The following is a 55,418-nucleotide window of genomic DNA, read 5'->3' on the forward strand; positions in this document are numbered from 1 at the left end:
ATTTATATGATAGGTGAAAAGTTTGTATTGGGGTATTCGCTAATCACTACGATTGTTGTAGGTTTTGGCTTACATTAAGGAGGAGAGCTTAATGATTGGATATAAAAAACGGAATCTAAAGATTCCGTTTCTCACGTTATTACGATTTAGAAATGGATATCTAAGCCGATATAAGGACCTTTAAAGTTAAATTTAAGGTCATTTTTTTCGTAATCATCTAGTTTGACATCGAGGATACGATAGCCCGCTTTTAAGCCAACATCGACCAAGAGATTGTCAATAAAGTTGTATTGTAGTTCGGCTTGTGCATCGGTGATTTTAGCGTCGTTAAAGTTGCTATATAACAACTCAGCTTTAGCGCTTAAGCCTGTGAAAGGTAGTTTTACCCCAGCTGATCCATAAATCACAGGAACCGTTTTATCGATATCAGTTTTGCTTAAGCCTAGTGTTTTTACATCACCATTCAAGTTAGTGGCACCTAGACCAACATCTGCATTTACGATGGTGTCTAAAATTTCATAATACAAAATGAAATCGGTATGATCGATATTTAGATCATAAACTGGCTGACCTGCAACTTCATTTTCAGTTTGTGATTTTAAATTCACATAGCGAATTTTTGCATTTGGAATCAGTGGAATCGGGTGTTCAAATGCAAGCGAGACTTGTGCAGAACCTTTACGATCAAGGTCTTGATCTGGTGCTGAAGTTTGTGCGGCCATATTGGCTTCACCATTGTAATTCCAATAGCTAAGATCACCTTTTACACCAATCATATCTGCTTGTGCCAGACCACAAAAGCTTGTCCCTAAAGCAAGCATTGATATTTTTAATATTTTCATTGCATTGTCCTAATCAGTATCAAAAACCGTAATGAATTGTTGTGAATTCATCAGCGAATGGGCGAATCATATAGTGATCTTGGAAAATATGCAGTAGTCTAATTTTAAATTTTTATAACGGGATCAAGAATAATGACAGATACAACAAGCGTGCGGGATTATCCACTGTATGTCGCGGGAAAAGCGGTGAGCACGGGGCAATGGCTTGAAGTACATGATAAGTATCGAAATACCGTCTATGCTCGTGTTGCTCTGGCCGATGCCAAAGTGCTTGAAAAAGCCATTTCTGCTTCAGTAAAAGCAGAACAGGAAATGGCAGCATTAAAGCCCTTTCAAAAACAACAGATCTTATTGCATTGTGTAAAGCGCTTTAATGAACTGCGTGAAGAATTGACTGAAATCCTGATTGCCGAAGGGGGCAAGCCGCGAGGTGCAGCAAGTGCAGAAGTTGAACGTCTGATTAATACCTTCCAATTGGCAGCAGATGCAGTGACGCAGCTGGACGATGGCCGCATGTTGCCCTTGGCGGTGACACCTGCAGCAGCCCGTTTTCGAGGTATGGTTAAACATGTGCCAATTGGTGCGATTTCCTTAATCAGTCCGTTTAATTTCCCTCTGAATCTGGTGGCACATAAGATTGCGCCTGCGATTGCAGCAGGCTGTCCTTTTGTTTTAAAACCTGCCAGTTTGACTCCAATCAGTGCATTAATGATAGCCAAGGTATTAGCTGAAACAGATCTACCTAAAGGTTCATGGTCGATCTTGCCGTGTGACCGTCAAGCAGCAGATATTTTGGTGACCGATGATCGCTTTAAATTACTCAGCTTTACAGGTTCAGATCAGGTCGGTTGGGATATGAAAGCGCGTGCAGGCCGAAAGAAAGTCACCTTAGAACTGGGCGGTAATGCTGCGGTTCTGATCGATGCAGATACCGTGATTGATGAGGCACTTATAGATCGTTTGATTAGTGCCGCTTATGGGCATGCGGGGCAGGTCTGTATCAGTGTGCAGCGGATTTTAGTTCATGCTGATATTTATGCAGAAGTGAAAAAGAAACTGGTCGCAAAATTGAAAAAAATCAAAGTGGATGATCCAGCTTTAGCAACGACATTGGTTGGGCCCATGATTAAGGAAGCTGAGGCTGTTCGCCTAAAAAAGTGGCTAGATAAAGCTGAGAAAAAAGGAGCAAAAATACTGACAGGAGGAAGTTTACAAGGCATGTTGTTTGAACCTGCTTTGTTGGAAAATGTAGATGCCAAGCTGGAAATCTATAAAGATGAAGCCTTTGGTCCTGTGGCGATCCTTGAAAAATTTAAGGATTTTGAGCAGGGTATTGCCACCATTAATCAAAGTCGTTTTGGCTTACAGGCGGGTGTATATACGCAGAATCTAAATAAGATGCTGTACGCATGGGATCATTTACATGTCGGAGGTGTGATTATTAACGATGTCCCAACTTTCCGTGTCGATAATATGCCTTATGGCGGGGTGAAGGATTCTGGCCTTGGTCGGGAAGGGATTCATTCTGCAATTCGGGATATGCAAGAGGAAAGGTTATTAGCCATCAAACAATAAAAAAGATTGTGGCCCAAGCGGAGTTTTAGCTTCGCTTGATTGTTTTATGTACTTGATTTTTATAAGTTGACTGCAAGGTCAAAATTACAGTCTGTTGAAAAATAATCAGTTGTTCAAAAAAGATGACTTTTTCTTTCAGAATTTACAGTAAAAAGAAATAAAAACAGGTATTGTTCGGCTATTAAAAGCAGAAAAACAAAGCCCAATCTTTAAGGAAGATGGTTTGGTTTTTGCTTTGTTTGTCCATGTAAACGGAGACCCACAAGGTTGAAATTTCATGCAAGCAAAACAAGATTTTTTATGGCACTTTTCATGTCTGTTGGATAATAAAAACCTAACACAGCATGGAATAGCCAGCAGGACAACTTAGGTGTTTTATGGCAGATTCTCGTGAAAACTGGACATCACGATCTGGTTTTATTATTGCAGCTGTTGGTTCAGCTGTAGGTTTAGGTAACATTTGGCGTTTCCCTTATGTTGCTTATGAAAATGGCGGCGGGGCGTTTCTTATCCCTTATTTACTTGCGTTGATTACCGCTGGTTTACCTCTTTTATTCTTGGATTATGCAACCGGTCATCGTGCGCGTAATTCACCACCAAAAGCGTATCGGGCGCTATTTAAAGGCGGTGAGACACTGGGTTGGTGGCAAGTCTGTGTCTGTATCATCATTGGTTTGTACTACGCCAGTGTACTGACTTGGGCGGGAAGTTATGTCTACTTCTCGATTGGTCAGGCGTGGGGCAGTGACCCGGAAAGCTTCTTCTTCAATACTTATTTGCAGACCTCAAAAGCGACTGGCTTTGACCTGAACTTCGTCAGCCATTTGTTCTGGCCTATCGTTGGGATTTGGGCACTGACTTTAATCATTTTATATGGTGGGGTGAAAAAGGGCGTTGAATTATCCAATAAGATTTTCATGCCATTATTATTCGTCTTGTTCACGATTCTGGTGGTTCAGTCATTACGTTTACCTGGTGCGGCTGAAGGCTTAAATGCATTCTTTACCCCAAACTGGTCGGCAATGATGGATTATAAAGTTTGGTTAGCGGCGTACGGCCACACCTTCTTCTCATTGTCGGTTGGCTTCGGGATCATGGTGACCTATGCTTCTTATCTTAAACCAAAAACTGATTTAACAGGTTCAGGCTTGATTGTTGGTTTTGCCAATGCATCGACTGAAATTTTAGCGGGTATTGGAATCTTTGCGGCATTGGGCTTTATGGCACATACCGCTGGTAAAGAAGTACACGATGTTGTGAGTGGTGGTATTGGTTTGGCATTCATTGCCTTCCCGAAAATCATTTCAAGTTTAGGTACTGGTTCAGACATATTTGGCCTCTTATTCTTCTCTTCACTGTTTGTTGCCGGTATTTCTTCAATGGTGAGTATTTTGGAAGTGCCAATTGCGGCAATGCAAGATAAATTGAAATGGGGCCGTACCAAAGCTGTAACTATTATTGGTGGTGGTAGTGCACTGGTTTCAGTGATTTTATTCTCAAGTGTAAATGCGATTAAGCTCGTTGATATTATTGACCATTTCATCAATAACATCGGTATTATTGGTGGTGCATTGGTTTCGATTATCTCGATTGCTTGGCTAAAACGTTCTGCATTAATTGAGCTTCGGGATCATGTCAACCGTATTTCGACGATTCAGCTCGGCAAGGGTTGGTCATTTACATTAACCGTGATTACTTCACTCATCTTGTTAACAACCTTAAGCATGACCGTGTTTAACTTGGTGAAAAACGGTTACGATAGTTATAGCATGAGCTTACAAGGAATCTTTGGATGGGGCAGCGTGATTTTCTGTGCTGTCGTTGCTGTTGTACTCAGCCGAATCAAAGATCGCTAGGAGAGTAGAGATGAATACTTCAGCAATCATCATGATGATTATTTCTATGCTATTTGTATGGGGTGGATTGGCGCTGTCTATTCTGCACTTAATGAAGCATCCAGAAGAACTCGATGAGGTTCTGGAAGAAGTGAAAGATCAGCATACGCTTTAAAAATAGATTTAAAAAAAGCAGGCTTTAAGCCTGCTTTTTTATTATGCCAATTTTTTAATCAGGCAATAATAGAAACCATCACCAGCGTGGGCAGAAGGAAACAGCTGACGACCATGGGTCTGTTCAATGCCCCAATCGGCTTCGATTTTGATTTCTTCTGCATCCGTGTGTTCTGCAAAGAATGCCGCCATTTGCTGCTCGTTTTCAGCTTTTAGAATCGAGCAGGTGATATATAGCAAAGTGCCGCCGACTTTAAGCTGTTGCCACATCTGCTGCAAAATCTGTTGTTGTAACGCAACGGTTTGTGCGATATCGGTTGATTGTCTGAGCAGGCGAATATCGGGGTGGCGACGAATCACACCTGTTGCAGAACAAGGCGCATCCAGCAAGATACAATCGACGGGTTCAGGTGCCTGCCACGTGGTGGCATCAGCGGTAATAATCTCAACATTGTTCTCATTTAAGGCAAGACGTTCTAAATTTTCAGAAACACGTAGTAAACGTTTTGCATCATGATCAAGCGCAATCAGCTTTTTAGGATCAAAGCGCTCAAGGATGTGTGCAGTTTTACCCCCTGGTGCAGCACATGCATCGACAACAACTTTGTTATCTAAGTTTGGTAAAAGCGTCGCACACAATTGTGCATGTTCATCTTGAACAGAAAAACCACCTTCTTCAAAACCCGGTAAATGGGTAATATTGCCCGTTTGCTCTAGAACAATACCAACATCTGAAAGCGTGCAAGGACGAGCATCAATCTGCTCTTCGTCCAAAATCTCTAAATATTCGTTACGACTGACTTGGCGTTCATTGATGCGCAACGTCAGTGGTGCGACTTGTTTTAAGGCTTGGCATAGAGACTCTGCTTGCTCAGGCCAATCTTTCTTGAGTCGTTTGAATAACCAGCTTGGTAAGCCATGGGTATTATTCAACGCTGTTTCAAATTCAGCTGTTTCACGTGAAACACGACGCAGAATCGCATTCACCAAACCACTCATTGGCTCGAAACCGAGTTGCTTAGCCGCATTTACAGTTTCTGAAATCGCAGCATGTACTGGAATACGCGTACATAAAATTTGATATAAACCTAGATATAAACAACTTTCTAGGGCTTCATTGTCTAATGGTTTTGTGAGCAGGGGTAAGGTAATGGCTTTTAACGAATACCATTGGCGCAAACAACCTAAAGTAAGCTCGTGATATAAACCACGGTCACGTTCAGAAACGATATTGATATGTTGATTCAAAACGGAAGACAAAGATTGCCCATTTTGAACCGCCAAAAGTGTTTTGACCACTTGCGCACGCAGATTCAAATTTTTTGTAGATGATTGATTCGATTGGCTCATGGGAGAATTTGTCCAATATGCAATTTTTGAGTTTGAGTAATTTGTACTGGATTGAGGGCTTTAGCACCTGGCCATTGTAAGCTGGTTAAGCACACTGCAGTATTTTCGCCACAAGCAACGTGAACACCTTGTTTATCAATGGCAAGGATTTCACCAGCTTGTGCATCGGTTTTGCTCAGTTGTGAAAGTGTAGAACCCCAAACACGTAAGGCATTGTTTTCATCGAGCTGAATAAACGCGACTGGCCAAGGGTTAAAGGCACGAATATTACGATCGATTTGAACTGCATTTACAGTCCAATCGATACGCGCTTCTGCTTTCACTAATTTGTGCGCATAAACGGTCAGTGCTTCATCTTGTACTTCACGTTTTTCAATAAAATCCTGCAAGCTTTGTTCTGATTCAAGCACGGTACAAATCGCTTCTGCACCTTGAACAGCCAATTTGTCATGCAAGCTGGCCGTGGTATCTTCCGCAGTAATTGGGCAATAGGTTTTATACATCATATCGCCAGTATCTAAACCTGCAGCCATTTGCATGATGGTAATGCCCGTTTCAGCATCCCCTGTGGCAATGGCGCGTTGAATCGGGGCAGCACCACGCCAGCGTGGTAGCAATGAACCATGAATATTTAAACAACCATATTTCGGGGTATCCAAAACCGCTTGCGGTAAAATCAAGCCATAGGCTGCAACCACCATCACATCTGCGCCAAGTGCAGTAAGCTCTTGTCGCGCGGCCAAGCCTTCTTCCGTAGATGCTTTAAAATTTAAAGGTTGATAAACAGCTAAACCGTGCTCAAGTGCTAATTGTTTTACAGGCGATGGCGTTAATTTTTGCCCACGTCCTGATTTACGGTCAGGTTGGGTATAAACCGCAATGATCTGGTGGGATGTTTTTAATAATGCCGCCAATGCGGTTGCCGCAAATTCAGGCGTACCAGCAAAAATGATTTTCACAAATGGAATCCAAATAAAACTTATCTCAAATTATAAGCGAAAACGCGGCGAGTCCCTAATTCACGGACTGAATTGCTTTTGTGCAAAAAAGATAGGCCTGTTGGTCATCTGTTAAACGATAACTTGTAGTATGATGCAAAGAGCTCAGTATCATTTCGCCAGAGAGAAAGTCTTATTTTTCTCGAGCACACACTTGTTGGGAATACAAAATGCCTGATTATCGTTCGAAAACATCAACACATGGAAGAAATATGGCGGGCGCGCGTGGTTTATGGCGTGCGACCGGTATGAAAGATGAAGATTTTGGCAAACCAATTATTGCGGTGGTCAACTCATTTACCCAATTTGTTCCCGGTCACGTGCATCTTAAAGATTTAGGTCAACTTGTTGCGAGAGAAATTGAAGCTTCTGGTGGTGTGGCAAAAGAATTTAATACCATTGCCGTCGATGACGGGATTGCCATGGGCCATGACGGGATGCTGTATTCACTGCCATCACGTGATTTGATTGCCGATTCTGTGGAATACATGGTCAATGCCCATTGTGCCGATGCCATGGTCTGTATCTCGAACTGTGACAAGATCACACCGGGAATGTTGATGGCGGCAATGCGCTTGAATATCCCCGTGGTATTCGTGTCTGGTGGTCCAATGGAAGCAGGTAAAGTCAAATTCCGTGGTGATGAAAAGGCAATTGACCTAGTTGATGCCATGGTGGTTGCAGCAGACGAAAGCTATACCGATGAAGAAGTGGCTGCGTTTGAACGCTCGGCATGTCCAACCTGTGGTTCATGTTCAGGGATGTTCACAGCCAACTCAATGAACTGCTTAACCGAAGCTTTAGGTTTGTCTCTACCGGGCAACGGTTCGATCGTGGCAACCCATGCCAACCGTGAAAAATTGTTCTTAAGAGCAGGTCGTTTAGTGGTTGAACTGGCGAAACGTTATTATGAACAGAATGATGACAGCATTTTGCCACGTTCAATTGCAACTAAAGCTGCATTTGAAAATGCCATGACGCTTGATATCGCAATGGGTGGTTCAACCAATACCGTATTGCATTTACTTGCGGCCGCACATGAAGCTGAAGTTGATTTCACCATGGATGATATCGACCGTCTGTCTCGCCAAGTACCAGTATTGTCAAAAGTTGCACCTGCAAAACAAGACGTGCATATGGAAGATGTGCACCGTGCGGGTGGGATCATGGCGATCTTGGGCGAGCTGGATCGTGCGAATTTACTGAATACCTCATGTCCAACCGTGCACGAGCCTACGTTGAAAGATGCATTAGACAAGTGGGATATTATCCGTACTGAAGATGCAGACGTTTATGAGTTCTATCGTTCATCTCCGGGTGGCATTCCAACCCAAGTGGCATTCTCGCAAAACCGTTATTATTCAACCCTTGATGGTGACCGTGAAAAAGGTGTGATTCGTAATGCTGAACATGCCTTCTCTCAAGATGGCGGTTTAGCAGTTCTTTACGGCAACATCGCTCTAGATGGCTGTATCGTCAAAACTGCGGGTGTGGATGAGTCAATTCTTAAATTTACCGGTACAGCACGCGTTTTTGAAAGCCAAGACGCAGCGGTTGAAGCGATTCTGGATCATAAAATCGTTGCGGGCGATATCGTAGTGATTCGTTACGAAGGCCCACGTGGTGGACCAGGGATGCAGGAAATGTTGTACCCAACCAGTTACCTGAAGTCGAAAGGCTTAGGTAAGGACTGTGCCTTGATTACCGATGGTCGTTTCTCCGGTGGTTCGTCAGGTTTGTCGATTGGTCACGTGTCTCCTGAAGCAGCAGAAGGTGGTGCAATTGGTCTGGTTGAAGATGGTGATACCATTCAAATCGATATTCCAAACCGTACCATTCATTTGAATGTTGATGATGCGACTATGGCACATCGCCGTACCGTTCAGGAAGCAAAGGGTTGGCATCCTGCAGAAGAGCGTAAACGTAAAGTGTCTAAGTCATTGAAGATTTACGCAATGCATTCGACCAGCGCAGCCAAAGGCGCAGTACGAGTTTTGTAATCCCGTTTAGTCCCTCTTTCAATTAAGGGGGACTTTTTTGTTATTTTATAAGATACTGAACAGACTTATTGACTCACTTGTTCCAACCCAAGTTTGAGTATATCGATTCATATTTCACTTTATGACCATTAGAGGCGATCGACATGTCTTTGTTACGTCGTTGGTTTGATCCCATCCGATCGAGTTGGTTCTATCAGAAACCTTCACGTCAGGCGGTGTTACCCACGGAACAGGGTTTAAGCATTTACCTGCGTCTAGACGATGTTTATAGCTATCTTGCGGTACAACAACTGGATCAGCTCAATGAAATCCTGAGTGATGAGTTGAAACCTCTAAAAGTGATTATTTCGAGGCAGGACGCAGAGCCTCCGAATGGCATGTCCAAGCAGGAATGGCTCAGTTACTGTTTAAATGATGCCAAGATTCTTGCCAAGCAACATCGTTTTGGCTTTGATGACACCCCAGAAATTCCCAGCGCGGAAGCATTACAACAAGCTGAAACCATTCTTCGAAACACCCCCTTACGAGAACAGAACTTCTTACATTTACTGGAAGATGTGTTCCATATGCTGTGGCAACAACAATACGGCAAATTACGTACCCTATATGCCATGGCCAGTCGGCATCAAAGCCCTCAAGATTATCCTGAACGCATTTTTAAAGATGTGCCTGTTGCTGCCAGTTATTTCGAATTTGGTGAGCGGAAATATCAAGCGGTCGATGATTTATTACGTTTAACCCGCCGTCTAAAACAGCAAAAATTGCTGACGGGAAATCCTATTTTCCTGATCAATCATATCGAATGGCGCGAGCATTTGATTAATGATGGTGAGGCGCTCAATGAAGTGCAGGCCATGCATCCCGAGCTAGATTTATATATCGCGCTTGAAGATCCAATGAGCTGGTTATTATTGGCCTATATCAAAGAAGAACTGGCCAATTATTATAATATCCAGTTGAAGGTTTATCCCTTGAGTTATCACGGGCGAGACTGGTTTGACTGGAGCTTGGCGACTCGTGTTTCCAAGCGTACCCAAGTGGCATTTACCCCATTCTGCCGTCCAACCAAAGAAGCGACTTATGAAATGGCACGACTGTTTTATAGTGTGCCTGAAGAACAGCAGGTGGATTGTATCCATCAGATTTTTGAAGGGGTATGGACGCGTGGTAAAGACTTGTCGTTTAAGGCCCATTTTCAGCGCATGCAAAAGCGTTTAGAGATTGGACAAATCACTGAGCAAGATGTGGAGGCATTACTGAAACAGAATGATGAACTGTGTCAGCAAAAGCATCAGCCTGATTTTCCAGTCCTAGAATTGCGCATTGACGGGCAAAGTTATGTCTTTAACAGCCTGTATCGGGTCTGGATGATTGAAAGCATTATCAGCAATGTGTTGGAAGACAAATATAGAACCGCCTCAAGCTCTGCCTGAGGCCCGCTCCCAAAAATAAGAATAGGGCAAACTTGGCTTTTTTTCGTAGCATAATTCCGATGCAATATCGGAGATTCGGGCGTGACTTTTTTAGCAATTATTGTGATGGTATTTGTCTTTGCGGGCATGATTAAAGGCATGATCGGCTTGGGTTTACCTGCGGTCTCCATGGGACTGCTCACGATTGCCATGAGTCCTTTTCAAGCTGCATCTTTACTGATTGTTCCCTCAATGATTACCAATATCTGGCAGCTGTTTGCTGAAGGGCGGGTCTGGACTTTTGTACGCCGCTTTTGGTCTTTGTTGCTTGGAATTGTGGTTGGATCGGTCTGGAGTTTTTTGCCCACTTTAAGCCAAAGCCATGGCCAAAGCAGTGAAATTTTATTGGGTACGATGTTGATACTGTACGGGCTTTATGGTTTATGCGTTAAGAATCTGCCTCACTTGGGCAAATATGAGCGTTGGCTCTCACCTGTGGTCGGTTATATCGGTGGGGCGGTGACTGTGGCAACAGGTGTGGTGATTATTCCCGTAGTGCCTTATTTACAGTCTTTGCATTTAAAACGGGATGAGCTGGTTCAGGCTTTGGGTTTGACCTTTACCGTGTCCACCATTTGCCTCGCCGTATTTTTACAGCATAACCCGATGGCAGGCATCACTCTGGATTATCGCCTATCCATCGTGGCTTTGATTGCGGCTTTAATGGGTATGTGGTTGGGTAAAAAAATTCGCTATCAATTGAATGAGCAACGCTTCCGCCGCCTGTTTTTTATGGGCTTGGTCGCATTAGGTGCGTATATGCTATCGCATTAATTTGGGTCTGAACTAAGGACGATGTTGCAATAAAAAATCTGCAAACTTTTGATAAGTCTCGGGCAGTTGACTGAAATCCTGCGTTGCCAACAGCAGTTTCCGATTGGCCCATGCACCCAGCAGCTGTACCGTGTTGAAATGATAGTCTGGCTCTAAACGCTGTGCAGCACGAGCAGGCATAATCGCGATGCCGACGCCTTTTGCCACCACTTCAGCAATTGCAGCGAAATTGGGCAAACGCAAACGGTATTGGATATTAAAGCCAAGTTGCTTGGCTTGGGTTTCGATGGATTGCTGCAAAGAATGATGCGGCATCAATCCAATAAAACCATAGTTTAGGGCCTCGACCAAATTCAATTGTGTGTGTTGGGTGAGAGCATGTGAGGCTGGGCAAATTAGCACCAAGGGATCACTGGCAAATTCTTGGGTTTGCAATGGGCGAATATCAAAGAAACTGGAAACCAAGCCGAGCTTGGCCATGCCTTTGCCGAGCGCCGCAATAATCTCTGAACTTTCAGCTTCATGCAGATCGATATTGATGTCAGGATGACGCATCAGATATTGCGGTAACAGCGGTGGCAGATATTCACTTTGTGCAGAGGAGTTGCACCACAGGGTTATGGATTCGGGTTGTTGTTGCCGAAAGCGTTGCATCTCTTGTTCAAGTTGGTCTTTTTGTCGGAGCAAACGTCGTGCATGTTCGGCTAAGGCATGGCCTGCACTGGTGAGCTCAACACCCGTGGTGTGTCGAATGAATAAAGGCGTATCGAAATATTGTTCAAGTTTTTTGATGCGTTCACTGGCTGCTTGCAAGGAAATTGCAGAACGTTCCGCCCCTTTGGTCAGACTGCCTGTAGTGACGATATGCAGAAATAGCTGTAAATCAAAAAAATCAAAACGCATGATGGCAACGCATTGAAATGCAAAAAATCATCATACTAAACATCACTTAAATAAAGATAGTGGACTTAAGTGCAGCAAAAATTGTTTTTGATGAGCAGCGAAACGGTTAAGCCTGATCCAAAGGATGATCTTTAAACAACTGTACCATCCATTCAATAAATACCCGTTGTCGAGGTGAAACCCGTGTTTTTGAGGGGTAAAGCAAAGAAACGGGTAAAGAAGGAACGGCGTATTGGGTTAACACAGGGCACAGCTGACCATTTTCGATTTGCTTTAAATGACCATAACGTGGCACCTGAATAATACCAAAGCCTTGTTCTGCAGCAGCAGAGTAGGTCTGCGCCCCATTGACTTGAATTAAGGAGGTGAGGTCATAAAACTCAACTTTATCGTGAATCAGAAACTCTAAGGGAAGCGTTTTTTGCCGTGCTGTGGAATGAAAGCCCACCATAAAATGCTGTTTTAATTCACTCAGTGTATTTGGAGTACCATATTTTTTGAGGTATTCAGGACTTGCGAGGGTGACTTGCGGGATCAGCCCCAAGGGTCTGACCACCAGTTCACTATTATTTAAATGACCAATCCGAATCACACAGTCGATGCCTTCTTTAATCAGATCAACATAGCGATCACTTTCAGTCAGTTGTAATTGGATTTGTGGGTATTCGTCGAGAAACTGATGTAGTTTGGGCAGAATAAAATGCGCAGCAAAGATACCGTGGACTTCGACCTTTAAGCTACCTTGCGGTTTAGCATGTAAAAAATCATGATCTGATTCATCAATATAAGCCAGAATATATTTACAGCGTTGATAATACAGGTGGCCTTCGTCGGTCGGATTCACTTGTCGTGTGGTCCGAAACAGTAGGCGGGTATTCAGCTGCGTTTCTAATTGTTTAATCGCATCTGTGAGGGTCGAGCGCGGTAAATTCAGGATCTGTGCTGCTTTGGTAAAACTTCGCTGCTCAACCACATGTACAAATGTCGACATTGCATTTAACTTGTCCATAGGCTTGATTCTTTTGTTCGGCCTATCCGTATAAAGAAGCCGAAATTTGATGGATTATCTTGTTCTCACTGAACAGTATCATAGATCGTATTCCGTGATAAGTTGAGTTGGACGAGGTTAAAAATGAATACGCCAGCAAATGATAAAAAAGTGATTTTGATTACAGGCGCATCCCGAGGTATTGGTGCTTTTACCGCGGCTTTATTGGCACAGCAAGGCCATCAAATCGTGATTAATTATGCACGCAATGATTTAGAAGCGAATCAGTTGGTCGAAAAAATTAAAGCTGCGGGTGGGACAGCAAGTGCCTTTAAAGCAGATATCAGCCAGTCGCATCAGGTTAAGCAACTATTTGAATATGTCATTCAACACTACGGGCGAGTGGATATTCTGATTAATAATGCGGGCATCATGTGCTTGCAAAAAATTGAAGCTTTAGATGATGAAACCATTGAAAAGGTTTTAGCGATTAATTTAAAAGGCAGCTTATATAGTATGCGAGAGGCGGCGAAACGACTTGAACAGGGTGGGAAAATTATCAATCTCTCTAGTAGCGTGATTGGTATGAAGCTGGAAGGGTATGGCATTTATACCGCTTCTAAAGCAGCCATCGAAGCTTTGACCGCAATCCTTGCCAAGGAGTTAAGAGGCAAAAATATTACCGTCAATGCAATTGCACCTGGGCCAACAGCGACGGAGCTATTTTTTGAGGGTAAGAGTGAGGCATTGATTGCACAGTTGGCCAAAGCAGCCCCGTTAGAACGTTTAGGCACAGTGGAAGATATTGCTGCGGTGCTTGATTTTGCCGTGAGTGATGCCAGTAACTGGATCAATGCACAGGTGATTAGAGCCAATGGTGGCATTATCTAGTCGTGGCATCTTTCCCAAAATAAAAAAGGCAGCTTACGCTGCCTTCAATGTTTTAGTTTTTATCTTTTAAACTGAATAACAGGTTCAGGAAAATCGCAGCAAAAGTTGCGGTTCCAATACCACCTAAATTAAAGCTACCAAATAACAATTCAAAGTTGCCTGCACCTAAAATAATGGTGACAGAGGCAATGATCAGATTTTTATTATTAGAGAAATCGACTTTGTTTTCGATCCAGATTTTTGCACCGGCAATGGTAATCAAGCCAAACACTACAATCGAAGCACCTGTCAAAACTGCGGTTGGAATGGTACTAATCACTGCACCAAACTTAGGTGAAAGACCCAAGAAAATAGCAAACACACCTGCGATCACAAACACAATGGTGGAATACACGCGGGTCACTGCCATTACCCCGATGTTTTCACCATAAGTGGTCATACCCGGTGCACCAACACTACCTGATAACGTGGTGGCTAAACCATCGGCAACAAAAGCTTTGCCCAATTGCGGAGTCAGGTTTTCACCTGTCATTGCTCCCACCGCTTTGATATGACCTAAGTTCTCTGCCACTAAAATCAGTGCAACTGGTGCAATGATCAGAATCGCATTTAAATCAAAAGTTGGATGTGAAAAGCTTGGAATACCGAACCATGGTGCCGCAGCGATTTGGGAGAAATCAATCGGTTTGCCATAGCCTAAAACATTGGTTGCAATGGCATAAAGCGCATAGGCAATCAGTAGGCCAACGAGTAACAATAAACGCTGTAATAGCCCTTTGGTAAAGACCGCAATGATGCCCATACTCAGTACAGTGATGAGAGCCATCCACATCTCAAACGGTTGACCGGCAACCCCTTTAATGGTGACAGGTGCAAGGTTGAGACCAATGATCATCACGATCGCGCCGGTGACGACGGGTGGCATTAGTTTTTCGATCCAGCGTGTACCTGTGAGCATGACCACAAAACCGATCAAGGCATAAAAAATACCACAGGCGACGATCCCGCCAAGTGCAACCGAAAGGTTAGGATTGGCCCCAGAGCCCGTGATATGTCCTGTTGCCGCAGCAACTACACCGATAAAGGCAAAACTTGAACCTAAATAACTTGGTACGCGTCCACCAGTGATCAGGAAGAAAATAATGGTACAAATCCCTGACATTAAGATGGCAAGGTTTGGGCTAAAACCCATTAATAAGGGTGCAAGAACCGTTGCACCAAACATTGCAAATGCGTGTTGAACCCCGAGCACCGCACTTTGTAAGGGCGGTAAATATTCATTTGTCGCAACAGGGCGATGATCGATCTTCCCCTGATACGGCTGCCATTTTGGAAACCAACTTGACATAAATTAGACTCATTATGTGATATCAGCGCGTATGATACCCTGTCTTAAAACGAGCTTTCACCTATAAGCCATTGAGAATATTGCCAGAACAGGCATTACGGGTTTGTATTTTTACCTTTTGGTAAAATTTGTTTCAAAATAAGCTAGCGGTTTTATTATTTATTTTTGTGCTGATGCTTTGAAAAGTTAACTCTTTTATTTTCAAAATATTTTTTGAATTTTTTCTCTTTTTAAAATTTAGATGGCATATTTTGCCAGTCTTGCCATCAATAGGCAGAGTTCCTATTGATGGCAAAGTCGAGTTTAGTGCTTAACCTGTATTACGCAGACCTGCGGCAATCCCCGCAATACTGACCATTAAGGCATGATCGACAGGGCTGTGTTCGGTTTGGTGTTCAGCCAGATATAAACGGCGACGTTTCATCAACTCAGCTTGTAATAAATGCAGTGGCAATAAATACGGTTTACGCACCTGCATGGATTGATCTAAAACCTCATTGTTGCTGAGCAGTTTAGATTCACCCTTTAAACTCAGCAGGGTATCCACCGCATTTTGCAGACGCTGGCGTAATTCCACGCCAAGCACCTTTAAGTCCTGATCTTGGGTCAGATGTGACTCATAGTACAGGGCAATATCGGCATCAGATTTAGACAATACCATTTCCAACATATCAATCAGGGTCTGGAAATAAGGCCATTGTTCCAACATCTCATTCAAGGTGTTTTTATGCTGTTCATGCACCTGATTAATCGCCGTACCTGTACCCAACCAAGCAGGCAGCATCAAACGGATTTGGGTCCATGCAAACACCCATGGAATGGCACGCAGTGATTCAATACCACCACTGACTTTACGTTTGGCTGGGCGTGAACCCAATGGCAGCATTTGCAGTTCCAGTTCTGGTGTAACCGTCCGTAGGTAGCTGACAAAATTTGGATTTTCACGCACCGTTTGACGATAGACTTTGACGGATAAATCGGTCATTTGATTCATCAAGTCACGCCATTGTTTTTTCGGTTCAGGTGGTGGTAGCAAGGTCGCTTCTAAAGTTGCAGCGGTATAGATTTCCAGATTTTGCAGCGCAATACCTTCTAAACCGAATTTGAAGCGAATCATCTCACCTTGTTCAGTGACTCGAATCGCACCTGAAATTGAACCTGGTGGCTGCGAGAACAGGGCTTGTTGTGTTGGTGCACCACCACGGCTGATTGAACCACCACGACCATGGAATAAGGTCAATTGCACACCATGCTGTTTGGCAATAGCAGTCAATTCCTCTTGAGCGCGATATTGTGCCCAGTTGGCGGACATAAAGCCTGCATCTTTGGCAGAATCTGAATAGCCAATCATCACCTCATGTTTGCCCTGAATATGCTGTTTATACCAATGCATATTGAACAAGGTCGTCATGGTTTTGGCTGCACCATCCAGATCTTTCAAGGTTTCAAACAGCGGCACCACGCGTAGCGGATGTTGAATCCCAGCTTCCTTTTGCAGCAATAAAACTGCGAGCACATCACTTGGATATTCTGCCATCGAAATGATATAGGCACCCAAGCTCTCGGGCGGCTGTTCTGCCAAAGTACGCATGGTCGCAAATACTTCAAGTACATCAGGGTGTTGAATCAGGCTGCCTTCAGGTTCATTGAAGAACTTTGGTAATAATGGACGTTTGCTTTGCAGCTCTTGAATTAGGAAGTTTTGACGAGCCTGTTCGGTCCACGATTCAAAATTGCCTAGACCTAGATATTCGGTAATCGCAGAAATGGCCTGACGGTGACGGCCCGATTCTTGACGAATATCCAGCTTGAGCAGTTCAATGCCGAAACAGTTGACCCGATAAATGAAATCCAGCAATTGTCCATTGGCGATTTCGGCTAAGTTACTGTCAATCAACGAGCGATAGCAGAGGAGCAGTGGCGCTAATAGTTCATCTTTATCTTTGATGATATTGCTGTCATCGGCTTCAGCACCTTGTAAGCGTTGCCCCAACCAATAACGGGTGGCTTTTAAACGTTCACGGGTGTCTCGTAGATATTCACGATAGGGTTCAGGGTGTTCATAGCCCAATGCTTGGGTCAGTTCCTCAGAGCAGCTTTGAATCGACAGTTCCCAACGCAGATTTTCAATATCACGCAAATATAAATCAGCAGCTTGCCAACGTGATAGCCACAACACTTCTTGGGTGACTTGATGGGTGACATTCGGATTGCCATCGCGGTCACCGCCCATCCATGACGCAAAACGGATCGGTGCAATGCTCAAAGGTAAGGCATGCTCACAATGCTGCTGCGTGAGTTCATTCAGTTCACGTACGAATTTCGGTACTGCATTCCAGAGCGACTGCTCGATGGTGGCAAAGCCCCATTTGGCTTCATCGACAGGAGTTGGGCGATGTTGACGAATCTCATCGGTTTGCCATGCTGAGCTGACCAATTGCTTCAGTGTCGCGATGGTCTGTTGGCGTTCTCTTGGTGTCAGTTTTTGTTGATCTAACTGTGAAAGACAGTCGGTAATATCATCATATTTTTGAATCAGGGTACGGCGGCTGACCTCGGTTGGATGTGCAGTCAGCACCAATTCAATTTTTAAATCACAGATCTGTTGGAATAATTGCTGTGCATTGATTTGTTGGGTTTTGAATTTTTCGAATAAATGTGGCAGCGGGTTTGGGCTTGGGGCTTGTTCATCGAACTCGGCCTGACGACGGCTACGCACCACATGATATTGTTCAGCAATATTGGCGAAATTGAGAAAATGTGAGAATGCGCGGGTCAGCGGCAAAATCTCTTCATCTTTTAAACCGAGAAACAATTGTTCGAGCTGTTTTTCTGCTTCGATCTGGCCGTCACGTGCACCTTTGGCTAATGCGCGAATTTGCTCAATCTGATTAAACAAATCTTGCCCAGCATGTTGCTTTAAGGTCTCTCCAAGTAAATTGCCGAGTAAGCGGACATCTTCACGTAGTGGAGCAGTGATTTGCTGAATCATTCTAATTCTCCTGTTGTTCTCACTCGACTATAGCGCGATTGAGAGACATTCCAAGAGCAGAACGTAAAAAAATGTGAATATTCTCTAAATTATTGGTTGATATTTAAGCATAAAAATTTCGATTGCCTGTTCAATCATCTGATTGATTTCAGTTGCGCTGGGCACAGGGGCTAAACCCAGTAACACTTGTTGATGACGGATACCCAACATCAGCGAGATGATCAGCTCCGTTTGCTTGAGTGGCGCATCTGCCTGAATAAATTTAAAGGCGATGGCCTGTTCAAAAAAATCACACCAGACATTGCACATGCGGGTATGTGATGCATCAAAAAATTGCTTGGTTAAGGGACTTTGTTCTGCGGCTAATTCAAATAGCAGACAATCTAATTTCAGTGCTTCAGGCAGATAAATAATACTTAATGCACGCTGACACATGAGCACCAATGCCTGTTTAAAATCAGCGTCTGCGGTCAGTTCAATCTGTTTGGTTCGAATTGATTCTTCACAGCTTTCTTCAATCGCGCAGATAAACAGATTGCCCTTATCTTGGAAGTGGTTATACACCGTGAGTTTGGTCACACCTGCTTCTTTGGCAATCTGATTCATATTGGTGGCGTGATAGCCCATTTTTAAAAATATAGATTTTGCAGCCTGTAAAATCTTGGCTCTTTTTTCTAAATCTTTAGGGCGACCACTATTGATTTGCACGTTACCGTTCTCTTTTAATTAATTTAAAAATCAAAATTCTAGCTTTAATTTTTAATTAGTGTACTCATGGGCATATTAATTAAAAAATAAACAATCTATGATAATGCTCATATCACGCCTTAAAAATCAATTTGAATAAGAGCGCAAAGAGATGAATCAGATCAATCGTATCATATTGGGGTTACTCATTGTCAGTAGTGTACTCCTCAGCGCATGTCAAAAAGAGGTGCCAAAGACTGAGGAAATTCCCTATGTCATGGTGACGCAACCGAGCAGTAATCATGTCGATCAAAAAAGCTATGCAGGGGATGTGCAGGCGAGACAGCAAACTGCTTTGGCCTTCCGTGTCGGGGGACAGATTACCGAACGTTATGTTGATGTTGGTGATCGGGTCAAAGTGGGACAGGTACTGGCGAAATTGGATGTTAAAGATGCGCAATTGCAGATGAATGCAGCCAAGGCCCAATTAGACAGCGCACAGGCAGCAGCAAAGATTGCGGCTGAAGAATATCAGCGTTATCAGCAACTTTTACCAGTCAATGCAGTGAGCCGTTCGCAATTTGATGCAGTGAAGAATCAATATGAATCTGCACAAGCAAGCCTGCAACAAGCCCGTTCAAACTATGAGGTGTCATCTAATCAAACAGGCTATAACCAGTTAGTTTCCAATAAAAATGGGGTGATTACCCAACGTCAAATTGAGATTGGACAGGTGATTGCAGCAGGGCAAGCTGTTTATCAGTTGGCGATTGATGGTGAACGTGAAGTGGTATTTGGTGTACCAGAACAGGCAGTCAGTACTATCAAGGTCGGGCAACCGGTATGGGTCACTTTATGGTCGCAACCAGATGCGCGTTTTGCAGCCAAAGTCCGCGAAGTTTCACCTGCGGCTGACCAATCTCGAACCTTTACTGTGAAAGTTTCTTTACTTGAAGGGCAGTCGACGATTCAACTCGGGCAGAGTGCACGAGTATTCTTTGTCGCAAATGAAAATAACGTGTTGAGTGTACCGCTATCCAGTGTGACCGCCAATGATCAACAAGCCTATGTTTGGGTGGTGAATGCCAATCAAAGCATTCGTAAAGTCCCTGTGACTTTAGGCACTTATGGTCGAGATAGTGTGCCAGTTGTGTCAGGTTTAAAAGCAACGGATTGGGTTGTGGTCGGTGGTGTACATTTACTGCGTGACCAGCAAAAAATTCATCCAGTTGATTGTGATAATCGTGAAGTCACTGTAAAAGCGGGAGGTTAAACATGAAATTTAACCTTTCAGAATGGGCACTCAAAAATAAAGGGATTATCCTTTATTTTATGCTGTTGCTCGGCATCGTCGGCATCATGTCTTATTCCAAACTTTCGCAAAGTGAAGATCCGCCGTTTACCTTTAAGGTGATGGTGGTACAGACTTATTGGCCTGGGGCAACGGCGAAAGAAGTGTCGACTCTGGTGACGGACCGAATCGAAAAGGAATTGATGACCACGGGGCAGTATGACCGCATCATGGCCTATTCACGGCCAGGTGAGTCTTTGGTGACCTTTGTGGCGAAAGACAGTTTGCCATCCAGCGCTATTCCTGATGTTTGGTATAACGTGCGTAAGAAGGTCAACGACATCCGTTCGCAGTTGCCGAGCGGTGTACAAGGACCCTTTTTCAATGATGAGTTTGGGGACACTTTCGGCAATATCTATGTACTGACAGGCAAAGACTTTGACTATGCGGTAATGAAAGAATATGCCGACCGCCTGCAGCTGCAGTTGCAACGGGTCAAAGATGTCAACAAGGTCAATCTGGTGGGTCTGCAAGATCAAAAAATCTGGATTGAATTATCAAATACCAAAGCGGTACAACTGGGTGTCCCTGTCACAGCCATTCAGGAAGCCATTCAAAAACAAAATGACATGGCCGGTGCGGGGTTCTTTGAAACCGGTACAGACCGTATTCAAATTCGTGTCAGTGGGCATTTGCATAGTGTCGAAGACCTGAAAAAAATGCCGTTGTTGGTCGGTGATAAAACCATTCAACTGGGTGATGTGGCTGAGGTCTATCGAGGCTTTAGTGAACCTGCCCAGCCACGTATGCGTTTTATGGGCGAAAATGGTATTGGTATTTCGGTTTCGATGCGTAAAGGTGGCGACATCATTGCGCTGGGTAAAAATCTGGAAACTGAATTCAATCGTCTACAAAAAACCTTACCTTTGGGGATGAAACTGCAAAAAGTTTCTGATCAGCCTGTGGCGGTACAACGCAGTATTCAAGAGTTTTTAAAAGTCTTGGCCGAAGCCGTGATCATCGTATTATTGGTGAGCTTCTTCTCGCTGGGTTTCCGTACCGGTTTGGTGGTGGCGCTGTCTATTCCACTGGTATTGGCAATGACTTTTGCAGGTATGAATCTATTTGATGTGGGACTGCATAAGATTTCCTTGGGGGCATTGATTCTGGCTTTAGGGTTGCTGGTCGATGATGCGATTATCGCCGTTGAAATGATGGCGATTAAAATGGAGCAGGGCTATAGCAGATTGAAAGCGGCAGGTTTTGCGTGGCAAACCACAGCCTTTCCAATGTTGACGGGAACCTTGATTACCGCAGCAGGCTTTTTGCCGATTGCGACCGCTCAATCAGGAACAGGTGAATACACCCGTTCTATTTTCCAAGTGGTGACTATTGCGCTGATTGTGTCATGGATCGCAGCAGTGTTGTTTGTGCCTTATTTAGGTGAAAAGCTATTACCCGATTTTAGCAAACAGAATCAGCAGGCGGCATGGTACCTACGTTTATGGGCGCGACTGCGTAAGCAACCTGCACCTGTGGTAGAAGCACATGGTCAGCATCACGATCCATACCAATCTAAGTTTTATCAGGCCTTCGGTCGTGTGGTTGAAATCTGTATTACCTATCGTAAAACCGTGATTGCGGTGACGGTAGGCATCTTTGTGTTGTCGGTGGCGATGTTTAAGTTAGTGCCGCAACAATTCTTCCCGCCATCGAATCGTGCAGAAATTCTGGTGGATTTAAAACTTGAAGAAGGGGCGTCACTGACCGCAACTGAACAGGCGGTACACAAGGTGGAGCAGTTCCTGTCCAAGCAAAAGGGCATTGATAACTATGTGGCCTATGTGGGAACAGGTTCACCGCGTTTCTACTTACCGCTAGATCAACAATTACCGCAAGCCAGTTTTGCTCAATTCGTTGTGTTGGCTTCCTCCCTTGATGATCGGGATGAAATCCGTCGCTCTTTAGACAAGCAGATTAAGCAGTTATTGCCTCAAGTGCGCACAAGGGTATCGTTATTGGAAAATGGTCCACCTGTGGGTTATCCATTGCAGTATCGTGTATCGGGTGAAGACCTCGGCACAGTACGTCAATGGGCACAGAAAGTGGCCAAAGTCCTGAGCGAAGATCCAAATACCACCAATGTGCATTTGGATTGGGGCGAACCGAGTAAAATCATTGCAATCGAAATTGACCAAGATCGCGCACGTCAAATGGGCGTTTCCAGTGTGGATTTAGCCAATTTCCTGAATGCTTCTGTAACGGGTGCGGTCATGAATCAATATCGCGAAAAACGTGAATTGATTGAAATTCGGTTACGTGGTGATAAATCTGAACGTGTTGAAGTCGCATCTTTAGCAAGTTTGGCGGTGCCAACCAGTAAAGGGACAACAGTTCCGTTGGCGCAAATTGCCAATATTGAATCCCGCTTTGAAGAAGGTTTAATTTGGCATCGTAATCGTTTACCTACCATTACCGTTCGTGCCGATATCCGCACACACTTACAACCTGCAACTGTGGTGCAACAGCTGGCTGATCAGATGCAGAGCTTACGCGCAGATCTACCAAGTGGTTATCTACTGGAAGTAGGGGGTACGGTTGAGGAATCGGCTAAGGGGCAAAATTCGGTGAATGCAGGTATGCCATTGTTCTTGGCTGTGGTGATGACCTTATTGATGATCCAGCTGCGTAGCATGTCACGGGCAACCATTGTGTTACTGACAGCACCATTGGGTTTGATTGGTGTCGTTGCGTTCCTACTGTTATTCAATAAACCCTTCGGTTTTGTGGCGATGCTTGGCACCATTGCCCTGTCTGGGATGATTATGCGTAACTCGCTGATTCTGATTGATCAGATTGAGCAAGATATTGATGCGGGGCATACACCTTGGGATGCAGTGATTGGTGCAACCATGCGTCGTTTCCGTCCAATTGTGTTGACCGCACTGGCGGCGGTGCTGGCGATGATCCCTTTATCACGCAGTATTTTCTTTGGTCCGATGGCGGTTGCGATCATGGGTGGCTTGATTGTTGCCACCTTATTAACCTTATTTTTCCTGCCTGCACTGTATGCGGCATGGTTTAAGGTGAAGAAAACAACACAACTATCGTAATTATTTTGTGAATAAAGGTGCGAAAGATTGAAAATTTCAATATAGTAGCACCTATATTTTAAGACCAAAAAATAATTGAATTTCATAGCATGACAAATTTTGCATAATGCTGTGAATGAGGTGATAGAGAGCATGGGGCAAGACGGTATTGAGCAGCATCGCCGCTATGTGGCGATTTCTTATGTGTTCATGTTTCTTGCATTATTTACGATAGTGTTTGCTGTATTTGCGTACCTATTAGCACGAAAAGTTGCGATTGTGGATAATGCCGAAGTATGGATACATGCGCATGCGCTCTGGATTATGCGTAATGTGATGTTGTTTGTACTGATGGCTTTCTTTGCAGCGTTATGGTTTATTCCACTGTTCTTTTTTGCTTGGGATAGTGCACTCTGGGTGACTGCAATGACGGTCGCAGGTGTGGTATTTAGTTCAATTGCATGGTTATTTTTATTGAATGCTTGGTTGAAAGGTATTGCGAAGTACTTCAAGAATAAAGCCGTTTTCTAAAATTATCGCTTTTTTATTGCAATAACCCTTGTAAATTTATCGTACAGTCCCTATTAAGGCTCTGTTGACTTTTTATTTTGAAAGTCGGCAGAGCCTATTTGTTTTTTTAGATTTAAATAAATTCCGTGAGGAGCATCGCCAACCATGGCTAAACGTGATTATTATGAGGTTTTAGGCGTTTCGAAAACCGCAAGTGATGATGAGATCAAAAAAGCCTATCGTAAGTTGGCGATGAAGTATCATCCAGACCGTAACCCTGACAACGCTGAAGCAGAAGAAAAGTTCAAAGAAGCTGCAGAAGCCTATGAAGTCCTTTCTGATGAAGAAAAGCGCAGCATGTATGATCGTGCTGGACATAGTGCTTTTGAAGGTGGCTTTGGTGGTGCAGGTGGCGGTTTCGGCGGCTTTAGTGCAGAAGATATTTTTAGTCAGTTTGGCGATATCTTTGGTGGTGCGTTTGGTGGCGGTGGCCGTCAACAACGTCAACGCCGTGGTTCAGACCTTCGTTATGTCATGGAACTCACACTAGAAGAAGCTGTAAAAGGCGTGAAAAAAACCATTACCTTCACTGCGCCAGCGCCATGTGAAACCTGTGATGGAAAAGGATCAAAAAATCCAAACGATGTAGAAACTTGTCGTACCTGTCATGGTGCGGGTCAAGTGCGCATGCAACAAGGTTTCTTCTCCGTTCAGCAAACCTGTAGCACCTGTCGTGGTCAAGGTAAAATCATCAAGAATCCATGTAATAGCTGTCATGGTTCAGGTGTTGCAGATCGTCAGCAAACCCTTGAAGTTACTATTCCAGCAGGTGTGGACAATGGTGATCGCGTACGCTTAACTGGTAAAGGTGAAGCGATTCGTGATGGTCAAGCTGGCGATTTATACGTTGAAGTCGTGGTTCGTGAACACGAAATCTTCCAACGTGATGGCGCAGATCTTTATATGGATGTACCTGTCAGCATTGCAGATGCAGCTTTAGGTAAAGAAATTGAAATCCCGACGCTTGATGGTCGTGTCAGCTTAAAAATTCCAGAAGGTACACAAACCGGTAAATTATTCCGCTTGCGTGCTAAGGGTGTTCGTCCTGTACGTAGCAGTATGGTCGGTGATTTACTCTGCCGTATTGTGGTTGAAACACCTGTGAATTTAAACAGTCGTCAGCGCGAATTATTGAAAGAATTACAAGCGTCTTTTGATGGTGATGGACATGCTGCCTCTCCAAAGAAAAAATCGTTCTTTGATCGTCTATTTGATTAATTAGACACCAATAAAAAAACCTGCTGCGGCAGGTTTTTTTATTGGAAATTTTTAGCGCAAGCACAGAGTTTTGCTATAGTAGCTGAATTGTTTAAATAAAAGACTGGGAAAAATTATGTCATCTTCTCCACGCATTGGAATCTTGGGTGCAGGCGGACGCATGGGGCGTATTCTGATTCAAGCGGTACAACAAGCAGGCTACCAACTGGCAGCGGCTGTTGAGCGTCCTGAAAGCAGTTTGGTGGGTGCAGATGCAGGGGAGCTTGCAGGCATTGGCAACATCGGTGTCAAGATCGTGGGAAGTTTGAGTGAAGTGCTGAAAGACTGTGATGTGCTGATTGATTTTACTGCACCGGTTGCAACTGAACAGCACTTAAAGTTATGCCGTGAAGCGGGTGTGGCCATGGTGATTGGAACCACGGGAATGTCAGATGAGCAAAAGGCATTCCTTGATGAAACAGCAACACAGACACCTGTGGTGTACGCTGCCAATTATTCTGTTGGGGTGAACGTTTCGATCAAATTACTGGAACTCGCAGCGAAAGTATTTGGCGATACGGTGGATATCGAAATCATTGAAGCGCATCACCGCCATAAAGTGGATGCACCATCAGGTACTGCCTTTATGATGGGTGAGGCGATTGCAGATACCTTAGGTCGTAACTTGAAAGAGGTGGCGGTTTATGGACGTGAAGGTTATACCGGTCCTCGTGATCGCCAGACCATTGGTTTTGAAACCATTCGTGGTGGCGATATCGTCGGTGAACATACAGTGATGTTTATTGGTGAAGGTGAGCGTGTGGAAGTGACACACAAAGCCACCAACCGTATGAACTTCGCTTCAGGTGCAGTCCGTGCCGCGGCGTGGGTGGTTGGCCGTGAAGCGCGTAAATATGATATGAAAGATGTTTTAGGCTTTAACGAGATTGAAGTTTAAAACGTTCTTTTTTTGTACTATAAAAGAGCTTGTTGAGCTTTCTTTCCGAGAGGAGTGAAACAAGCTCTCGCCCTTATTACAACAATTGAGCATGACATGAATAAAAAACATATCGTTCTTGCCACGTTGCTCAGTCTCAGCAGCTTTGCGGTGACTGCAGCAACAGATACAGCCAAACTCAGTTTGCATCGGAACAATATTAAGGTTTGGACGTACCAAACAGAAAACAATCCGATTATCCAATATAAAGCTGAAACCACATTTGATGTGCCTTTAGAACGTGCTGTAGCAGTAGTACTGGATGTAGAACGAACACCGCAATGGGTGCCGTATGTGGGAAAGGCACAAATGCTGTCACGTGATGATAAGAAAGGTGAATTCACCCTGTATATGGTTTTGGATTTCCCATTTCCTTTAAAAGACCGTGATGTGGTGATTAAAGGCAAAATGACTAAAAATGCGGATGGCAGCATCAGTATTAAAAACAATGCCATTCAAAATAATTACCCTGAGCAGCCTGATGTGGTACGGTTAAGTAAATACGCGGGTGATTGGACGTTCCAGCGACTGGCAAATAACAAAGTTAAAGTGACGACCAGTGGCTATGCCGATCCAGCAGGGGCAATTCCATTGAGCTTTGTGAATATGTTTGTGCAGCAACAACCTTATCAAATGCTGATGAAAATGAAAAAAGAAGTGAATAATCCTTTATATGCGCAACCGAAGTTACCAGATTTATTGAAATAATAAAAAAGCCTGATTTAAATCAGGCTTTTTTATTTGAGCTTAAGCTTGAGGACATTGTTGTAATGGCGTCTCTGGTTTGCTTGCTAATTTCATTTGAATGAAAACCAAGATTAAACCAATAGCTGCCAGTACGGCACCAATCATGGAGACTGCCGCATAGTTTAAGCCAAGGCTTAAGACGGCACCGCCTGCTGCAGCTCCAATGGCATTGCCTAAGTTAAATGCGCCAATATTCACGGAAGAAGCAAGGCCCGAGGCTTCATGTGCCACCGACATCACGCGCATTTGTAATGGCGGAACGATCGCAAAGGCTGCTGCACCCCAGATCACCAAACCGATGGCTGCACCCAATTGGCTTTGAGCAAGGATTGGGAAGATGACCATCAACGCGATCAACAAGACCAAGAAACCAATCAAGGTTTTATCAATCGATAAGTCTGCAAACTTCCCTCCGAAATGGTTCCCGATTGAGAAACCAATTCCGATCAAGACCAGCATCATGGTGATAAAGGTCGGAGAGGCATGGGTGAACTCAACCAGACTTGGTGCGATATAGGTGTACAAGGTAAACATCGCTGAGGCACCAAACACAGTTGTAAGCAATGCCAATACCACGGGTAGGCGAGTAAGAACACTTAACTCCATTTTTACATTTGGCTTTTGTCCAACAGAGCCGACAGGAAGGGCCTTCCAAAGTGACAACATGGTGATGACACCGAGGGCTGAAATCGCGAGGAAAGACATTCTCCAACCAATGTTTTGTCCCACCCATGTTGCGAGTGGTACACCACCAATATTGGCGATGGTGAGGCCCATAAACATGGTGGCCACCGCACTGGCCTGTTTATTTGCTGGAACAACACTGGCTGCCACCACAGAACCAATCCCGAAGAAAGCACCGTGGTTTAAGCTGGTAATTAATCGGGCACCCATTAAACTCATGTAATTGGGTGCAAAGGCTGCGATCAGGTTACCAATGGTAAAAATAGCCATCAGTAAAATCAGGGCATTACGACGGGCAAAGCCACCAAACCATAAGGTCATGATTGGCGCACCGAGCATCACGCCCAGTGCATAACCTGTAATCAACATGCCCGCACTTGGAATCGACACCCCAAGATCATTGGCAATATTGGGCAACAGACCCATTGGAGAGAACTCTGTTGTGCCAATTGCAAAGGCACCAATTGCCAGCGCCAGCAAAGGAAGGTTGATGCGGCTGCTCATGTTATTTGTCCCATTCAGGCGCAAATGGTTCAGGACTCACTTCTCGACCATTACGTTCAAGTTGAGCGATCAGCTGCATTTCCTCTGCACTTAAAGTTAAGTCTTGTGCTTTTAAGTTGCTGATCAGGTTTTCACGTTTGGTTGATGATGGGATCACCGCAAAACCATTTTGTAAGGCCCAAGCCAAAGCGACTTGTGCAGTCGTTGCCTGATGTTGTGCAGCAATCTCAACTAAGGTTGGATCCTGCAGTACTTTGCCATAAGCCAAAGTCATGTATGAAGTCACATCAATATTTTGCTCACGTAAAAAATTGACCAAGGTGCGGTTCTGCAAATAAGGACTGAGTTCAATCTGGTTGGTGGCAATGTGTTCTACACCAATGCTATCAATCGCTTGTTGGGTCAAGGCGATATTAAAGTTTGAAATCCCGATTTGTTTAGTCAAACCCTGTTGTTTTGCCTCTAATAACAATTGCATCACGCTTGGGATGGAGACACCCAGTGCTGGAGCTGGCCAGTGGATCAAGGTGAGATCAACGGCATCAGTACGTAGTTTTTGCAGACTGTCTTTTAAGCTGGGAATGAATTTGTCTTCAGCAAAATTGTCGACCCAGATTTTTGTGGTGAGGAACAGGTCTTGACGAGCTACACCACTTTCAGCAATGGCTTGACCCACTGCTGCTTCATTTTCATAAACCTGTGCGGTATCAATGGCACGATAACCCACTTCCAGGGCGGTTTTAACTGAGTCAATGACTGCTTGATCTTTAAGACGGAAAGTACCTAAGCCAAATTGTGGGATACGCATATTTTTCACCTAATCTTTTTTCATGCTCAAAAGAGCTGTTTTGTGGATGGCTGTTATTTTGCGATGATTATTGTTGCTAAAACATAGATGAATTTGCAAAATACAGTTGACTAAATATCAATAATTGAGAGGGTGGTAATGAAATCTACGGTAGAAGAACTGCTTGCTTTTATGACCATCGTCGATACAGGTTCATTTATTGCCGCTGCTGAACGACTGGGACAGACGGCATCTGGGCTCAGTCGCTCGCTTAGCCGTTTAGAGTCCAAGCTCGAAGTAACTTTACTAGAACGAACCACGCGAAAATTAAAGCTCACCCAAGAAGGCCAGCAGTTTTTACAACAGGCTCGTAAAATTTTGAGTGATTTGAATGCAGCCGAAGAAGCATTACAAAAATCAGATCAAGATACTTCAGGGGTAATTCGGATTGACTCAGCCACACCTTTTATTCTGCATGTGATTACGCCATTGGTACATAAGTTTCGGCAGTGTTATCCCAATATTGAAATCGAGTTGAATAGTAATGATTTGGTGATTGACCTGCTCGAACATAAAACCGATGTGGCGTTTCGTTTTGGTGAATTACATGATTCCAGCTTACACGCCAAATTGGTGTGTAAAAGTCGTATCTATATTGTTGCCAGTCCTGAATATTTAAAACGCAAGGGCACGCCTTTACAGCCTCAAGCATTGCCTGAACATGATGTGATTGGTTTTACCCGTCCAACCTATATCAATACTTGGCCGATTAAAATTGAGGGTGAGTATTTTCAAGCACAACCTAAAGTAAGAGCATCCAGTGGTGAAACCGTCCGACAACTGTGTTTACGTGGGCAGGGTATTGCTCGGCTCTCTGAATTTGAAATCTGGCAGGACATTCGAGAAGGGCGTCTTGAAGCCCTATTTGAAGATCAGATAGAACATTCTTATCAAAGCATCCATGCTGTTTATTATCAACAAGAGCACTTGCCGAAACGTGTCCGTTTATTTATTGAGTTTTTGACTGAGCAACTAAGTCAGGGCTTCTCGGTTTGCCAATAGCATCATTTTGCAGTTGTACATTCAGCACTGGAATTGATGGTCCAGTTTTTTGTATCACTGAAACAACAATATGTTGCTGTTGTAACTTGCATTCAAGTTCGACCGTTGGCAGAAAGTTGCTTGAGAGCATCAGACCATTTTCATTGGGTTTCTTATAGGTCATTTTGATGATACGAGTCTGCTCTGGCGCCTCACTTTTCTCCATTTTCCATAACTCATAGGTCGGTTGGTTCTGAATTTGCAGATAGCCCTGAGAAAGCGATTTACACACTTGTTGTTGCTGGTAGGTGGCTTGGTCAGTCAGATTGCAGCCTGTAAATAAAACGGCGCTTAATATAAATAAGATATTATTTTTCATGGTCTTATCCTTTGGCTGTTGATTTTTATAGCTTAAAGGTGTTGTATAAACCAATACAGATACAGAAATTTATAAAAAAGCAGTACAGATATGACTTTTCACTATCAGCGCTTGGCAGAACAATTGGCTCACAAGATTTATCAGCATGAGTTACAGCCCCAACAGAAGTTGAGTTCTTTAAGGGAATTTGCACGTCAGCAAAGTATTAGTTTAAGTACGGCACAGCAATGTTATGAATTGCTGGAAGCAAAAGGGCTGATCTATGTAAAAGCTAAATCGGGCTATTTTGTCAATTCAAGACAATATCAAAGTGCCGTACCAGACAGTCCGAACTTTGAGTCCAAAGCCCGGCAGGTTTCAAATTTAGACCTGCAAAACCAGATTCAGACGGCCTCAATTCAGCATCATTTAACGCCGTTGGGAGCAATCCAACTGTCTCCTCATTTGATTCCTGTCGATGGATTGCGTCGTTCTTTACAACGTGCTTTGAAACATTGCCAGCCTGAAGATTTTTTATATTGTAATAAACAGGGACATCAGCAACTTCGTAAAGCCTTATCTGATCATTGGCGTGAGGATGGTATCTATGTTGCGACCGATGATATTTTTATTACCAACGGCTGTATGCCTGCCTTATCGCTACTAATTCAACAGATCAGCAAAGAGGGGGATAGTATTCTAGTGCCGACGCCCACTTTTAATGGTCAGCTGCAAATGCTGGCTAGCCTGAAACGTAAAATTATTGAGATCCCAGCGGATCATCGTGGCATTGATCTAGAGCGTTTAGAATTTTTTATGCAACAGGGTGATGCCAAACTGTGTTTGCTCACTGCCAATTTTCAGAATCCTTTGGGCTATTGTCTCAGCAATGAACAGAAACAGCACATTGCTCAACTGGCACAAAAATATCAATGTTTTATTTTGGAAGATGATATTTATGGCGAATGTAGCTTTCAAAAGGAACGACCTTTACCCATTCGCTATTGGGATCAGGAAGGCTATGTGATTTGGTGTGGCTCGGTCTCCAAGTCATTATCAACCGCCTATCGCGTCGGTTGGTTTTGCTTAGGTCAACAGCTGCAATATTTAAGACCACAATTATTGGCCAACAATGTGGGGGTGAATACGCCTTTGCAACTTGGTTTAGCCGATTTTATTTACAGTCGTGGTTATCGAGAACATTTGGATCAATTAAGACCTAAACTGATGCAGCAAGTTGAACAGTATCGGGCTTATATTCTCGACGTGTTTCAGGGGATTCCAATTGGATTAAGTCAGTTACAAGGTGGCTATGCTTTATGGATGCAACTACCCAATAGTATTACCGGTTTGGAGCTCTATTATTTGGCGCAAGGTAAAGGGATCAACATCGTACCAGGGGAAGTATTCGGTGAAGACCGCCGTTATCAACACTTTTTGCGTTTAAATGCAGGTCATGCTTTAACAGAAGAAATCCGCCAAGCGATTCAACAGTTGGCGGATTGGGTACGGCAGAGTATGAATTAGTCGAAGTCTGCTTTGAGTACGATGCGATAACGTGCTTGGCCTGAATGCAGTCGTTCAATCGCCTCATTTAGCTGTGACATTGGAAATAACTCAACTTGTGGTGCGATATTTTTGCGCGCAGCGAATTGTAAAAGTTGGCGCAGGGCTAACGGTGAGCCCGTTGGTGATGAGGTGACAGATTTGGCACCACCCATGATGGCACCGACAGAAACAGGGATGGGTTCCAAAGTCACGCCTAGGAAATGTAGACTACCTTTGGGCGCCAAAGTATTGAGATAGGCTTGCCAGTTTAGGGTCACATTGACCGTACTGAGTAATAAATCAAACTTGCCACGTTGTGCTTTGATGGCTTGAGCATCACGGCTATTGACCACGTGATCGGCTCCCATGGCTTTGAGTTCTTCAGTTTTATCTGGATTAGAACTGAAAGCCGTAATTTCACAGCCCCATGCTTTGAGTAATTTAATCGCGATATGACCTAAACCGCCAATACCAATCACACCCACATGATGTGTGGCTTGGATTTTGTGTTTCAGTAAGGGATCAAATACCGTGATGCCACCACACAGTAGCGGGCCAGCACTTTCAGGATCTAAATCGTCTGGAAGGGGAATGACCCATTGCCAACCTGCACGGACTTTATCGGCAAAACCGCCTGCATGGCCAATGATGGTTGCTTTTTTTTCACCAGTACATAGGACCTGATTACCCCCAATACATGGATCACAGGCTTGACAGGTTTCAGCTGTCCAGCCAATGCCAACACGTTGACCGACGCGTAGTCCTTTGGCTTCTGATCCCAATGCAATGATAGTACCAATGATTTCATGTCCAGCCACCGCAGGATAAACCGATGATTGCCACTCATTATTAATCACGGATAGATCGGAGTGGCACAGACCACAATATTCAACTTTGACTTCAACTTGATGGGCTTGTAATTCTCCCGCATCAAATTGGTATGGCACCACTTGCTCGCCTGCTTGCATTGCAGCATAAGCGCGAATTTGATTATTGCTCATTGGAACTCCCATTCAAGGAAAATCGATGATGATTTGTTATTTAAATTGGCAATGATTTTCGTGATCATTGACCATACCAACCGCTTGCATAAAAGCATAACAGGTGGTCGGGCCCACAAATTTAAAGCCACGCTTTTTTAGGGTTTTGGATAGTTTTTGGCTAAGTTCAGTTTGTGCAGGTGCTTCGCGGTAATTCGCCACATCATTATTTTCGGTTTGATGATCGACAAAACTCCATAACCAAGCAGGGACATCTTCGACTTCATCCTTAAGCTTGAGCCAAGCAATTGCATTGTCGCGGATGGCTTTCAGCTTACCGATATGACGAATTAAACCTGCATCACTGAGCTTGAGTTCCAGTTGATCATCTGTGAGTGCTGCGACGTCTGCGATGGAATGTTGAAAGAAATGTGAGCGGTAGTGTTCGCGTTTTTTCAGTACTGTGATCCAAGAAAGTCCTGCTTGTTGTCCTTCCAGACAGAGCATCTCAAACAAATGGGTTTCATCATGTTGCGGCTTGCCCCATTCCTGATCATGGTAGGCAATATAGAGAGGATCATCGGAGCACCAGCCACAGCGTTGAGTCGACATATTTGATGCTCCTTGTTGTTATTTGAACAGTATAATTTAAAGTTGGAATGCCACCCATTCATTTGGGCGAGTATCCCAATAATACAGTTCTGCGTTATTTAAATCAGTAAACTTAAGCCAAAAGTCTTTACCTGATTTATCGGCAAAGCCGGTACTAATTAACAAAGCATCTTCGGTAATTTCCATGATCCAACCTTGATAGCTGGTACCACCCATGACGATTTTTTGCTGATTTCCAGACTCTGCAAATTCAACCAGACGTTCAATCAATGCTTCTGACATTGTAGATTCCTAACGTAAATACGGGTATGGATTGACTGCACCACGCCCTTTGCCATTTAAATAAATTCCGTAGTGTAAATGCGGAGAGGTATAACGAGCATTGCCGGTATTTCCTACATAACCGATCAGATCACCTTTACGCACATAGTCGCCAACATTGAGGCCGCGCTTATGACCATCCAGATGCGCATAATAGTGCCAAGAGCCTGCTGGACCCATGATCCAGATCACTTTGCCACCTAAATTATTATTACGTAAATCAGCAACTAAGCCTTCGGTCGCACTATACACTTTCGTACCACGCTCTGCCATGATATCGATGCCTTCATGACTACGCCCCTGACTTCGTGCCGCGCCCCAAGTATCCCGTAATTCGTTTCGACTCACACCTTTGACAGGCACAGGGAGGCGGCTGTCTAAACGCATGCTCTTGAGCTTGTTCACCTGAGCATTGGGTAAGGGGGTAGGTTTCTTTGGGGTGGTGGCACATGCTGATAGTAAAATCATCAGCATACCTAGAACCGTATAGGAAATCGAATGACGCACACAAACTCCTTGCGTTTGATATACAGCGTTTTGGGCGTTAAGCCTTTTGTTTGGCTGTAATCAATTTTTTCATGGCTGTTGGAATGCCTTTGGCAATCGCATTTTCTGGACTTAGCCATATGCCATTTAATTCGATACTCAACTGTTCTTTTTGATCGTGTTCCACGTGGAACAGTTTTTCATGCAGTAACCAAGTAAAGTGAGTAAAGCTATGGCTAATCTGCAATGATGATACTTGAGCTTGTAGTTTGAAGTGTTGCTCAATCTGTTGTAATTCGGTTGCTTGTTCAATGATTGGAAGACAATACAATCCTCCCCATAGGCCATGCGCTTCACGTTGTTGCCACAGCCATTCATCTCCAGATTGGATCAGTAACACATTGGCTGTTTTGACTGGAACGGGTTTCTTAGCCTTTTTGAAAGGGAGTTCCTGTTCCATGCCTTGTTGATAAGCTTGGCAATGCTGCTGCATTGGGCAGTATAAGCACAGCGGTTTTTTCGGGGTACAAACGGTTGCCCCTAAATCCATGATTGCTTGGGTATAATCATGATTGCGCTCTTCTGGGCAGAGATCTTCCGCAATTTGCCAGAGTGCCCGTTCATGTTGTGGCTTGGATAGATCATCTTCGATGGCGAGGAAACGTGCCAGTACACGTTTCACGTTACCATCCATAATCACGCCGTACTGACGTAAGCCGAGTGACATGAGCGCACCAGCGGTGGAGCGGCCAATGCCTGGCAGCTCAATCCATTGTTCGAGTGTTTCTGGAAATTTCCCTTGTTGACTGACGATGCCTGCCGCTTTATGCAGATTGCGTGCGCGGGCATAGTAGCCGAGGCCTGCCCAATAAGGAGCGACATCATCCCAACTGGCTGTTCCTAGGGTTTCTACGCTCGGGAAGCGTTCAATAAAACGGTCGAAATATTGCAGTACAGTTTTGACTTGCGTCTGTTGCAGCATGATTTCTGAGACCCAAACTTTGTACGGATCATCGGCCACTTGCCATGGTAGGTCATGACGACCGTGTTGGTCGAACCATGTAAGTAGTGCATCAGAAAATGAGAAGTCAGACATGAATCAGAACAGTAAAAAGCAGAGGCGTAGTATAGCGGAAATAGGGAGAGGAGTTGATGTATACAAACAAATTCGTTATTAAATGCTGATTAAGATTGGCTTTTGCAAAGGCGACATCCATGTCGCCTTGCACGAATAGAAATTTTCTAGGATTTAAACAAACGATATATTCGCTCAATTCCATGTTGATGGTTTTTTTAGAGATCGTCTTTTCAAATCACTTTAAATGTTTATCTAACAGCTCATACATCGCGTCAAGACTTTGACGTTCTGCTTCCGCGTTATAGCCTAAGTCAACATTGTTGGCCTTGGCGCGCTCATCTGCAAGAGGGTTACTAAAACCATGCTTGGCATCTTCAAAAATAATCACCTCATGATCCACAGCAGCATCATGCATTTCCTGACGGAAGCTTGCCACATTATCCAAGGTCACCATGCTGTCGAGTTCACCATGCAGGACTAAAATCTCGGCTTTAACTTTGCCCTTCTCAGCAGGAGCTTTCGGACTCAATATCGCATGGAACGTAGCAACGGCTTTGATATCTGCACCTGAACGCGCCAAATCTAGCACCACTTTACCGCCATAGCAGAAACCAACCGCTGCCAATTTGTCGGCATTCACTTCTGCTTGAGCTGCTAAAGCATTTAAGCCTGCTTGAGCACGGTCAACAATGGTATCGGCATGCTCAAAAGTTTGATTCATCCATTCAGAGGCTTGGGGCACATTGGTTGTAACTTTCTTATCACCATACATATCAATGGCTAAAGCGGCAAAACCATGTTCTGCAAGTTCACGTGCACGTTGTTCTGTGTATGCATTGCGGCCCCACCATTCAGGGGCCACAATCACACCTGCAACAGGCATATCAATTGCTGGTGCAGCGAAATAACCAATGAGGCGTTGACCATCGGGAGCGGTATATTCAATTTCACGTGTGTTAATCGGGAAGCTCATTCTATAATCCTGATCTGTATTTTTAGAATGCATTGATTAAAACATAAAAAGGAAAATGGATGGCATCGTAAAAACATAATAAATACGCTTGTTTTAGCGATGCTCAAAAATGAAAAAAGAAGAATACCAAGATTCTTCTTTTTATGTTTGGGTAGGTCAAAACGACTAGACTTTGCCTCTGGATAAGAAGCCAACGATTGCTAAGATGACGGCAACAACCAATAAGATTACTGCGAAATCTTTGGATAAACCTGCTACACCACCAAAACCTAATAAACTGGCAATGAGTGCGATGACTGCAAAAATAATGGCCCAACGGAACATGTCGTGTCCTCCTAATTTTTCGTTATGTGTCCACTATAACGTGTGTTTTTTGCACAAAATGTGGTGTTTATGTGGTTTAAATGTTTAATACTTAAAGAAGTGCTCAATCAATTAAAAGAGGTTGAAGTCAGCAAAGCAAAGATGAATGCTATAATAAGAAGTTCATTTTTTTTAATATTGAAAGCTCTGTATGTCCGTCGAACTGCGCCCCAACTTTTGGAAACACTATCCGCTTGATCAGCTCAGCAATGCGGAGTGGGAGGCATTGTGTGATGGCTGTGGTTTATGTTGTTTGGTTAAGTTAGAAGATGAAGAAACCGCAGAGGTTGCCTATACCAAAGTGGCATGCAAATTACTGGACTGTAAAACCGCACGCTGTTCTGATTATCCCAACCGTCAGCAGCAAGTGCCGGATTGTATCCAGCTGACGCCTGAACGACTCAGCACAATTTCTTGGTTACCACCGAGCTGTGCCTACCGTCGATTAAGTGAAGGTAAGAATTTACCTTCATGGCATTACCTCAATACAGGTTCACGTCAAAGTGTGATCAAGGCAAAGAAATCTGCTGCAGGGCGTTGTATTTCAGAAACTGAAATCGATGAAGAACAAATTGAAGATTATATTGTGCGTTGGATACGGTAATCGCGGCTAGCAAATCAATAAGACATGATGATCATAAAAACAACACTTTTGCAGTATTTTTATTGGCGATGTTCCCTAAGATGAAGAATAAACGAGGGAGATAAGCCATGAACAAACTGTTGATGACACCTTGGCTCTACAGTGGCATTTTATTTTTGGCTGCGTGTGGTGCCAATGAAAGCAACTCTAAAACCCCAGAACAAAATACAGCACAACAAGCGTCAAGTCAGCGCATTGCACAAAAGTATCGGGTTGAGAGCGTTGCTGAATTTGATGAGCCGTGGGCGATTGCAAGTTTGCCAGACCAACGTTTATTGATCACTGAGCGCAAAGGGCAATTAAAATTATTTGATCCCAAAACTAAGAGCAGTATCAATATTGCTGGCGTTCCTACTGTCAGTTATGGTGGGCAAGGTGGTTTAGGCGATGTCATTTTGCATCCTGATTTTCAGCAAAATCATGAATTATATTTGAGTTATGCCAGCAAAGGTCAGGGTGGCTATAGTGCAGAGATTGCACATGCAAAACTGGATTTATCTGATCCCAAGCAACCCAAGCTCACGGATTTAAAAACCATCTGGCAACAAGTGCCGAAAGTGTCAGGGCAAGGCCATTATGGTCATCGTATGCAGTTTGGTCCCGATGGCAAACTTTGGGTCAGTTCAGGTGAGCGTCAGAAGTTTGATCCTGCACAGGATTTAAAAAGTAATTTAGGTAAGGTTTTGCGTTTAAATGCAGATGGAACTGCTGCGGAAGATAATCCGTTTTATCAGCAGGGCGGTGTCACTGCAGAGATTTGGTCACTGGGTCATCGTAATCCATTGGGTATGGCTTTCGACCAGCAAGGGCAACTGTGGGTGGTTGAAATGGGCCCTAAAGGTGGTGATGAATTAAACCGTATTGTGAAAGGAGAAAACTATGGCTATCCAACAGTTTCGAATGGCGACCATTATTCAGGCTTGCCGATTCCTGATCATGAGACCCGTCCAGAATTTAAAGCCCCTGAAATCGATTGGACACCTGTGATCTCACCGTCTAGCTTAATCATTTATTCAGCTCAGCAGTTTCCTCTGTGGCAACACAAAGCGTTGATTGGTGGTTTATCCTCTCAAGCTATTGTGGTGGTGGATTTAGCTGCAAAACCAGTCCAAGAAGTTCAACGACTTGAGATGAAACAACGAATTCGTGGCCTACATCAAGCGCAAGATGGTTCAATCTGGGTGATCGAAGATGGACCAAGAGCCAAATTACTTAAACTGCATACCAATTGAATTTTAACTCCAAGTGATACAGATAATGAATCAACCGAAAGCCTTTTCTATGACTTTAAAAAAACTATATTTATTGACAGGACTGTTGTCCTGCAGTTCAGCGCTTTGGGCTGGAAATTTGACCGAGCAACAAGTTCAAACCATTGTTGACCAGCAATTTAAGCCTTTATTGGCGCAATATAAAATTCCGGGGATGGCTGTTGCTGTGACCTTGAATGGTCAACATTATTTCGTGAATTATGGGCTTGCTTCAAAGCAAAACCAGCAAGCAGTGAGCAATAGTACTTTATTTGAACTTGGTTCGGTCAGTAAGACCTTTAATGCGACTTTAGCGGCTTATGCACAGGCACAAGGGCAACTGTCTTTGTCGGATCATCCTGCCAAATATTTCCCTGAACTGAAAAATACTGCGGTCAATCGTGCCACGATATTGAATCTTGGAACTTATAATGCAGGTGGCTTTCCGCTGCAATTTCCTGATGAGGTGCTGCAGCAACAGGATATGATCAAGTATTTTCAGACTTGGCAAGCAAAAACCAAAGTCGGTGCTGCCCGCCAATATTCCAACCCAAGTATTGGTTTGATGGGCTATGTCACTGCCTTGGCAATGAAAAAACCGTATAGCGAATTGATTGAAAAAACCTTACTGCCACAACTAGGCATGACACAAAGTTTTATTCGGGTACCTGAGCAGCACATGTCGCAATATGCTTGGGGATACAAAGCCGATCAAGCCATGCGTGTTTCACCAGGTATGTTTGATGCAGAAGCTTATGGGCTGAAAAGTAGCAGTGCGGATATGCTGAAATTCCTCGATGCGCAAATCAATCCGCAGCAGTTCAAACAACCGCTTCGCCAAGCGATTGAAAATACCCATGTGGGCTATTTTAAAGTGGGTGCAATGACCCAAGGCTTGGGCTGGGAACAGTATGCCTATCCAGTATCACTTGAAACACTGTTACAGGGTAACTCGAGCAAAATGGCGTTAGAAAGTCATGCAATCACAGCGATTAAACAACCAAAGCTTGCCACGCCTGCGACCTTCTTTAATAAGACAGGAGCAACCAATGGTTTTGGTGCCTATGTGGCCTTTATTCCGCAGCAAAAAATTGGAATCGTGATGTTAGCCAATACCAATTTTCCCAATGAAGAGCGGATCAAAGCCAGCTATCGGGTGATGCAACAGTTGGTTCAGAACAACAGCGCGCAATAGAATGTCGCGTGAGTGCAGATTCAAATTGTAGATTTGAGCCAGACACAATAGACTAGGGTAAAAGATCATAAAGCCAGTGATGATGTCAGATACGCATATTCCTTTACCTGAACGTTTACGTCCTCGTGACTTGTCCGAAATTATCGGACAAGATCATTTGCTGGGTGAAAATGCCCCTTTACGTCAGATGATTGATCAAGGGCATTTGCCTTCGATCATCTTCTGGGGGCCTCCAGGGGTCGGAAAAACCACGATTGCATTGTTATTGGCTCAGGCTGTGGATCGTCCTTTTATCAGCCTATCTGCACTCAATACAGGCGTGAAAGAGCTCCGTGAGGTGATTGCGGAAAGTGGTGACTTGTTGACCCCTGTGGTGTTTATTGACGAGATCCATCGCTTCAATAAATCGCAGCAAGATGCATTACTCAATGCGGTTGAGAAAGGCAAAATCACCTTGATCGGGGCGACTACAGAGAATCCTTCCTTTGAAGTGAATAGTGCCTTGTTGTCCCGCTGTCAGGTGTATACCCTGAATAATCTGAGTGCTGAAGCGATTCAAACCCTACTGAATAAAGCAATTCAAACGGATAAGTTCTTAAAAGAACGTTTTATCCAGATTGAAGAATATGATGCGCTGATTCAATTTGCGGCAGGTGATGCACGTAAGGCACTCAATCTGATTGATTTGATTGCCAGTACTTTTGAACCTGATGTTGAAAATCTCGTAACCAATGCCATCGTCGTTAAAGTTGCGCAGCAAAATATTGCGCGTTACGACAAATCGGGTGAGCAGCATTACGATCTGGTTTCGGCATTTATCAAATCGATTCGCGGCAGTGATCCAGATGCAACCCTGTACTGGATGGCACGCATGCTAAAAGGTGGCGAAGATCCAGTCTTTATTGCACGTCGTATGTTGATTGCGGCATCGGAAGATATCGGCAATTCCAATCCAAATGCCTTGTTATTGGCGGGGGAGTGTTTCCGTTCAGTCCAAGCGGTGGGGATGCCTGAAGCGCGTATTATTCTAGGCCAATGTGCCGTGTATCTGGCCACTAGCCCGAAAAGTAATAGCACCTATCTCGCGATTAACAAAGCCTTAGAGTTGGCAGAAAAAACCGCAAACCTGCCTGTGCCTTTGCACTTACGCAATGCGCCAACCAAGTTGATGAAGCAGCAAGGCTATGGGGTGGATTATCTGTATCCGCACAACTATCCTGAACATTTCGTGTTACAGGACTATTTGCCTCCAGAATTACGCGGTACCAAACTGTACGAACGAGCCTTAAATAAACGTGAGGTCGAAGGCGAACGTTTGCAGCAACGTCGTTGGCAGCAGGAACAACAGCAGCAGTAATCAAAACTCGGTGAATTCACTGATCATTTTAAAATTGTCCAGAGCAAGATTCCGAATCGCATCGATAGATTTTGCTTTGGCCTCAATATTCTATTTGTATAAAAATGAACGCAAAAAAAGCAACACTGATTGGATTGGTCGCGATCTTACTCTGGAGTTTGATCGTTGCCTTAATTAAGGATGTCAGTAGTCATTTTGGCGCAGTGGGCGGTGCAGCACTGATTTATACACTGGCCTCAATTTTCCTGTTTTTCTCGGTTGGTTGGACCAGCCTCAAAAGCTTTCCCAAAGCCTATTTGATCTGGGGCAGCATTTTATTTGTTGCTTATGAAATTTGTTTATCGCTTTCGATTGGCTATAGCCATAATAATCGACAGGCGATTGAAGTGGGAATGGTCAATTATTTATGGCCGACCTTTACCATGGTGGCGGCCATTGTTTTTAATCAGCAAAAAGCCAATGTCCTGATTATTCCTGGCTTTATCATTTCAATATTGGGGATCTGTTGGGTGCTCGGTGGAGAGCAGGGCTTGGATTTGGCAGGGATGCTGCAAAACATCCAGCACAACCCATTCAGTTATGGGCTTGCCTTTATTGGAACATTATTGTGGGCTGCCTACTGCACGCTCACAGCGAGAATTGCGCAGGGAACCAATGGCATCACCCTATTTTTTATCCTCGTCTCGGTGGTGCTATGGATTAAATATGCATTGATGGGGGGCGGTAGTTTTGATTTTGATTGGCCTTCTTCAATTTCACTATTTTTTGCGGCAGCAGCGATGGGCTTTGGTTATGCCGCTTGGAATGTTGGGATTTTGCATGGCAATGTGACGTTATTGGCAGGTGCATCCTATTTTATTCCAGTTTTATCTGCCTTTTTCTCGGCAATTTTACTCAGTACGCCATTAGGCCTTTCTTTCTGGTATGGCGCATTTATGGTGTGTTTAGGCTCGATTCTATGCTGGCTAGCAACGCAGAAAAAACACTAAAAAATTGTCTGATTTTGCTGGGTCTTGCTGATGCGCTGAACAGTCACGGTATTTTTGTAAGCGACCTCTAGACACTACAGATAAAAGGTCGCATCATCCCGCTTATCAAGGATGATCAAGCTCCACCATGACCACAAACAAAATTAATGCTGCGGAAAGTATCCGAGGCTTGGCATGTCTCGCCGTTGTGTTGTCACATCTATCACTGACCTTTTTTCCGCAACTGCATAATTTTGATGTGAGTGCTGTACCGCAATATGATTTTTTTGCGCAGTTACATCACTCGCCCTTGGCCTTCTTTTATTCAGGTACAGGCGCGGTTTTTGTATTCTTTGTTTTAAGTGGCTTTGTACTGACATTATCCAGTTTTAAAAAGCACAATACCGCAACGCAATTGAAAAATTCCTTGGTCAAACGTTACCCACGCTTGGCCATTCCAGCCTTCGTCTCTTGTATTGTTGCTTATCTGGTGTGTTTTGTACCTGTAGATGTGTCGCATGTTTCCGAATGGGGAGCAGCACTCGCCAACCCACATCCGCAACTGGGCACCGCCTTATATGAAGGCAGTATTGGCGCATTCTTATTTGGCGATTCCAGTTATAACTGGGTGCTGTGGACCATGCAAATTGAGTTGCTTGGGTCACTGGTGATTTATCTGGCTTGCTATCTCTATGGCAAGCTGCCAATTCTATGTGGTCTATTTCTCATCATCAGCATTGTGACAGGGTATATGATCTCGCAAACCGTGTTGTTGGGTCTTCTCAGTTTTGTTTTGGGGATGGGACTATTTCTCTATGCCGCAGAACTGAGTACAGCAGTTTCAGTACTGCTATTTTTGTTGGGATTGTATTTTTGTGGCGCACATAACAGTAGCTCAAGCTATCAGATTTTTAGCCAGTTCCTCGGTGAACAAACATATGACTACCTCAACTTTATTGGCGGCTTTTGCATTGTTTATGCAGTACTCAAAGGCAAATGGTTAGCACAGTTTTTTGATCGGTCTGTTTTGGTATTTCTAGGTAAAATCTCATTTTCCATTTATTTAATTCATCTTGCTGTGCTTTATGCTTTGGGGATTCCATTGTTTAATCTATTGCATGTGCAATGGGGATTCTCCTATTTAAATGCAGGATTATTGGCAAGTTTACTGATTGTGCTGCTGAGCATTATTTTGGCACAGCCGTATAGTCATTATGTCGATGATCTTGCGATTAAAATCTCCAATAAACTGGCAAAAATGTTTTGAACCTCGTACTAGGTCGTGTGCAGAGCCTATGTAGGGCTGCTCGGAACTTGACCAAACATTACAAAAATAATCAGTGAATGCTTTCTATTACAAGCGGAATCCGCTTTAATCAAAAAAGACATAATAAAAATATGGGTTTTAATTCATGAACCGTACTTATCTCAAACGTTGCGCCTTATTCACTTCTATTTCACTGGCTGTAGTGGGCTGTGCAACAACGGCAGTGCCTGTCACTGCAACAGAACAACTGTTTTATGGTGGCCCGATTCTGACCATGTCAGGCAACAGTCCTGAATATGCAGAAGCCCTGTTGGTAAGGGATGGAAAAATTGTTTTTGTCGGCTCAAAGCAGCAGGCTGAACGCTTGGCCGATAAAAAAGTTCAATCGATTGATCTAAAAAATAGAACCTTATTGCCAAGTTTTATTGACGCGCATAGTCATGTGAATATGGTCGGTTTCCATCAAATGGTCGCCAATCTCTACCCAATGCCTGATGGTCAGGTCTCAGATATTAACTCTTTGGTGAACGTGCTGAATAATTGGAAAGTCCAAAATCCATCCGTAATTAAAACCATGGGCGGCTGGATTTTGGGAAATGGCTATGATGACGCACAACTGAATGAGCAGCGTCATCCGACGGCAACCGATCTAGATCGGGTGTCTCTAGACCAACCGGTGATGATTTTGCATCAATCGGGGCATTTGGCCTCTGTGAATCATAAGGCACTGGAATTACTGAAGATCAATCAAGATACCCCGAATCCAGCAGGTGGCGTGATTCGCCGTGAAGCAGGCTCAAATGTGCCCAACGGTGTGTTAGAAGAATCTGCTTTATTTACCGCAATTGGCTCAATTTTTAAAGATGTACCCCCTGCGGTGATGTTCCAAATTGCAGAAAAAGGCATTGATGCCTATGTAAAAAATGGTTTTACCACGGTACAAGAAGGGCGGGCGGATCAAGGGACCACTGAAATGTGGCATGCTTTAGCCAAGCAAAATCGACTGCCAATTGATGTTGTTTCTTATCCCGATATCACCACCAGCCAAGACTATATGCTCAAGCAAGGCAGCCAGCGACAGTATGATCATCATTTTCGGATTGGTGGAGTGAAAATCAGTTTAGATGGTTCACCTCAAGGGAAAACGGCTTGGCTGACCCAGCCTTATCTTGTGCCGCCTGAAGGTAAAGATAAGACGTATAAGGGCTATCCTGCCATGAGTAATGATCAGCAGGTCAAGGACTATATCAATTTAGCCTTTAAGCATGGTTGGCAGGTGCTTGCCCATGCCAATGGGGATGCGGCGATTGATCAGTTTATTGGGGCAGTGAAAGATGCCACAGCAAAACAAGGAATAGCAGATCGTCGTAGCGTATTGATCCACTCACAAACTATTCGCGATGATCAGCTGGATCAGCTTAAGGCCTTAGATATTATTCCTTCGTTCTTCTCGTTGCATACCTTTTATTGGGGCGATTGGCATCGTCAACAAACCTTAGGCGAAACTCGAGCTGCCCATATTTCGCCAACTGCAACCGCTTTAAAAAAGCATCTGATCTTTACGGAGCATCATGATGCTCCTGTGGTCCCACCGAGTAGCATGATGATGCTGGATGCGACCGTGAACCGAGTAACACGGAGCAATTATGTTTTGGGTGCAGATGAGCGTATTAGCCCATATCTGGCATTAAAGTCGATGACAGATTGGGCTGCGTATCAGTACTTTGAAGATCAAAACAAGGGTACTTTAAGCCATGGTAAATTGGCTGATTTGGTGATTCTGAATCAGAACCCGCTGACTGTACCGAGTCGTGAGATTAAAAACATTAAAGTGCTGGCAACCTATAAAGAAGGCAAACTGATTTATCAGAACGCGCAGAATTAAACTGAAAACCGAGCCATCTGGCTCGGTTTTTTATATTACCAACGATAATTGATCTTGCCGTAATAGAACGCGCCATTAAAGCCAAAAGGTGAGAACTGACTATAAGGCAAGCTACCACCTGTGGGTTGGTTGATATCGTAGACATCTTTATCAGGATATACATCGGTAATATTGTCGCCACCAACCGTGAAGTTCCAGTTTTGATATTGGTAAGACAACGCTAAATCGAGTAACCATTTGGCTGAGAATTTTTGGTCTTTGGCTTCGCCTGAATTACTAAAGGTTTTAAAGCTGCCATAACGTGTGAGATTGGTATTCACAGTGAAGTTTCCAAGCTTATAGTCATTCGCTAAACTGAATTTATGTTCAGGGGTACTACCAGCCAATAAACCGTATTGCTCACGACGATCCAGACGCGTGAGGTTAATGCCCAGCGCATCTAAGATGGCTGGATTGCCATCCACATGGGTCACTTTATTTTTATTGTAGTTGTAGGCCAGTGAGGTATTCAGTTCGCCATAAGGCAAATCAGTCCATTTATAGGTCGCAACTAAGTCAACGCCACGCGTGCGGGTATCGCTGGCATTGTTGAAATAACGAATTGTGTTGAAGTTGGTGTCGGTGATCCCTTTTGAATTCAGGTACTGGCGAACGGTTGCACTGCTGGCATTGATATTGGAAGACAGACTAATTCGATTGTCAATGTCGATTTGATAAGCATCCAGAGTCACATATAGTTGATCTGTAGGCGTCAAGACCAAACCCACGCTATAGTTTTTAGATTTCTCTGGTTTAAGTTGTTCGGCACCAAGCAGTTGAGCAACGTATGACGTGGTGGGGAAGGTTCCTGCTTCAGCAAATTGACCATTGATCAGCTGAGAAGAGGTCTGGGCAAAATATTGTTGGGCAAGACTTGGGGCACGGAAACCTGTAGAGGCGCTACCACGTACCGCAATCGCTGGGTGAATGGCATAACGCAAAGACAATGATGCATTATCGGTGTGACCAAAATCATTGTAGTATTCATGGCGATAGGCTGTAGATGCTGAGAGTTTTTCAGTTAAATTGGCCTCTAAATCCAGATAAGCCGCATAACTGTCGCGTGACCATTCACCAGCATCGGCAGAGCGAAAGCCCGCTAAACCAGAAGAACCACTTTTATAATAAGATGCTGGATCACCCGCTTGGATTTGATACTTCTGATTCAAATATTGCGTACCAAAGGCAACATTCAGTGGGCTGGCGAGTGCTGCAAGATTAAACTCTCGAGAAACATCAAAATTCACTACCGTTTGTGCATTTTTCAGTGTGCCATTTTGAAAGCCGAAAGGCGTGGTAGCGGTATCTTTATAGAGATCGACATTAATGGTCTTGGTATCGACATCATAACGATTTAAACCATAATTCACCGAGGCATCATAATGCCATGCAGACCAATCACCTTTGATCCCTGCAACTGCGCCAAAATCATCGAGTTGGCCCTGAATGATCGGCAGATAGCCATTGGGAAACAGGGCAGGAATATTATTGGAGGCATTGCTTAAACGATAGAATCCAGCAGTTTTTGCATTACGATGGCTATAGGTCGCAAAAGAATACAGCTCGGTATGATCACTGAGGTCATAACCCAGATTCACTGCTGCTTTGACTTCATCGGAATCTGGATCACCAAAACGGAAAGTGCGCTGTCCATAAGTGGTTGATTTGGGATCACGTAAGTCAGCACCTGCTCGATTGGTGGCTTGACTATCCTGCCATTCCCCTGAAAAGATCGCATAGCCATAATTATTCAGTTTGGTCCCACCCGAAGCAAAGGATTGCTTCTGTTCACCATCCCCCTTGTTATAAATCCCGTATTTAATCCCAGCTTCGCCATGTGTCGGGTTGGATTTCAGAATAATATTAATCACGCCTGCAATCGCATCGGAACCATAGCGAGCCGATGCGCCTTCACGCAGTACTTCGACACGGCTAATCGCTGAGATCGGAATCGCATTTAAATCGGTTGGGGCGGAACCACGACCAATGGTCCCGCCAAGGTTAATAAAGGCGCCTGTGTGGCGACGTTTCCCATTAACCAAAACCAGTACTTGGTCAGGTGCAAGTCCTTTCAGTTGGGCAGGGCGAACCAGTTCAGTTCCATCCACCACGGTTGGACGTGGAAAATTAATTGAAGGAATAATTCGAGAGAGCGCTGTGCCAAGTTCATTGGAGCCGGTGCGTTCGGTCAGTTCTTTGGCACTGATCACATCAATGGGTTGTAAGGACTCTGTTTGCGAACGATTGTTGGCGCGAGTTCCGGTAACGACAATGGTTGCGAGCGTTTTGACTTGTTCGGGCTCTACGGGATTGTTCTCAGCGGCATGTACATTGCTATACAGGGCCAGCAAAATCAGGCTAGTACTTAGACTTAAAGGAAAAGTTTTTACAAGGGGAGAATTCATTTTGATCTTCTAACTCAAGTTTTGTGAACATGGTAGGAGGATCAAAATATTTTCAAAAACAATATAAAAACATAAGGTTAGAATTAAAGTTGCAAAGCTGATGTAGTGCTTTTTAAGTAAATGATTTATATGGTATTGATATTTAAAATGATGTTCGTTTTTTTGAATAGAAAATAAAAAACCAGCCTGATTGGGCTGGTTTTTTAGAAACAAAAGTTTAGTCAGACTTAGATGTCATCTAAGTTAATACCTAAACGAGAAGCAACTTCTTCATAAGCTTCAACCACACCACCTAAACCTTGGCGGAAACGGTCTTTATCCAGTTTTTTCTTGGTATCTTTATCCCATAAACGGCAACCGTCTGGAGAGAATTCATCACCCAATACGATACGGTTATGGAACACACCGAATTCAAGCTTGAAATCAACCAGAATCATATTACCTGCATCGAATAATGCTTTAAGTACATCATTCACTTGGTAAGTGAGTTCTTTCATTTTTTCAAGCTGTTCTGCAGTTGCCCAACCTAAAGCAATCGCTTGAGATTCGTTGACCATTGGATCGCCAAGCGCATCATCTTTGAAGAACAATTCGAATGTTGGCGGCGTTAATTCCTTACCTTCTTCAACACCTAAACGACGGCACAATGAACCCGCTGCATAGTTACGAATCACACATTCAACAGGAATCATCTGGAGTTTTTTAACCAGCACTTCAGTTGGAGAAAGCAATTTTTCAAAATGCGTTTCGATACCTGCAGCAGCTAATTTGTCCATGATAAAGGCGTTAAAACGGTTGTTGACCTTGCCCTTACGATCGAGTTGCTCGATTTTTTCGCCATTGAATGCCGAAGCATCATCACGAAAGACCAAAATCAGGTGATCAGCGTTATCTGTCTCGTATACAGATTTAGCTTTACCAGTATAGAGCAAGGTTTGTTTTAACATGGAGGAACCTTTTGAAAAAAATGCCTAGTAAACGACTAGGCTGGCCAATTTTGGTAAATCTGGGCTAACACTTCAGTTGCAACTGCTGGTTCTGCAAAAGTCGTGTCGAGTTTGAAGAGGGCAATGGTATTGCTTGAGCCAACCGCAGAAAGCTTCAACAGGTAGTTTTGTTCACCGACCTTAATCGTTGCTTCGTAGCCATGATCTGCTTGAGAGATGACTTTGTAGTTGAGGCTGCTCACGGTTGCAAAGGCATATTGCCAAGCAGTTGCTGTTGGACCTTCCACTTTCAGTAATGGGTTTTTATTCCCATCCATCACCAATTGTGGACGGCCTAAAGTCGTTGCTGCTGCTTCAGTGGTATTGCTTGCAGTTTTCATTGACTCTGGACGAGGCAATGCATAACGGTTGCCAGTTGTGTTCTCAAATGTTGGCGCATGTTGAATCGCTAGTGGATCAACCGTCGGTGCTGGATACAATGGCGTGAATGGTCTTACCGTTGCATTCTCAGGGAATTTGAGTGGTTCAAGCGCTTGCGCTTTTTTATAATCTAAAGAATGATTATTGAGGGCAAAACGACCACAACCAGCCAAACTTAAAGCTGAAATGACAAGGACAACACCAAGACGTAATTGCATCATAAATTGCTCGTATTAAATAATGCCCGCAGTTTTTAAATCTGTGCGGAGCGGTTCACGATATTGTTCTGCGAGAGCGGTTAAAGGCAGGCGTAGACCTGTACTAATGTATCCCATCTCATGCAACGCCCATTTCACAGGAATTGGGTTTGATTCGCAAAACAAAATATTGTGTAGATTTGCAATTTGTTGATTCAAACTTTGTGCTTTGGCTTGATCGCCAGCTAAAGCTGCTTCACAAACTTCGCTCATTTGTTTTGGTGCAACGTTAGCAGTAACCGAAATATTACCTTTTGCACCAAGCAAAATTAATTCCCAAGCAGTTTCATCATCGCCTGAATAAACTGCGATTTTATCATTTAGACCTTCGATGAGGGCTTGACCACGTGGCACATCGCCTGTTGCATCTTTAATCCCAACAATGTTTTTAACATCGGCAAGACGAATCACGGTTTCGTTTTGCATATCAACGCCAGTACGACCAGGGACATTATAAAGAATTTGTGGAATATCAACTGCTTCAGCAATCGCTTTGTAGTGTTGATATAAGCCTTCTTGTGTGGGTTTATTATAATATGGTGTCACGAGCAATGCCGCATCAGCACCGAGTTCTTTAGCGGCTTTGGTTAATTCGATGGCTTCGCGTGTTGAGTTTGCACCTGTACCCGCGATAATTGGAATGCGTTTATTGGCTACACGAATCACTTCTTTGATGACTTGTGTGTGTTCTTCCATGCTTAATGTAGACGCTTCGCCCGTTGTGCCAACAGCAACAATACTATGTGTACCTTGTTGGATGTGCCACTCAACGAGCTTCTCAAGACTCTTCCAATCTACGCGACCATCTTCAAACATAGGGGTGACGAGTGCGACAATTGAGCCTTGAATATTCTGTGCTAGCTGAGTCATTTTAAAAAACTATCCTATTTTCCCATCCGAGATTGAATTAGTTGAAACGAAATATTGGATGGTTGCAGTATTTTGATTCGTCGTTCAATAATGAATTCGATTGAATGACAATTATGCAAATTATGACTGATCGGCGGCATAAGAACAATATGCTTTAGTCAAACAGCCGAAAACTTTAATTCATCTTTTACTTGAATGATTTTCATCTTATGAAAAGTTTGTGTCTGTTTGGCTAGTCAGAAACAATGAGGCAGCGTATTGTACAAGGAGCAATCTAGGTTGAATGATGAGATGCAAAGCGATTCAAAACACAGCGCATTAATTGTTGTCGATGTGCAAAATGGATTTACCCCAGGTGGAAACTTGGCAGTCACAGGTGCCGATCAGATTATTCCTGTGATTAATCAATTGGCGCATCAGTTCGAAACGGTGGTGCTGACTCAAGACTGGCATCCTGATCAACATATTTCTTTTGCTGACAATCATGCGCATAAAGTGCCTTTTGAAACGATAGAGTTAGCTTATGGCACGCAGGTATTGTGGCCAAAGCATTGTGTACAGGGGACACAGGATGCCGAATTTCACCCTGCTTTGGATATTCCAACGGCACAATTGATTATTCGAAAAGGCTTTCACGTTAATATTGATAGCTATTCAGCCTTTATGGAAGCCGATCGTAAAACCCCGACGGGATTAAAGGGCTATCTTCAAGAACATCAAATTGATACGGTTTATATTGTGGGCATTGCCACTGATTTTTGTGTGGCATGGACAGCCTTGGATGCCGTGCAGATGGGTTTTAAAACCTATGTGATTGAGGATGCCTGTAAAGCGATTGATTTGAATGGTTCATTACACAGTGCATGGCAAAGTATGTCAGCACATGGGATTCAGCGGATTCAGTCTGCTGCAATTTTGGCATAAGCTTGAGCTGATTGATCTAAAGGCGTTACACTTCTCAGGTTGATGCACCAGCATCAGTTCAATTATGCCTTAAACCTAAGCTGAGCGTTTTATGACCGTCGAACTTGATGATTTTGATCAAAAAATTATCCATCATTTACAAATGAATGGACGCTTGGCCAATCAGGAATTGGCTGAATTGGTGGGTTTATCGACCTCGCAATGTTCACGTCGTCGGGTTCAGCTTGAACAGAAGAAAATTATCACGGGTTATTATGCCCAAATCGCATTGAGTGCTGATCCTGCGCCAATCATGGGCATTATTGAAGTGAAACTGCAAAACTATAGTGATGCAACCCATGATCGTTTTGTTGAATTCTTGATGCACGAACCTGCTGTGAAAGATATTCATAAACTGACAGGCAGTTATGATTTTGCTCTTAAAGTGGCAGTTAAGAATCTGGATGAGATGGTCAAACTCATTGGGATTTTGTCTTCCAAGAACTTTGGTGTCAGTAATCTCAATACTTCAATTGTGCTGGAAAAATTAAAAGAAAATGGAATTGCGATTAAATAAAAACAGGATTTTTATTGTCACTAGATCTGAGACAAAGTTAGAGCAAGGCTGATCGAAGCGCATAGACTATTCGAAATGGATTATTTTGAATATAAATTGCATTTATGGCAAAAATATAAGAATAAATTGCGAAATTTTAATAAAAATGATCAAATATGCCATGTCTTTCTTTGAAAGATCTCTCTCCCTTTAGCTGTTCTCCTATTTGAGTTGTACCGTTATGAATACCGAGCAAAATGTATCTCTGGTAAGTCCAGTCATGCCTGTGATTGAGCAGCACTCTAAAATTGAAGATGCATTGGCAATGTTGATCGGAACATTCATTCTGTCTTTTGCAATGACTTTATTGCAGCAGGCAGGCATTATGACGGGAGGGACAGCAGGTCTATCTTTGCTGATTCACTACATTACCGATCTGAAGTTCGGCGTGTTATTTTTCCTGATCAATATTCCATTTTATTATTTTGCTTATAAAAAGATGGGCATCGCGCTGGTGGTGAAAACCTTTATTGCCGTTGCATTATTGGCAGGGTTTACTGAAATTATTCCACAATTTTTTCATCTATCCGATGTCAATCCAATCTACGCTACGATTTTTGCCAATGTCTTGATGGGTGTGAGTTTTTTGATTCTATTTAGACATCGTTCGAGCTTGGGTGGTATCAACCTACTGGCGTTGTATTTGCAGGAACGCTTTAAAATTCCAGCAGGAAAAGTGCAAATGGGTATTGATGTGGTGATTTTATTAACCTCATTGTTGTTTGTGGACTGGAAGCTGATTTTGATCTCGATTTTTGGTGTCATTATTTTGAATTCAATCATTTTATTAAATCATAAAACCACACGTTATGTGGCTTGATGCATGCGTATTTCTGCTATTAACCTGACTGTTGCAGAACACAAGCTATATCGATCATGAGACGCTAGATGTGATCTAGCCTATGAAATGGCTGAAGTCATAACAAGCATAATCATAAAAAAAGCGCCATAAAGAATTTCTTTATGGCGCTTTTTTTATAGTCAGGGTCGTACAAACATGTATTTGGACAATAAAGTTGTAAACTAATGGTTCAATAAAATCAATTATTTAAAAATTTCATATCATTCAAATTTTACATTAAAGTCTTAAACTTGGTTTAAGACTTTAATTTTTCATTTAACAATATAGTTGTAAACTAAAAATGTCTACTTGATCAGAGACCAATCTTCTTTTTTAACTCTGCTAACAGCTTTAGTTCTTTAGGCTGTAAGGAAGTTTGTTTATCAAGCAATCTACCCCACATAACGATATCTGATTGTATACTGGCACAGATCCAAGCATTAGGGCTAATATCATTTTTTCGAATTACTTTAAAGCCCATATGTAGTGCTGCACAAATAAAAGCTCCATTTGACACATATGCATCATCAAAGTGGTTCAACTGACGGTGGTAGTATTCAACGCTATGTTTCAATGTATAACTACCTAGATTGTAGCGAATAGCTTTTATTTTTTTCAGATGCTGTAGATACATACAGCATCGCTGGCATTCATCAAGTGCTTTTTTTAGGCTTTCTCTATTTTTCTTAAAATTTTGAAGATATTCAGCTTTAGAGTCCTGAAATGTATACCGCTTATAAAAAGACTCATGGTGTGAGTTAGAGTGACCAAAACCGTTATAATCTAGTAGAGGTTCTTGTTCCAAGACTCTTTCAATATCAGCAAATGTAATTAAATAATTTGAAGAGTCTGAATTTTGTTGAAGCTCAGCCATTGCCAAGGCCCATGGTTTATTCATTTCTTTGAAAGAAATTGCATCAAGTGCGTCAGTTTGGTTTTTTGCTTGTTCACTTTTAACAAGTTCTTTAGCGCGTTTTTTTGCTCGTTGAACAGATAATCCTGATGGAAAAACTAAGTTTTGCATAAGTGCTAACCTTATAGCTCGCCATTTTCATTGTGCAGCCCACATCACCCTTATGGCATACAATAAGGATAGTAAGATTGATCTCAAGAAGAGAAATATACATTATCACAAGGGGATATTCGCCAACTCAACTAAAATTGAGCGGTGGACTGACTAGCATAGTATTGATGCTTGATACTAAATTAATGATCAAAAATATAAATGTCAAAAGATTTTTAGTATGCAGCACAAAAGAAAGAGCTTTTTTAAACTCTTTCTAGAATATGCTCGATTTTTCTATAGATTTAACCAGCAGAGGTGAATGCTTGAATTTATTTTAAAATGAAATTTTTAATTACTTTGTCGTTAGACCTTAATAGAGCTTTCATTTAAAATCTGAGTTTGAACAACTGTGTATAGATCAATTTCAGAGTCAGGAGTAGTGATGGTTACAATGAGTGAATATCGAATAGGTATATTGTAGCGTTCTCTATTAATAGAGTTTTTCCACCAACCTGTTACAGGAAAAACAGCTAACATTCCACGGTTCGCTAAGTCTGCTGCTGTTCCAATCCATATGTCTGAGTGAATTGACCCACGGACTCTTTTTTTAGATCCTATTAACCATCCACTATCAGTCGATGCACTTTCAAACTTAACGCCCTTTTCTCTCTCATATCGATTAATACGTTTTAAAAAGTCTGGTTTTGATTCAGCAGGACGCCTTATTTCGAATCTTAAACCTAAAGATTCATATTGGTATCTACTTCCAGAAAAAGAGGCATCACATGCTCCAGGATTTCCTTCTATGAAATGAGAAAGTGTTACTCTCATTTTTACAGGAGTGTGGCCTAACTGTAAAAGCTCATCTTTTGGCCAAGGTAAATCATGGATATTAATTTGATTAAAATCTATTTTACTTCCGCTCTTTTTGAGAGGTTTAAGGTTTTCTTGGCAAACTAGGCTTAATGAATTTGAAGCACTCCAAAGAGCTTTATTTAAATTAGGTTCTCCATATCCACAATGATGTAGCAGCTTAACGTAATCTGATTTTTTTCCATCATCTGCTAAAAAATCTTTTTTCATATTTTCAGTCCATTCTGCTGAATGAACAATCAAGGCCCGAATTGTTTCGGGCCAATAATTAGGATAATGTCCCATAATTTCAGCAGCCATCTTTGCACATAGGGCAGAGGCTGCGCTTGTCTGAGATGTTATGGTGAAATTTTTTCCAATATGAGGTTCATGATTAAGTGTTAGCAGACTTAAACTTTCAGTGTCAAAGAATGTCCCGAATTTACTATCATGTGAGATATTGCCCCCTTCAAAGACTACATCTGGCTTATAGGGCCATTGGGTATTCATCCAGACAAGTGAGGTTGAGCTATGCGGGCTTAATGATCCAGACTTTGCAACTGGGGTACAAAATTCTGTGCCCACTTCATCAATTGTAGCTTTATGAGTACAAGCTCCAACTGTTAAAGCATTCCATGCTTGGGCTGGATCATGAATCTCAGTCACTTGATTACTACTTGGATAGTTTGAATAGTTTTCTTGAGTTGGTTCAATATTTCCAGCACAAACGATAAAAAGTTTAGGGTTTTTGAAGTTATTTAGATTGTCGCATATAGAATTATCTAAAGCAGCAGACCATGAAGATGGTCTTCCCCGATCACGCCCATCCATAGCTGCTACAGCCATACTGTATAATCTTTTTCGATAAGGATTAGTTGTTTCTGGAGTCGCTATAGCTTCTCTAACTAAGTTACCGTATAGCTTGGAATCATTACTTTCTTTTTGAGAAATAATTTTAACTGATTCAATTCTATGATTAACTTGCACGGAATTATTGTGAATCAGATGATCTGTGAAATCACCGATTAATGCTAGACCTGCTAAGCCAGTTGCATGACCATATTCATCATTATATCCCCATGCCTCGTTCACTGTGTGTAAATCACTTTCATTGAGAAAGGGTTCAAGAAAAGGATGTAAATTTACACCACCATCTACTAAGCATATATAGGGTGTTTCAGGCGTGTCTGATGATTTAATTAAACGACTTGATAGATCTTTGATCCATTCAGTTTGATC

At 43.2% G+C, this 55,418-nt stretch carries 49 protein-coding genes; 25 read left to right on the forward strand and 24 right to left on the reverse strand.

The genetic code is table 11. From position 1 onward, the window contains the following. Positions 1-146: 146 nt before the first annotated feature. Complete coding sequence (locus WA352_RS19855) at positions 147-842, reverse strand: TIGR04219 family outer membrane beta-barrel protein (protein ID WP_004803376.1); 696 nt, start codon at positions 840-842, stop codon at positions 147-149. 132 nt (positions 843-974) lie between these two features. On the opposite strand from WA352_RS19855, the gene WA352_RS19860 reads away from it, so the two are divergent. The 3 genes from WA352_RS19860 (at position 975) to WA352_RS19870 (ending at position 4,427) form a co-directional block, all read left to right on the forward strand. Continuing rightward, the gene (locus WA352_RS19860; RefSeq protein WP_005317070.1) at positions 975-2,417 is read left to right on the forward strand and encodes an aldehyde dehydrogenase family protein; all 1,443 of its coding nucleotides are present in this window, start codon (positions 975-977) and stop codon (positions 2,415-2,417) included. Between the two features lie 377 nt (positions 2,418-2,794). Beyond that, positions 2,795-4,273 (forward strand): sodium-dependent transporter, encoded by a 1,479-nt coding sequence (locus tag WA352_RS19865; protein ID WP_004803394.1) that lies wholly within the window; start codon positions 2,795-2,797, stop codon positions 4,271-4,273. A gap of 10 nt (positions 4,274-4,283) precedes the next feature. Next, complete coding sequence (locus WA352_RS19870) at positions 4,284-4,427, forward strand: methionine/alanine import family NSS transporter small subunit (RefSeq protein ID WP_004803397.1); 144 nt, start codon at positions 4,284-4,286, stop codon at positions 4,425-4,427. A gap of 41 nt (positions 4,428-4,468) precedes the next feature. On the opposite strand, the gene rsmB is transcribed toward WA352_RS19870, so the two are convergent. Both rsmB and fmt read right to left on the reverse strand, forming a co-directional pair. Continuing rightward, the gene (gene rsmB, locus WA352_RS19875) at positions 4,469-5,776 is read right to left on the reverse strand and encodes a 16S rRNA (cytosine(967)-C(5))-methyltransferase RsmB (protein ID WP_005317074.1); all 1,308 of its coding nucleotides are present in this window, start codon (positions 5,774-5,776) and stop codon (positions 4,469-4,471) included. Then, the gene (gene fmt, locus WA352_RS19880; protein WP_005317077.1) at positions 5,773-6,735 is read right to left on the reverse strand and encodes a methionyl-tRNA formyltransferase; all 963 of its coding nucleotides are present in this window, start codon (positions 6,733-6,735) and stop codon (positions 5,773-5,775) included. Before fmt ends, rsmB begins: the two co-directional genes overlap by 4 nt. Before the next feature lie 209 nt (positions 6,736-6,944). On the opposite strand from fmt, the gene ilvD reads away from it, so the two are divergent. The 3 genes from ilvD (at position 6,945) to WA352_RS19895 (ending at position 11,020) form a co-directional block, all read left to right on the forward strand. Further along, positions 6,945-8,774 carry a dihydroxy-acid dehydratase gene (gene ilvD, locus WA352_RS19885; protein WP_032859414.1) on the forward strand — a complete coding sequence of 610 codons (1,830 nt, stop codon included), beginning with the start codon at positions 6,945-6,947 and terminating at the stop codon, positions 8,772-8,774. Between the two features lie 143 nt (positions 8,775-8,917). Continuing rightward, positions 8,918-10,207: a hypothetical protein gene (locus tag WA352_RS19890; RefSeq protein ID WP_005317082.1), complete on the forward strand. Its 1,290-nt coding sequence runs from the start codon at positions 8,918-8,920 to the stop codon at positions 10,205-10,207. An 81-nt stretch (positions 10,208-10,288) separates the two neighbouring features. After that, positions 10,289-11,020, forward strand: coding sequence for a sulfite exporter TauE/SafE family protein (locus WA352_RS19895; RefSeq protein WP_005317085.1), 732 nt, complete (start codon positions 10,289-10,291; stop codon positions 11,018-11,020). Positions 11,021-11,032: 12 nt separating this feature from the next. On the opposite strand, the gene WA352_RS19900 is transcribed toward WA352_RS19895, so the two are convergent. Beyond that, positions 11,033-11,923 carry a LysR family transcriptional regulator gene (locus WA352_RS19900; RefSeq protein ID WP_005317088.1) on the reverse strand — a complete coding sequence of 297 codons (891 nt, stop codon included), beginning with the start codon at positions 11,921-11,923 and terminating at the stop codon, positions 11,033-11,035. Positions 11,924-12,029: 106 nt separating this feature from the next. Beyond that, complete coding sequence (locus WA352_RS19905) at positions 12,030-12,932, reverse strand: LysR family transcriptional regulator (RefSeq protein WP_005317092.1); 903 nt, start codon at positions 12,930-12,932, stop codon at positions 12,030-12,032. Between the two features lie 123 nt (positions 12,933-13,055). On the opposite strand from WA352_RS19905, the gene WA352_RS19910 reads away from it, so the two are divergent. Continuing rightward, positions 13,056-13,802, forward strand: coding sequence for an SDR family oxidoreductase (locus tag WA352_RS19910; RefSeq protein ID WP_005317095.1), 747 nt, complete (start codon positions 13,056-13,058; stop codon positions 13,800-13,802). A 52-nt stretch (positions 13,803-13,854) separates the two neighbouring features. Here the strand turns inward: WA352_RS19910 and WA352_RS19915 are convergent, their stop codons facing one another. The 3 genes from WA352_RS19915 to WA352_RS19925 all read right to left on the reverse strand — a co-directional run bounded on the left by WA352_RS19915 (position 13,855) and on the right by WA352_RS19925 (position 18,850). Then, on the reverse strand, positions 13,855-15,150 hold the full coding sequence (locus tag WA352_RS19915) for a solute carrier family 23 protein (RefSeq protein WP_005317098.1): 1,296 nt from the start codon (positions 15,148-15,150) through the stop codon (positions 13,855-13,857). A 310-nt stretch (positions 15,151-15,460) separates the two neighbouring features. Next, positions 15,461-18,142 (reverse strand): phosphoenolpyruvate carboxylase, encoded by a 2,682-nt coding sequence (gene ppc, locus WA352_RS19920; RefSeq protein WP_005317115.1) that lies wholly within the window; start codon positions 18,140-18,142, stop codon positions 15,461-15,463. 84 nt (positions 18,143-18,226) lie between these two features. Continuing rightward, on the reverse strand, positions 18,227-18,850 hold the full coding sequence (locus WA352_RS19925; protein ID WP_336143729.1) for a TetR/AcrR family transcriptional regulator: 624 nt from the start codon (positions 18,848-18,850) through the stop codon (positions 18,227-18,229). 151 nt (positions 18,851-19,001) lie between these two features. Between WA352_RS19925 and WA352_RS19930 the strand changes: the two genes are divergently transcribed. The 6 genes from WA352_RS19930 to WA352_RS19955 all read left to right on the forward strand — a co-directional run bounded on the left by WA352_RS19930 (position 19,002) and on the right by WA352_RS19955 (position 26,684). After that, entirely contained in the window at positions 19,002-20,102 is a 1,101-nt protein-coding gene (locus tag WA352_RS19930) for an efflux RND transporter periplasmic adaptor subunit (RefSeq protein WP_005317122.1), read from the forward strand. 2 nt (positions 20,103-20,104) lie between these two features. Then, positions 20,105-23,233, forward strand: coding sequence for an efflux RND transporter permease subunit (locus WA352_RS19935; RefSeq protein ID WP_005186167.1), 3,129 nt, complete (start codon positions 20,105-20,107; stop codon positions 23,231-23,233). 132 nt (positions 23,234-23,365) lie between these two features. Continuing rightward, positions 23,366-23,743 carry a hypothetical protein gene (locus WA352_RS19940; protein WP_004803416.1) on the forward strand — a complete coding sequence of 126 codons (378 nt, stop codon included), beginning with the start codon at positions 23,366-23,368 and terminating at the stop codon, positions 23,741-23,743. A gap of 144 nt (positions 23,744-23,887) precedes the next feature. Then, on the forward strand, positions 23,888-25,000 hold the full coding sequence (gene dnaJ, locus WA352_RS19945) for a molecular chaperone DnaJ (RefSeq protein WP_004803417.1): 1,113 nt from the start codon (positions 23,888-23,890) through the stop codon (positions 24,998-25,000). A 115-nt stretch (positions 25,001-25,115) separates the two neighbouring features. Then, positions 25,116-25,937 (forward strand): 4-hydroxy-tetrahydrodipicolinate reductase, encoded by an 822-nt coding sequence (gene dapB / locus WA352_RS19950; protein WP_005317127.1) that lies wholly within the window; start codon positions 25,116-25,118, stop codon positions 25,935-25,937. 96 nt (positions 25,938-26,033) lie between these two features. Next, a complete protein-coding gene (locus WA352_RS19955) occupies positions 26,034-26,684 on the forward strand; it encodes an START domain-containing protein (RefSeq protein WP_004803420.1) in 651 nt (216 codons plus the stop codon). Positions 26,685-26,723: 39 nt separating this feature from the next. On the opposite strand, the gene WA352_RS19960 is transcribed toward WA352_RS19955, so the two are convergent. Together WA352_RS19960 and dkgB are read right to left on the reverse strand one after the other, a co-directional pair. Continuing rightward, entirely contained in the window at positions 26,724-27,911 is a 1,188-nt protein-coding gene (locus tag WA352_RS19960; protein WP_005317132.1) for an MFS transporter, read from the reverse strand. A 1-nt stretch (position 27,912) separates the two neighbouring features. Next, positions 27,913-28,719, reverse strand: a complete 807-nt coding sequence (gene dkgB, locus WA352_RS19965; RefSeq protein ID WP_005209635.1) for a 2,5-didehydrogluconate reductase DkgB — start codon at positions 28,717-28,719, stop codon at positions 27,913-27,915. A gap of 138 nt (positions 28,720-28,857) precedes the next feature. Between dkgB and WA352_RS19970 the strand changes: the two genes are divergently transcribed. After that, positions 28,858-29,760: a LysR family transcriptional regulator gene (locus WA352_RS19970; protein ID WP_005317144.1), complete on the forward strand. Its 903-nt coding sequence runs from the start codon at positions 28,858-28,860 to the stop codon at positions 29,758-29,760. On the opposite strand, the gene WA352_RS19975 is transcribed toward WA352_RS19970, so the two are convergent. Continuing rightward, the gene (locus WA352_RS19975) at positions 29,708-30,118 is read right to left on the reverse strand and encodes a hypothetical protein (RefSeq protein ID WP_005209633.1); all 411 of its coding nucleotides are present in this window, start codon (positions 30,116-30,118) and stop codon (positions 29,708-29,710) included. The two genes, WA352_RS19970 and WA352_RS19975, sit on opposite strands and share 53 nt — an antisense overlap. Positions 30,119-30,208: 90 nt before the next feature. Between WA352_RS19975 and WA352_RS19980 the strand changes: the two genes are divergently transcribed. Continuing rightward, complete coding sequence (locus WA352_RS19980) at positions 30,209-31,624, forward strand: aminotransferase-like domain-containing protein (RefSeq protein ID WP_005317145.1); 1,416 nt, start codon at positions 30,209-30,211, stop codon at positions 31,622-31,624. Here WA352_RS19980 and ahr read toward each other — a convergent pair. The 7 genes from ahr to WA352_RS20015 all read right to left on the reverse strand — a co-directional run bounded on the left by ahr (position 31,621) and on the right by WA352_RS20015 (position 36,419). Continuing rightward, complete coding sequence (gene ahr, locus WA352_RS19985; RefSeq protein WP_005186139.1) at positions 31,621-32,646, reverse strand: NADPH-dependent aldehyde reductase Ahr; 1,026 nt, start codon at positions 32,644-32,646, stop codon at positions 31,621-31,623. The genes WA352_RS19980 and ahr overlap by 4 nt on opposite strands. A gap of 36 nt (positions 32,647-32,682) precedes the next feature. Further along, positions 32,683-33,237: a DNA-3-methyladenine glycosylase I gene (locus WA352_RS19990; RefSeq protein ID WP_005317146.1), complete on the reverse strand. Its 555-nt coding sequence runs from the start codon at positions 33,235-33,237 to the stop codon at positions 32,683-32,685. Between the two features lie 36 nt (positions 33,238-33,273). Next, positions 33,274-33,519: a hypothetical protein gene (locus WA352_RS19995; RefSeq protein WP_005317147.1), complete on the reverse strand. Its 246-nt coding sequence runs from the start codon at positions 33,517-33,519 to the stop codon at positions 33,274-33,276. Positions 33,520-33,528: 9 nt separating this feature from the next. Further along, positions 33,529-34,032, reverse strand: coding sequence for a M23 family metallopeptidase (locus WA352_RS20000; protein ID WP_216077127.1), 504 nt, complete (start codon positions 34,030-34,032; stop codon positions 33,529-33,531). A 70-nt stretch (positions 34,033-34,102) separates the two neighbouring features. Next, positions 34,103-35,140: an A/G-specific adenine glycosylase gene (gene mutY / locus WA352_RS20005; protein WP_005317149.1), complete on the reverse strand. Its 1,038-nt coding sequence runs from the start codon at positions 35,138-35,140 to the stop codon at positions 34,103-34,105. 217 nt (positions 35,141-35,357) lie between these two features. Then, positions 35,358-36,095, reverse strand: a complete 738-nt coding sequence (locus WA352_RS20010; protein ID WP_005317150.1) for a dienelactone hydrolase family protein — start codon at positions 36,093-36,095, stop codon at positions 35,358-35,360. A 165-nt stretch (positions 36,096-36,260) separates the two neighbouring features. Then, on the reverse strand, positions 36,261-36,419 hold the full coding sequence (locus WA352_RS20015) for a DUF1328 domain-containing protein (protein ID WP_004656956.1): 159 nt from the start codon (positions 36,417-36,419) through the stop codon (positions 36,261-36,263). Between the two features lie 190 nt (positions 36,420-36,609). Between WA352_RS20015 and WA352_RS20020 the strand changes: the two genes are divergently transcribed. From WA352_RS20020 to WA352_RS20050, 7 genes are all read left to right on the forward strand, one after another. Next, entirely contained in the window at positions 36,610-37,062 is a 453-nt protein-coding gene (locus WA352_RS20020) for a YcgN family cysteine cluster protein (RefSeq protein ID WP_005317151.1), read from the forward strand. Positions 37,063-37,169: 107 nt separating this feature from the next. Continuing rightward, a complete protein-coding gene (locus tag WA352_RS20025) occupies positions 37,170-38,333 on the forward strand; it encodes a PQQ-dependent sugar dehydrogenase (protein WP_005317153.1) in 1,164 nt (387 codons plus the stop codon). A 25-nt stretch (positions 38,334-38,358) separates the two neighbouring features. Next, complete coding sequence (ampC, locus tag WA352_RS20030) at positions 38,359-39,546, forward strand: class C beta-lactamase (protein WP_005317155.1); 1,188 nt, start codon at positions 38,359-38,361, stop codon at positions 39,544-39,546. A gap of 82 nt (positions 39,547-39,628) precedes the next feature. Next, positions 39,629-40,903, forward strand: coding sequence for a replication-associated recombination protein A (locus tag WA352_RS20035; protein ID WP_032859417.1), 1,275 nt, complete (start codon positions 39,629-39,631; stop codon positions 40,901-40,903). Between the two features lie 104 nt (positions 40,904-41,007). Beyond that, a complete protein-coding gene (gene yddG, locus WA352_RS20040) occupies positions 41,008-41,892 on the forward strand; it encodes an aromatic amino acid DMT transporter YddG (protein ID WP_005317166.1) in 885 nt (294 codons plus the stop codon). 127 nt (positions 41,893-42,019) lie between these two features. Then, positions 42,020-43,138 (forward strand): acyltransferase family protein, encoded by a 1,119-nt coding sequence (locus WA352_RS20045; RefSeq protein ID WP_005317169.1) that lies wholly within the window; start codon positions 42,020-42,022, stop codon positions 43,136-43,138. A 145-nt stretch (positions 43,139-43,283) separates the two neighbouring features. Beyond that, positions 43,284-45,023 carry an amidohydrolase gene (locus WA352_RS20050; RefSeq protein ID WP_005317171.1) on the forward strand — a complete coding sequence of 580 codons (1,740 nt, stop codon included), beginning with the start codon at positions 43,284-43,286 and terminating at the stop codon, positions 45,021-45,023. A gap of 35 nt (positions 45,024-45,058) precedes the next feature. Here the strand turns inward: WA352_RS20050 and WA352_RS20055 are convergent, their stop codons facing one another. The 4 genes from WA352_RS20055 to dapA all read right to left on the reverse strand — a co-directional run bounded on the left by WA352_RS20055 (position 45,059) and on the right by dapA (position 49,961). After that, positions 45,059-47,467, reverse strand: a complete 2,409-nt coding sequence (locus WA352_RS20055) for a TonB-dependent receptor plug domain-containing protein (protein WP_005317173.1) — start codon at positions 47,465-47,467, stop codon at positions 45,059-45,061. A gap of 227 nt (positions 47,468-47,694) precedes the next feature. Next, the gene (gene purC / locus WA352_RS20060) at positions 47,695-48,414 is read right to left on the reverse strand and encodes a phosphoribosylaminoimidazolesuccinocarboxamide synthase (RefSeq protein WP_005317175.1); all 720 of its coding nucleotides are present in this window, start codon (positions 48,412-48,414) and stop codon (positions 47,695-47,697) included. Between the two features lie 35 nt (positions 48,415-48,449). Then, positions 48,450-49,052, reverse strand: a complete 603-nt coding sequence (locus tag WA352_RS20065; RefSeq protein ID WP_005317183.1) for a hypothetical protein — start codon at positions 49,050-49,052, stop codon at positions 48,450-48,452. A 15-nt stretch (positions 49,053-49,067) separates the two neighbouring features. Beyond that, positions 49,068-49,961: a 4-hydroxy-tetrahydrodipicolinate synthase gene (dapA, locus tag WA352_RS20070; RefSeq protein WP_005317184.1), complete on the reverse strand. Its 894-nt coding sequence runs from the start codon at positions 49,959-49,961 to the stop codon at positions 49,068-49,070. A gap of 291 nt (positions 49,962-50,252) precedes the next feature. Between dapA and pncA the strand changes: the two genes are divergently transcribed. The 3 genes from pncA (at position 50,253) to WA352_RS20085 (ending at position 52,300) form a co-directional block, all read left to right on the forward strand. Then, positions 50,253-50,885, forward strand: coding sequence for a bifunctional nicotinamidase/pyrazinamidase (gene pncA / locus WA352_RS20075; protein WP_005317186.1), 633 nt, complete (start codon positions 50,253-50,255; stop codon positions 50,883-50,885). A gap of 91 nt (positions 50,886-50,976) precedes the next feature. Beyond that, positions 50,977-51,441 (forward strand): Lrp/AsnC family transcriptional regulator, encoded by a 465-nt coding sequence (locus WA352_RS20080; RefSeq protein WP_004803451.1) that lies wholly within the window; start codon positions 50,977-50,979, stop codon positions 51,439-51,441. 220 nt (positions 51,442-51,661) lie between these two features. Beyond that, positions 51,662-52,300, forward strand: coding sequence for a YitT family protein (locus WA352_RS20085; protein WP_004656984.1), 639 nt, complete (start codon positions 51,662-51,664; stop codon positions 52,298-52,300). Positions 52,301-52,634: 334 nt separating this feature from the next. Here the strand turns inward: WA352_RS20085 and WA352_RS20090 are convergent, their stop codons facing one another. Next, on the reverse strand, positions 52,635-53,345 hold the full coding sequence (locus WA352_RS20090; RefSeq protein ID WP_005088790.1) for a hypothetical protein: 711 nt from the start codon (positions 53,343-53,345) through the stop codon (positions 52,635-52,637). A gap of 345 nt (positions 53,346-53,690) precedes the next feature. Next, a partial coding sequence (locus tag WA352_RS20095) for a S8 family peptidase (protein WP_336143743.1) occupies positions 53,691-55,418 on the reverse strand: 1,728 nt, incomplete at its 5' end.

It is taken from the genome of Acinetobacter sp. 102 (assembly GCF_037028485.1).
Taxonomy (GTDB): Bacteria; Pseudomonadota; Gammaproteobacteria; order Pseudomonadales; family Moraxellaceae; genus Acinetobacter; species Acinetobacter higginsii.

Coding starts and splice junctions, on each gene's coding strand:
- WA352_RS19855 (WP_004803376.1), bottom strand. CDS start 842: ATGAAAATATTAAAAATATCAATGCTTGCTTTAGGGACAAGCTTTTGT.
- WA352_RS19860 (WP_005317070.1), top strand. CDS start 975: ATGACAGATACAACAAGCGTGCGGGATTATCCACTGTATGTCGCGGGA.
- WA352_RS19865 (WP_004803394.1), top strand. CDS start 2,795: ATGGCAGATTCTCGTGAAAACTGGACATCACGATCTGGTTTTATTATT.
- WA352_RS19870 (WP_004803397.1), top strand. CDS start 4,284: ATGAATACTTCAGCAATCATCATGATGATTATTTCTATGCTATTTGTA.
- rsmB (WP_005317074.1), bottom strand. CDS start 5,776: ATGAGCCAATCGAATCAATCATCTACAAAAAATTTGAATCTGCGTGCG.
- ilvD (WP_032859414.1), top strand. CDS start 6,945: ATGCCTGATTATCGTTCGAAAACATCAACACATGGAAGAAATATGGCG.
- WA352_RS19890 (WP_005317082.1), top strand. CDS start 8,918: ATGTCTTTGTTACGTCGTTGGTTTGATCCCATCCGATCGAGTTGGTTC.
- WA352_RS19900 (WP_005317088.1), bottom strand. CDS start 11,923: ATGCGTTTTGATTTTTTTGATTTACAGCTATTTCTGCATATCGTCACT.
- WA352_RS19905 (WP_005317092.1), bottom strand. CDS start 12,932: ATGGACAAGTTAAATGCAATGTCGACATTTGTACATGTGGTTGAGCAG.
- WA352_RS19910 (WP_005317095.1), top strand. CDS start 13,056: ATGAATACGCCAGCAAATGATAAAAAAGTGATTTTGATTACAGGCGCA.
- WA352_RS19915 (WP_005317098.1), bottom strand. CDS start 15,150: ATGTCAAGTTGGTTTCCAAAATGGCAGCCGTATCAGGGGAAGATCGAT.
- ppc (WP_005317115.1), bottom strand. CDS start 18,142: ATGATTCAGCAAATCACTGCTCCACTACGTGAAGATGTCCGCTTACTC.
- WA352_RS19930 (WP_005317122.1), top strand. CDS start 19,002: ATGAATCAGATCAATCGTATCATATTGGGGTTACTCATTGTCAGTAGT.
- WA352_RS19935 (WP_005186167.1), top strand. CDS start 20,105: ATGAAATTTAACCTTTCAGAATGGGCACTCAAAAATAAAGGGATTATC.
- WA352_RS19940 (WP_004803416.1), top strand. CDS start 23,366: ATGGGGCAAGACGGTATTGAGCAGCATCGCCGCTATGTGGCGATTTCT.
- dnaJ (WP_004803417.1), top strand. CDS start 23,888: ATGGCTAAACGTGATTATTATGAGGTTTTAGGCGTTTCGAAAACCGCA.
- dapB (WP_005317127.1), top strand. CDS start 25,116: ATGTCATCTTCTCCACGCATTGGAATCTTGGGTGCAGGCGGACGCATG.
- WA352_RS19955 (WP_004803420.1), top strand. CDS start 26,034: ATGAATAAAAAACATATCGTTCTTGCCACGTTGCTCAGTCTCAGCAGC.
- WA352_RS19960 (WP_005317132.1), bottom strand. CDS start 27,911: ATGAGCAGCCGCATCAACCTTCCTTTGCTGGCGCTGGCAATTGGTGCC.
- dkgB (WP_005209635.1), bottom strand. CDS start 28,719: ATGCGTATCCCACAATTTGGCTTAGGTACTTTCCGTCTTAAAGATCAA.
- WA352_RS19970 (WP_005317144.1), top strand. CDS start 28,858: ATGAAATCTACGGTAGAAGAACTGCTTGCTTTTATGACCATCGTCGAT.
- WA352_RS19975 (WP_005209633.1), bottom strand. CDS start 30,118: ATGAAAAATAATATCTTATTTATATTAAGCGCCGTTTTATTTACAGGC.
- WA352_RS19980 (WP_005317145.1), top strand. CDS start 30,209: ATGACTTTTCACTATCAGCGCTTGGCAGAACAATTGGCTCACAAGATT.
- ahr (WP_005186139.1), bottom strand. CDS start 32,646: ATGAGCAATAATCAAATTCGCGCTTATGCTGCAATGCAAGCAGGCGAG.
- WA352_RS19990 (WP_005317146.1), bottom strand. CDS start 33,237: ATGTCGACTCAACGCTGTGGCTGGTGCTCCGATGATCCTCTCTATATT.
- WA352_RS19995 (WP_005317147.1), bottom strand. CDS start 33,519: ATGTCAGAAGCATTGATTGAACGTCTGGTTGAATTTGCAGAGTCTGGA.
- WA352_RS20000 (WP_216077127.1), bottom strand. CDS start 34,032: ATGCTGATGATTTTACTATCAGCATGTGCCACCACCCCAAAGAAACCT.
- mutY (WP_005317149.1), bottom strand. CDS start 35,140: ATGTCTGACTTCTCATTTTCTGATGCACTACTTACATGGTTCGACCAA.
- WA352_RS20010 (WP_005317150.1), bottom strand. CDS start 36,095: ATGAGCTTCCCGATTAACACACGTGAAATTGAATATACCGCTCCCGAT.
- WA352_RS20015 (WP_004656956.1), bottom strand. CDS start 36,419: ATGTTCCGTTGGGCCATTATTTTTGCAGTCATCGCACTCATTGCCAGT.
- WA352_RS20020 (WP_005317151.1), top strand. CDS start 36,610: ATGTCCGTCGAACTGCGCCCCAACTTTTGGAAACACTATCCGCTTGAT.
- WA352_RS20025 (WP_005317153.1), top strand. CDS start 37,170: ATGAACAAACTGTTGATGACACCTTGGCTCTACAGTGGCATTTTATTT.
- ampC (WP_005317155.1), top strand. CDS start 38,359: ATGAATCAACCGAAAGCCTTTTCTATGACTTTAAAAAAACTATATTTA.
- WA352_RS20035 (WP_032859417.1), top strand. CDS start 39,629: ATGTCAGATACGCATATTCCTTTACCTGAACGTTTACGTCCTCGTGAC.
- yddG (WP_005317166.1), top strand. CDS start 41,008: ATGAACGCAAAAAAAGCAACACTGATTGGATTGGTCGCGATCTTACTC.
- WA352_RS20045 (WP_005317169.1), top strand. CDS start 42,020: ATGACCACAAACAAAATTAATGCTGCGGAAAGTATCCGAGGCTTGGCA.
- WA352_RS20050 (WP_005317171.1), top strand. CDS start 43,284: ATGAACCGTACTTATCTCAAACGTTGCGCCTTATTCACTTCTATTTCA.
- WA352_RS20055 (WP_005317173.1), bottom strand. CDS start 47,467: ATGAATTCTCCCCTTGTAAAAACTTTTCCTTTAAGTCTAAGTACTAGC.
- purC (WP_005317175.1), bottom strand. CDS start 48,414: ATGTTAAAACAAACCTTGCTCTATACTGGTAAAGCTAAATCTGTATAC.
- WA352_RS20065 (WP_005317183.1), bottom strand. CDS start 49,052: ATGCAATTACGTCTTGGTGTTGTCCTTGTCATTTCAGCTTTAAGTTTG.
- dapA (WP_005317184.1), bottom strand. CDS start 49,961: ATGACTCAGCTAGCACAGAATATTCAAGGCTCAATTGTCGCACTCGTC.
- pncA (WP_005317186.1), top strand. CDS start 50,253: ATGCAAAGCGATTCAAAACACAGCGCATTAATTGTTGTCGATGTGCAA.
- WA352_RS20080 (WP_004803451.1), top strand. CDS start 50,977: ATGACCGTCGAACTTGATGATTTTGATCAAAAAATTATCCATCATTTA.
- WA352_RS20085 (WP_004656984.1), top strand. CDS start 51,662: ATGAATACCGAGCAAAATGTATCTCTGGTAAGTCCAGTCATGCCTGTG.
- WA352_RS20090 (WP_005088790.1), bottom strand. CDS start 53,345: ATGCAAAACTTAGTTTTTCCATCAGGATTATCTGTTCAACGAGCAAAA.